The organism is Micromonospora sp. NPDC048842 (assembly GCF_040649935.1).
GTDB classification, from domain to species: Bacteria; Actinomycetota; Actinomycetes; order Mycobacteriales; family Micromonosporaceae; genus Micromonospora; species Micromonospora hortensis.
The window spans coordinates 1-49,022 of sequence record NZ_JBEZGK010000033.1 but is presented as its reverse complement, the minus strand read 5'-3'; the positions used below and the strand labels follow the sequence as shown (position 1 = coordinate 49,022).

At 71.3% G+C, this 49,022-nt stretch carries 44 protein-coding genes, 2 tRNA genes, 1 rRNA gene and 1 other RNA gene; 21 read left to right on the top strand and 27 right to left on the bottom strand.

The genetic code is table 11. The features are described from left to right. A partial coding sequence (locus AB0C19_RS30460) for a DNA polymerase III subunit gamma and tau (protein WP_357190867.1) occupies positions 1-2,096 on the bottom strand: 2,096 nt, incomplete at its 3' end. A 203-nt stretch (positions 2,097-2,299) separates the two neighbouring features. Continuing rightward, positions 2,300-2,389, bottom strand: an RNA gene (gene ffs, locus AB0C19_RS30455) — signal recognition particle sRNA small type. A gap of 82 nt (positions 2,390-2,471) precedes the next feature. Between ffs and AB0C19_RS30450 the strand changes: the two genes are divergently transcribed. Both AB0C19_RS30450 and AB0C19_RS30445 read left to right on the top strand, forming a co-directional pair. Next, positions 2,472-2,556 (top strand) — tRNA-Ser (locus AB0C19_RS30450). Positions 2,557-2,819: 263 nt separating this feature from the next. Further along, positions 2,820-3,263, top strand: coding sequence for a hypothetical protein (locus tag AB0C19_RS30445; protein ID WP_357190865.1), 444 nt, complete (start codon positions 2,820-2,822; stop codon positions 3,261-3,263). 158 nt (positions 3,264-3,421) lie between these two features. Here the strand turns inward: AB0C19_RS30445 and AB0C19_RS30440 are convergent, their stop codons facing one another. Next, positions 3,422-3,664: a flavin reductase gene (locus AB0C19_RS30440; protein WP_327033599.1), complete on the bottom strand. Its 243-nt coding sequence runs from the start codon at positions 3,662-3,664 to the stop codon at positions 3,422-3,424. Between the two features lie 197 nt (positions 3,665-3,861). Between AB0C19_RS30440 and AB0C19_RS30435 the strand changes: the two genes are divergently transcribed. Together AB0C19_RS30435 and AB0C19_RS30430 are read left to right on the top strand one after the other, a co-directional pair. Next, positions 3,862-4,629, top strand: a complete 768-nt coding sequence (locus tag AB0C19_RS30435) for a helix-turn-helix transcriptional regulator (protein ID WP_210780741.1) — start codon at positions 3,862-3,864, stop codon at positions 4,627-4,629. Beyond that, positions 4,620-4,811: a DUF397 domain-containing protein gene (locus AB0C19_RS30430; RefSeq protein WP_357190862.1), complete on the top strand. Its 192-nt coding sequence runs from the start codon at positions 4,620-4,622 to the stop codon at positions 4,809-4,811. Before AB0C19_RS30435 ends, AB0C19_RS30430 begins: the two co-directional genes overlap by 10 nt. Positions 4,812-4,847: 36 nt before the next feature. Here the strand turns inward: AB0C19_RS30430 and AB0C19_RS30425 are convergent, their stop codons facing one another. After that, on the bottom strand, positions 4,848-5,495 hold the full coding sequence (locus AB0C19_RS30425; RefSeq protein ID WP_357190860.1) for a DUF1349 domain-containing protein: 648 nt from the start codon (positions 5,493-5,495) through the stop codon (positions 4,848-4,850). A 158-nt stretch (positions 5,496-5,653) separates the two neighbouring features. Between AB0C19_RS30425 and AB0C19_RS30420 the strand changes: the two genes are divergently transcribed. Continuing rightward, complete coding sequence (locus AB0C19_RS30420) at positions 5,654-6,208, top strand: hypothetical protein (RefSeq protein ID WP_357190858.1); 555 nt, start codon at positions 5,654-5,656, stop codon at positions 6,206-6,208. A gap of 92 nt (positions 6,209-6,300) precedes the next feature. Then, entirely contained in the window at positions 6,301-6,795 is a 495-nt protein-coding gene (locus AB0C19_RS30415; RefSeq protein ID WP_357190856.1) for a hypothetical protein, read from the top strand. 14 nt (positions 6,796-6,809) lie between these two features. On the opposite strand, the gene AB0C19_RS30410 is transcribed toward AB0C19_RS30415, so the two are convergent. Both AB0C19_RS30410 and AB0C19_RS30405 read right to left on the bottom strand, forming a co-directional pair. Continuing rightward, positions 6,810-8,360 (bottom strand): alpha/beta hydrolase, encoded by a 1,551-nt coding sequence (locus AB0C19_RS30410; protein ID WP_357190854.1) that lies wholly within the window; start codon positions 8,358-8,360, stop codon positions 6,810-6,812. A 38-nt stretch (positions 8,361-8,398) separates the two neighbouring features. Beyond that, positions 8,399-9,580, bottom strand: a complete 1,182-nt coding sequence (locus tag AB0C19_RS30405) for a serine hydrolase domain-containing protein (protein ID WP_357190852.1) — start codon at positions 9,578-9,580, stop codon at positions 8,399-8,401. A gap of 110 nt (positions 9,581-9,690) precedes the next feature. Between AB0C19_RS30405 and AB0C19_RS30400 the strand changes: the two genes are divergently transcribed. Together AB0C19_RS30400 and AB0C19_RS30395 are read left to right on the top strand one after the other, a co-directional pair. Continuing rightward, positions 9,691-10,911, top strand: a complete 1,221-nt coding sequence (locus tag AB0C19_RS30400) for a sensor domain-containing protein (RefSeq protein ID WP_357190850.1) — start codon at positions 9,691-9,693, stop codon at positions 10,909-10,911. Further along, on the top strand, positions 10,899-11,546 hold the full coding sequence (locus tag AB0C19_RS30395; protein WP_357190848.1) for a response regulator transcription factor: 648 nt from the start codon (positions 10,899-10,901) through the stop codon (positions 11,544-11,546). The genes AB0C19_RS30400 and AB0C19_RS30395 overlap by 13 nt, the downstream gene beginning before the upstream one ends. 50 nt (positions 11,547-11,596) lie before the next feature. Here AB0C19_RS30395 and AB0C19_RS30390 read toward each other — a convergent pair whose 3' ends face one another. After that, the gene (locus AB0C19_RS30390; protein ID WP_357190846.1) at positions 11,597-13,210 is read right to left on the bottom strand and encodes a carboxylesterase/lipase family protein; all 1,614 of its coding nucleotides are present in this window, start codon (positions 13,208-13,210) and stop codon (positions 11,597-11,599) included. Between the two features lie 171 nt (positions 13,211-13,381). Here AB0C19_RS30390 and AB0C19_RS30385 point away from each other — a divergent pair, with 171 nt between their 5' ends. Next, positions 13,382-14,317 carry a TetR/AcrR family transcriptional regulator C-terminal domain-containing protein gene (locus AB0C19_RS30385; RefSeq protein WP_357190844.1) on the top strand — a complete coding sequence of 312 codons (936 nt, stop codon included), beginning with the start codon at positions 13,382-13,384 and terminating at the stop codon, positions 14,315-14,317. A 4-nt stretch (positions 14,318-14,321) separates the two neighbouring features. On the opposite strand, the gene AB0C19_RS30380 is transcribed toward AB0C19_RS30385, so the two are convergent. Continuing rightward, positions 14,322-14,954: a TetR/AcrR family transcriptional regulator gene (locus tag AB0C19_RS30380; protein ID WP_357190842.1), complete on the bottom strand. Its 633-nt coding sequence runs from the start codon at positions 14,952-14,954 to the stop codon at positions 14,322-14,324. Between the two features lie 169 nt (positions 14,955-15,123). Between AB0C19_RS30380 and AB0C19_RS30375 the strand changes: the two genes are divergently transcribed. Beyond that, positions 15,124-15,873 (top strand): SDR family oxidoreductase, encoded by a 750-nt coding sequence (locus tag AB0C19_RS30375; RefSeq protein ID WP_112586831.1) that lies wholly within the window; start codon positions 15,124-15,126, stop codon positions 15,871-15,873. A gap of 56 nt (positions 15,874-15,929) precedes the next feature. Here AB0C19_RS30375 and AB0C19_RS30370 read toward each other — a convergent pair. Then, positions 15,930-16,016, bottom strand: a tRNA-Ser gene (locus tag AB0C19_RS30370). Positions 16,017-16,091: 75 nt separating this feature from the next. On the opposite strand from AB0C19_RS30370, the gene deoD reads away from it, so the two are divergent. Continuing rightward, positions 16,092-16,799 (top strand): purine-nucleoside phosphorylase, encoded by a 708-nt coding sequence (deoD, locus tag AB0C19_RS30365; protein WP_074315244.1) that lies wholly within the window; start codon positions 16,092-16,094, stop codon positions 16,797-16,799. A 160-nt stretch (positions 16,800-16,959) separates the two neighbouring features. On the opposite strand, the gene AB0C19_RS30360 is transcribed toward deoD, so the two are convergent. The 4 genes from AB0C19_RS30360 to AB0C19_RS30345 are packed head-to-tail and all read right to left on the bottom strand — an operon-like array spanning position 16,960 to position 20,451. Next, entirely contained in the window at positions 16,960-18,159 is a 1,200-nt protein-coding gene (locus AB0C19_RS30360; protein WP_357190839.1) for an ABC transporter permease, read from the bottom strand. Continuing rightward, a complete protein-coding gene (locus tag AB0C19_RS30355; RefSeq protein ID WP_357190902.1) occupies positions 18,159-18,842 on the bottom strand; it encodes an ABC transporter ATP-binding protein in 684 nt (227 codons plus the stop codon). The genes AB0C19_RS30360 and AB0C19_RS30355 overlap by 1 nt, the downstream gene beginning before the upstream one ends. Before the next feature lie 8 nt (positions 18,843-18,850). Further along, on the bottom strand, positions 18,851-19,942 hold the full coding sequence (locus AB0C19_RS30350; protein WP_357190837.1) for a peptidoglycan-binding domain-containing protein: 1,092 nt from the start codon (positions 19,940-19,942) through the stop codon (positions 18,851-18,853). Next, entirely contained in the window at positions 19,939-20,451 is a 513-nt protein-coding gene (locus AB0C19_RS30345; protein ID WP_357190835.1) for a hypothetical protein, read from the bottom strand. The genes AB0C19_RS30350 and AB0C19_RS30345 overlap by 4 nt, the downstream gene beginning before the upstream one ends. Positions 20,452-20,592: 141 nt before the next feature. Between AB0C19_RS30345 and AB0C19_RS30340 the strand changes: the two genes are divergently transcribed. Both AB0C19_RS30340 and AB0C19_RS30335 read left to right on the top strand, forming a co-directional pair. After that, complete coding sequence (locus AB0C19_RS30340; RefSeq protein ID WP_181518658.1) at positions 20,593-21,249, top strand: response regulator transcription factor; 657 nt, start codon at positions 20,593-20,595, stop codon at positions 21,247-21,249. Further along, a complete protein-coding gene (locus AB0C19_RS30335) occupies positions 21,246-22,400 on the top strand; it encodes a HAMP domain-containing sensor histidine kinase (RefSeq protein WP_357190833.1) in 1,155 nt (384 codons plus the stop codon). Before AB0C19_RS30340 ends, AB0C19_RS30335 begins: the two co-directional genes overlap by 4 nt. Positions 22,401-22,414: 14 nt before the next feature. Here the strand turns inward: AB0C19_RS30335 and AB0C19_RS30330 are convergent, their stop codons facing one another. The 4 genes from AB0C19_RS30330 to AB0C19_RS30315 all read right to left on the bottom strand — a co-directional run bounded on the left by AB0C19_RS30330 (position 22,415) and on the right by AB0C19_RS30315 (position 24,319). After that, positions 22,415-22,861, bottom strand: coding sequence for a nucleoside deaminase (locus tag AB0C19_RS30330; protein WP_357190900.1), 447 nt, complete (start codon positions 22,859-22,861; stop codon positions 22,415-22,417). A 145-nt stretch (positions 22,862-23,006) separates the two neighbouring features. Beyond that, positions 23,007-23,534: a tRNA adenosine deaminase-associated protein gene (locus tag AB0C19_RS30325; RefSeq protein WP_210780732.1), complete on the bottom strand. Its 528-nt coding sequence runs from the start codon at positions 23,532-23,534 to the stop codon at positions 23,007-23,009. Positions 23,535-23,651: 117 nt separating this feature from the next. Next, entirely contained in the window at positions 23,652-23,819 is a 168-nt protein-coding gene (locus tag AB0C19_RS30320) for a hypothetical protein (RefSeq protein ID WP_167362451.1), read from the bottom strand. A gap of 110 nt (positions 23,820-23,929) precedes the next feature. Next, the gene (locus AB0C19_RS30315; protein ID WP_357190830.1) at positions 23,930-24,319 is read right to left on the bottom strand and encodes a hypothetical protein; all 390 of its coding nucleotides are present in this window, start codon (positions 24,317-24,319) and stop codon (positions 23,930-23,932) included. A gap of 64 nt (positions 24,320-24,383) precedes the next feature. Between AB0C19_RS30315 and AB0C19_RS30310 the strand changes: the two genes are divergently transcribed. Both AB0C19_RS30310 and AB0C19_RS30305 read left to right on the top strand, forming a co-directional pair. Next, positions 24,384-25,145, top strand: coding sequence for a peptidoglycan DD-metalloendopeptidase family protein (locus tag AB0C19_RS30310; protein ID WP_357190828.1), 762 nt, complete (start codon positions 24,384-24,386; stop codon positions 25,143-25,145). Between the two features lies 1 nt (position 25,146). Further along, positions 25,147-26,220: a PHP domain-containing protein gene (locus AB0C19_RS30305; RefSeq protein WP_266304191.1), complete on the top strand. Its 1,074-nt coding sequence runs from the start codon at positions 25,147-25,149 to the stop codon at positions 26,218-26,220. Positions 26,221-26,290: 70 nt separating this feature from the next. Here AB0C19_RS30305 and AB0C19_RS30300 read toward each other — a convergent pair whose 3' ends face one another. Next, positions 26,291-27,271 carry a DMT family transporter gene (locus AB0C19_RS30300; protein WP_357190825.1) on the bottom strand — a complete coding sequence of 327 codons (981 nt, stop codon included), beginning with the start codon at positions 27,269-27,271 and terminating at the stop codon, positions 26,291-26,293. A 130-nt stretch (positions 27,272-27,401) separates the two neighbouring features. On the opposite strand from AB0C19_RS30300, the gene AB0C19_RS30295 reads away from it, so the two are divergent. Next, a complete protein-coding gene (locus AB0C19_RS30295; RefSeq protein ID WP_357190823.1) occupies positions 27,402-29,072 on the top strand; it encodes a DUF885 domain-containing protein in 1,671 nt (556 codons plus the stop codon). Between the two features lie 121 nt (positions 29,073-29,193). On the opposite strand, the gene AB0C19_RS30290 is transcribed toward AB0C19_RS30295, so the two are convergent. From AB0C19_RS30290 to AB0C19_RS30280, 3 genes are all read right to left on the bottom strand, one after another. Next, positions 29,194-30,681, bottom strand: coding sequence for a DUF6114 domain-containing protein (locus AB0C19_RS30290; RefSeq protein WP_357190821.1), 1,488 nt, complete (start codon positions 30,679-30,681; stop codon positions 29,194-29,196). A gap of 105 nt (positions 30,682-30,786) precedes the next feature. Continuing rightward, a complete protein-coding gene (locus tag AB0C19_RS30285) occupies positions 30,787-31,410 on the bottom strand; it encodes a DUF6230 family protein (RefSeq protein ID WP_112700053.1) in 624 nt (207 codons plus the stop codon). 395 nt (positions 31,411-31,805) lie between these two features. Then, positions 31,806-33,002: a DUF3068 domain-containing protein gene (locus AB0C19_RS30280; RefSeq protein WP_357190818.1), complete on the bottom strand. Its 1,197-nt coding sequence runs from the start codon at positions 33,000-33,002 to the stop codon at positions 31,806-31,808. Positions 33,003-33,113: 111 nt separating this feature from the next. Between AB0C19_RS30280 and AB0C19_RS30275 the strand changes: the two genes are divergently transcribed. Beyond that, positions 33,114-34,379 (top strand): acyltransferase, encoded by a 1,266-nt coding sequence (locus AB0C19_RS30275; RefSeq protein ID WP_357190816.1) that lies wholly within the window; start codon positions 33,114-33,116, stop codon positions 34,377-34,379. A 109-nt stretch (positions 34,380-34,488) separates the two neighbouring features. Further along, positions 34,489-35,667 carry a glycosyltransferase family 4 protein gene (locus AB0C19_RS30270; protein WP_357190898.1) on the top strand — a complete coding sequence of 393 codons (1,179 nt, stop codon included), beginning with the start codon at positions 34,489-34,491 and terminating at the stop codon, positions 35,665-35,667. Here AB0C19_RS30270 and AB0C19_RS30265 read toward each other — a convergent pair. Genes AB0C19_RS30265 through AB0C19_RS30255 form a run of 3 tightly spaced genes read right to left on the bottom strand, consistent with a single transcriptional unit; the run spans position 35,652 to position 39,403 of the window. Then, positions 35,652-35,846 carry a hypothetical protein gene (locus AB0C19_RS30265; protein ID WP_112589285.1) on the bottom strand — a complete coding sequence of 65 codons (195 nt, stop codon included), beginning with the start codon at positions 35,844-35,846 and terminating at the stop codon, positions 35,652-35,654. The two genes, AB0C19_RS30270 and AB0C19_RS30265, sit on opposite strands and share 16 nt — an antisense overlap. 35 nt (positions 35,847-35,881) lie before the next feature. Beyond that, positions 35,882-37,627, bottom strand: a complete 1,746-nt coding sequence (locus AB0C19_RS30260; protein ID WP_357190814.1) for a hypothetical protein — start codon at positions 37,625-37,627, stop codon at positions 35,882-35,884. Beyond that, the gene (locus AB0C19_RS30255; protein WP_357190896.1) at positions 37,628-39,403 is read right to left on the bottom strand and encodes a hypothetical protein; all 1,776 of its coding nucleotides are present in this window, start codon (positions 39,401-39,403) and stop codon (positions 37,628-37,630) included. It abuts the gene before it with no gap. Between the two features lie 269 nt (positions 39,404-39,672). On the opposite strand from AB0C19_RS30255, the gene AB0C19_RS30250 reads away from it, so the two are divergent. Together AB0C19_RS30250 and AB0C19_RS30245 are read left to right on the top strand one after the other, a co-directional pair. Beyond that, the gene (locus tag AB0C19_RS30250) at positions 39,673-44,034 is read left to right on the top strand and encodes an alpha-(1->3)-arabinofuranosyltransferase (RefSeq protein ID WP_357190812.1); all 4,362 of its coding nucleotides are present in this window, start codon (positions 39,673-39,675) and stop codon (positions 44,032-44,034) included. Beyond that, complete coding sequence (locus AB0C19_RS30245) at positions 44,031-45,371, top strand: polysaccharide biosynthesis protein (protein ID WP_357190810.1); 1,341 nt, start codon at positions 44,031-44,033, stop codon at positions 45,369-45,371. The genes AB0C19_RS30250 and AB0C19_RS30245 overlap by 4 nt, the downstream gene beginning before the upstream one ends. Here AB0C19_RS30245 and nudC read toward each other — a convergent pair. After that, positions 45,268-46,185 carry an NAD(+) diphosphatase gene (nudC, locus tag AB0C19_RS30240; RefSeq protein ID WP_357190807.1) on the bottom strand — a complete coding sequence of 306 codons (918 nt, stop codon included), beginning with the start codon at positions 46,183-46,185 and terminating at the stop codon, positions 45,268-45,270. The genes AB0C19_RS30245 and nudC overlap by 104 nt on opposite strands. Positions 46,186-46,367: 182 nt before the next feature. On the opposite strand from nudC, the gene AB0C19_RS30235 reads away from it, so the two are divergent. Continuing rightward, entirely contained in the window at positions 46,368-48,188 is a 1,821-nt protein-coding gene (locus AB0C19_RS30235; protein WP_357190805.1) for a VanW family protein, read from the top strand. A gap of 113 nt (positions 48,189-48,301) precedes the next feature. Here the strand turns inward: AB0C19_RS30235 and AB0C19_RS30230 are convergent, their stop codons facing one another. Both AB0C19_RS30230 and rrf read right to left on the bottom strand, forming a co-directional pair. Beyond that, positions 48,302-48,577, bottom strand: coding sequence for a hypothetical protein (locus AB0C19_RS30230; protein ID WP_357190802.1), 276 nt, complete (start codon positions 48,575-48,577; stop codon positions 48,302-48,304). Positions 48,578-48,933: 356 nt separating this feature from the next. Beyond that, positions 48,934-49,022: ribosomal RNA gene (gene rrf, locus AB0C19_RS30225) — 5S ribosomal RNA — on the bottom strand; the annotation flags it as partial.

The window sequence follows — 49,022 nt, the reverse complement described above, 5'->3', positions numbered from 1 at the left end:
GGGTTCGAGCCAGGCGCGGGGTTCGAGCCAGGCGCGGGGTTCGAGCCAGGCGCGGGGTTCGAGCCAGGCGCGGGGTTCGAGCCAGGCGCGGGGTTCGAGCCAGGCGCGGGGTTCGTGCTTGGCCCGGCTGGGGGTGCGCTCGTCGGGGCGGCGGCAGCCGGGGTCGCGGCGGGCGTTTCCGACGTGGCTGGCGGGGCGGCGGGTCGGGCCGGTGCGGTCTGCTGCGCGCGCGGTGAGCCGGACAGCGACACGCCACCACGCTCGCCGGCCACCTCGCACCGGATCTGCCAGCGCCCGCCCAACTCCTCGTAGAGCGCGTCGGTGAGCACCGCCGCATGGTCGGCCATCATCTTGGCCAGCACCGTGGACTTCACAGTCAGCACCAGCATGTCGCCGTCGAGTTCGCGGACGACCGCGTCCCGCATCAGGGCGGCGATCCGCTTGTTGGTCCGGTTGACCTTGCCGACGACGTCGGGCCAGACGCGGCGGACCGCTACCGCGTCCAGCGCGGCGGGCGGTGCTCCGGGTCGGGGCGGCGCGGGCGTGGCCGGGTCGGGAAGCACCGCCGACGGTGGCACCACGCGACGGGGGGCCGGCCCGGCGGGCGAGACGGGTACGGACTGGTCAGCGGTTGCCGACCCGGTCGACGCGCCGGGGGAGGCCGGGATCGGCGAGTCGGCCGTCGAGGCGTACGAGGCCGGCACACCGGAGGTCGGAGCAGGCGAGGCAGGTGCCCCGGTGGCCGAAGCAGCCGGGGCGGAAGCGCCCTGGGCCGGGGACGCCGCCGGATCGACCTCCCACGGCGGTGCGGAGGTCGGGGCGTTCACTGGTGTCGGGGTGGCGGCAGCCGGGACCGGGGTGGCTTGCTGTGGGCGTACCCCTTGGTGGTTGGTTGGCGCGGAGCCGGCGGCGGCCGACGGCGCGTCGGTGCCGCCCACTGTGAGCCGGCGTTCCATCCGCTCCAGGCGCTGGAGCAGGCCGCCGGTGGAGTCGTCCGAGCCGGGCAGCAGCATCCGGGCGCAGATCAGCTCCAGCAGCAGGCGGGGCGCGGTGGTGCCGCGCATCTCGACCAGGCCGTTGTGCACGATGTCGGCGCAGCGGGACAGCGTTGCCGAGCCGAGCTGCGAAGCCTGGGCCGCCATCCGCTCGATCTGGTCGGCCGGGGCGTCGATCAGGCCCTTCGCGGCGGCGTCCGGCACCTGCTGGATGACGATCAGGTCGCGCAGCCGTTCCAGCAGGTCGGAGGCGAACCGGCGCATGTCGTGCCCGGCCTCGGCGACCCGGTCGACGGTGGCGTACGCGGCGGCGCCGTCTCCGGCGGCCAGCGCGTCGCACATCTCGTCGATCAGCGCCGAGTCGGTGACCCCGAGCAGCGCGACGGCCCGGGCGTAGCTGACCCCCTCCGCGCCGGCGCCAGCGATGAGCTGGTCGAGCACCGAGAGGCTGTCCCGCATGCTGCCGCCACCGGCGCGGACCACCAGCGGGAAGACCGCCGGCTCGACGGCGACGCCCTCGGCCTGGGTGAGTTGCTCCAGGTACGGGCGGACCACCTTCGGCGGAAACAGCCGGAACGGGTAGTGGTGGGTCCGCGACCGGATCGTGCCGAGGACCTTCTCCGGCTCGGTGGTGGCGAAGATGAACTTGACGTACTCAGGGGGTTCCTCGACCAGCTTGAGCAGGGCGTTGAAGCCCTGGGTCGAGACCATGTGCGCCTCGTCGATGATGTAGATCTTGAAGCGGCTGCTGGCTGGCGCGAAGAAGGCGCGCTCGCGCAGCTCGCGGGCGTCGTCGACACCGCCGTGGCTGGCCGCGTCGATCTCGATCACGTCGATCGAGCCGGCACCGTCGGCGGCCAGCGAGCGGCAGGAGTCACACTTGCCGCACGGCTCGGGAGTGGGGCCCTGCTCACAGTTGAGCGAGCGGGCCATGATCCGGGCGCTGGTGGTCTTGCCGCAGCCACGGGGGCCGGAGAAGAGGTAGGCGTGGTTGAGCCGTCCGCTGCGCAGCGCCTGCGACAGCGGCTCGGTCACGTGCTCCTGACCGATGACCTCAGCGAAGGTACGCGGCCGGTACTTGCGGTAGAGCGCCAGCGTCACTCGTCCCGCCTCCTCTCGACCGAGCCATTCTGCGCCGGTCGGGCGCGGGTGACCACCCACCACCCCGGGCGCCTGGGCCTTCGGGCTTGATCGACCGGGCCGCCAGGGCTTGATCGACTCGGATTCCTGGAAACCGCGGTGTCCGCATGGCCGGGACACCGCGACATCACGGATGCCGAGCGGATCAACCGGTCCACAGACAAAAAGGCCTCCCGTGCACCCGGCAGAGCTCGCTTATCCTTGCTGCCTTCCGGCCCTGGGGAGGTTCACGAGATACCGCCGCACGGGAGGTGCCGCCCAGCCTACCCGACCGCCGGTCGATCTTCAGGGGGTGGTGGGGTGGCCCGGCCGAGACGGGCCTGTATCCTGGCTCGCGGAGGATTCGCCTAGAGGCCTAGGGCGCACGCTTGGAAAGCGTGTTGGGTTTACACCCTCACGAGTTCGAATCTCGTATCCTCCGCTCGCCTGAGCAGCACCAACGACAGGGCCGGCCCCACGGGGACCGGCCCTGAGTCGTCTGCGCGCAGGCGTCAGCCCACCACCTGGACGTGCTCCGCGCCCTGCACCGAGAACCACGCCTCCCGGTTGGCGTCCCGTTCGCGGATCTCGTCACCTCGGGGTTCAAGGTTTGTCGAAGGTCTGGACAAGCCGGCATCGCAATGATCAAGCCAATCGGCACCGACCGAAGGGCCGGAGCGAGCGATGCAGAGGAGTGCGACGGACATGACACGATCCCTTGCCAGGCGGGTACTGCTGCCGCTGACGGTGGCGCTGACCGCGATCCTGGCCACCTCGAACCCGGCGGCTGCCGCCGGCAACGACGACTACACGGTCTACTCCGGCCAGGGGGGCGGCGCGGTCGACTTCATCGACTACGGCCCCGGCGCGGCTGGCGGCGGTAATAACGACGACTATCTGGTCATCCGCGACATCGCCGCCGACGGCCATGGGGTGCAGGTCTGGGCGTGGCTGCACGGGAAGTACCTCGGCACGAAGTACAACGGCAACGGCGCGTGGACTTCGGTCATCTACGACCCGTACACGATCTTCCCGAACAACGTCGCGAAGGGCGAGGTCATCGGGCTCAAGATCTGCCTGGTCGACGGGAAGGACAACCTGATCCAGCCGAGCTGTTCGAGTCTCGACTGGCCCAGCATCGACGGCTGACCGGACGAACAGGGTCGCGGGCCGGCGTCCTTCGGGGGTCCGTGGGTACTCCGAACGGCGCCGGCTCCCCCACCGGTGAGCGACACCGCGCTCAGGCGGTGTCGCTCACACAACTGCAGCAGGTGTGATCGGTCGACGGGGCACGCGGCCGGGACCATTCAGGCGCGGGCGCGGGCCCAGGAGAGGAAGCGGTCGGTCAGCCGGGCCGGGTCGAGGTCGGTGAGGTGTTCGCCGGCCTCTGTTTGCAGCGTCGCCAGGTAGACGGTCAACGCGAGCCGGTCGTGCCGGTATTCGCCGAGCAGCCGCAGCTTCGCCGCCGAGCAGGGCCAGGCGATGCCGCACGCGGCACAGCGCCAGGTCGGTCGGGTCGGTAGGTGGTTCCGGTAGCGGCGGCGGGGCACGGGCTCATCTCCTTCGCGGTGGGCGGGGGCCGCCCCGCCTCCCCGTCGGGGCGACCCCGGACTGACGCCGACCGCCGGGCTCCTGCGCCTCCACCGGCCACGCCGTCTTCTGTGGACCACCATCGGGAGAGTTACGAGACAGATACACCGCGTAGCGATATGGTTCCCGGATATCTAGGACATCCGATGGAGGAGCCGTGAACGACGCGCTTCGGGTGGCGCTCAGCGACACCGGACACACCACCGAATCTCTCGCCGAGACCGTCGGCGTCGACCCGAAGACCGTGGGGCGCTGGTTGACCGAGGACCGGATCCCGCATCCACGCCACCGACTGGCGGCAGCGGAGGCGCTACACAAGGACGTGTCGGACATCTGGCCGGACACTTCAAGACGTCGTGACCCCATTTGGTTTCGTCCGTGGCAGGAGATCGAGCGCGAGGCGGTGTCGCTTCGCTGGTTCGAGTCGACAGTTCTGCCGGGATTGCTCCAGACCGAGGCGTACGCCCGCGCGGTGCTGGGCGACGCGGGCCTGATCCCCCGGGGTGAGATCGAGCGGCATCTCACGGTCCGACTCGGCCGGCAGGGCATCCTCAAGCGGGACGACCCGCCGCAGTTCACGGCGGTCGTGGACGAGGCGGTCATCCGCCGTCCGGTGGGCGGCCGGTCGACGATGCGCGAGCAACTGCTGGCCGTGGCGGCGGCGTGCGTCGAGCCGCACATCCGGGTGCACGTCGTGCCCAGCGCGGTCGGCGCCTATGCCGGCCTCAACGGACCTTTCGTGATCGCGCACAGCCACGACCACCGGGTCGCCGGCTACCTCGACAATCAACTTCAGGGACAAGTCGCTAGCGACCCCGAGGACATCGCGGCCATGATGGCGGCATGGGAGAACGTGCGCGGCGAGGCGTTGTCCCACTGGCAGTCGGTCGAACTCATCCAGGAAGTGGCGGAGTCATGGAGCTGAACGGCGCCCGGTGGCGCAAGAGCAGCCGCAGCAGCGGCAACGGCGGCGCCTGCGTCGAGGTCGCCGACAATCTGCCCGGCGTCATCGGCGTACGGGATTCAAAGGACCCGGCCGGCCCGGCGCTCGCCTTCGCGCCCACGGCCTGGCGCGCGTTCGTCAGCCAGGTCACCCGACGCACCTGACCTGCGCCCGGTCGCACGCCCACCGCGGCAGGTAGGTCACGAGCCGTCGCGGAGATCGCCCAGACGCTCTGCCCGGAACGTGATCTCGTCGAAGGTCACGCCGCACCCCTCACCGGTCGGGGACTGGCCCGCGAAGCCGATCCGGTCGCGAGACGTGTCAGGGTCGAGGAGGAAGACGCGGATCAACCGCCAGGTCACACCGTCGACCGAGGCGTGGTACGCGTAGACCCCGTCGACGCGGGAGACCCGCAGCCACACCGACCGGTCGGGTACGACGAAGGCGTTCGCGTCGTCGGCGACGCCTCGGCAGATGACCGACACGATCATCGGGTCGCCTGCTGGGGAGAACTCGAAGCACAGCTTGGCCCAGCGCCGCTCGTCGAGCCACAGCAGGAGCACCCCGGCATCGAAGGTGGCGGCGAAGTCCACTGTGACCCGGGCGCTGAACTGGAAGTCCCCCGTCGGCAGGTCCCCGAGCAGCGTCGCCGCGTTGAGCGTCGACTCGGCACTGACGGTGGTGGTCTCGGCCGCCTCGGCGGAGCCGGTGCTGGGGTCGATGAAGATGTCAGTGTGCGGCTGCGCCTCGATCGCCACGGTGCCGGCCGCCTCGTCGACCCGCCACAGCTCGGCGGACGAGGGCACGAGCGGGAACGGCACACCGGAGACGCTGAGTTGATTGGCCATGGCCAGGACCGTACAACCGTCGCCCTGCTCGCCGATGCCCTCTCGTCGAGCAGGGGCCCGGCACGTCCACCCTCCGGCCGGTACCGTCCCAGGCACGGAAGGCGGGGAATCCGTCGTACACATGTTCTATCCACAGGCTGTGGACGACCGGAGGTTCGATGGCTTACCAGCTCAGCGCGGTGGTCGCGGACGTTGAACTGCTCCGCGAGCAGACCGCCGAGCTGGATCACGCGGTCCTCGGCGAGCTGCGCCAGGACTTCGCGTTACTGCCGGTCACCCCGCAGTTGGTGATCGAGCTGACCGGGTCGTTGCCGGATTTCGCCACTGACGACCGGAGTGCCGCGCGCCCGTTCGGCCTGGTGTTGTCGACGGCGCTGGTCGAGGTGCTGACCCGCTGGTCACAGTCGGGGCCGGTGGCCTATCTGGAGGCGGAGTTCGGTGGTGGGGTCGGCTACCAGGCGGCGGCGGTGTGGTTGGGCGGGGCGCTGTCCTGGGGCCCGTGCTTCGACGACGAGTTGAGCGCGCCGCGCGAGCAGTGGCCGATCAACTGTGCGCTGAGTCAGCTCGGCGTGGAGCCCGGCACCTGGATCGACAGGTTCGCCGAATTGGGGTTGCACCTGGAGCGGAGCACCGAGGGTTGGCTGGCGCACGGCCGGCGTCGACTCAGCGCCGACTACTGGGACGAGCTGGTCGAGCAGTGGGAAAACCAGTAATCCGGCGATCGGCAGCAACCTGAACGCTTCCGTTCCGTTGGGGACTGGGGGATTCCATGAAATTGCGACAATTTGCGTTTATCGCCACGCTGATGACGGCTGCCTCGATCGCGGGCAGCGGCGTACCGCCAACCGGGTCGATTCCGAACGGCCGGCCCGCCGGCAACGTGGAGATCATCGACCTGAACGGCCTGCGCAACATCGAGTTCGGCGCCACCGAGGACGAGCTGACCCGACGCGGCATCCTGCGTACCAGCCTGGACGCCTGCGGGCCGATGCTCGCCGGCCACGACACGGTCAGCCCGGTCTTCGTTGAGGACAAACTCGTGCTGCTCTGGGTAGGCGACCCGATGCGGACACCGGAGGGCATCACGGCGGGCTCCCCCGTCGGCGAGGTCTGGGACCGCTACACGGAGGTCAGCCGGCTACGGGCTCCACAGGGGACACACAGGCTCGACGGGTTACTTGCCCGCAGCGGCGACCGCGCGTACCTGTTCCTGCACGACGGGCGCACTGTCCAAAAGACCATCGCCGGGTACGCGGACTGGGCCCGCCGCCTCTTCGACGAGGGTGCGGGCCCGTGCTGACCGGCGCGGACTGATCAGGACGACGTGCGGCTGACGCAGTCGAGGTCTCTGGCCGGCAACTGCCCGTCGGCGAGGTACGCGACGACCGCGTCGTCCACGCAGACGTTGCCGTAGTTGCCGAAGACACCGTGAATCCGAGCGTCGTGCAGGGTGATCAGCCGGGAACCGGTGAGCGCCCGATGCATGGCCTGACCGTGCTGGTAGATCGTGCGAGTGTCCCCCGTGGACTGCACGATCAGTGCCGGCACGGAATTCCGCACGACTGTCGGCCGCTCCCGGGGTTGCTGAGGCCAGAACGCACACGGGCTGATCGCCCTGGTCAACTCCCCAAAACGGGACTCGGTGGTCTGATGCTGTCGAATATCGCGCCAGTAGTGCCCAGCATCACGGCGTACCGGCACGTCGCCGCAGAGGATCGCGGCCTGCACACTGCCCGTTGCCGACTCGGCCCCGGTCAACAGGAACGACAACGTGTCCGCCAGAGACGCGGTCGGCGTCGCAGAACCCGACACCGCGGCCTGCCACAGCACCCGAACCGTCTCCGCGAGGTCGGCCTGGGTTTCGTCCCGATCGTCGCTGAGCCGATTGATCAGCAGGTACGGCACCGACTGCCGGTCCACCTGATAGCCACCCACCCGTAGCGGGCGGCGGGCCGCGGCGGCGAGGATCCCGTCCACCACGGCCAGCACCTGCTGACCGGTGCGGCCCAGGCCGTACCGCTGGTGGTGGCGGGCCGTCCAGTCCGCCCAGTCGCGCAGTGCGACCTCGTTGGCGGGCCCGGCCTCGCGCAGCACCCTCGCGCCGTAGCTGGCGGGGTCGACAGCGCTGTCCAGGACGACCCGATCGGCACGCTCCGGGAACATCTGGGTGTAGACCGCGCCCAGGTAGGTGCCGTAGGAGTAGCCCAGGTAGGAGAGCTTCTGCTCGCCGAGCGCGGCCCGGAGCAGGTCCATGTCGCGGGCCGTGTTCCGGGTGGTGATGTGCGGCAACAGGTCGGCGTGCCGGCGGGCACATCGGGAGGCCAGGTCCCGTTCGAATGCGGTCAGCCGGTCGAACGTGGCGCGGTCTGGTCCGGCGGAGCGAGTCCAGGTGCCCGTTGGCCAGCCGCAGTCCAGCGGGGTGCTGCGACCAACGAACCGAGGGTCCAGCCCGATGAGGTCGAATCTTGCCCCGACCTCACCCAGCCACTGCCGGATCGGCAGAACGTCCGACATTCCCGGCGCACCGGGACCGCCGGTGTTCAGCAGCAGGACGCCGAGCCGGTGCGCGGTGTCGGTCGCCGGCAGCCGGGACAGTGCCAGGGTGATGGTGCGGCCGTCCGGGCGGGCGTGATCCAGCGGAACGGCCAGCTCGGTGCAGGAAGCGCCGGCCTGGTCCAGCTCCGCACCAGCCGGGTCGGCCGAGCCCCGCTGGCAGGTGTGCCAGTCGAGCCGCTGCCGCTGGGGACCGGCCAGGTCGGCGGCGGCGGCGGCCGGCACCGGCCCGGCGGCGGTGGCGGTGATGGCGAGCACGGTCAGCGCGGCCACCATTCTCAGCGCCGTCGCGGTCCATCTGCTCCAGGTCATGTTCATCTCCTCGGTGGGAAAATCGGCCCCGCGGCGGATCACCGGGACTCACACAGGGCGGTGTGCAGGGTCGTGGACAGCGCCTGCCAGCTCTCGTACGACGCCGGCTCGTCGTTCACCACCAACTGCGCCCGGCGACCGTCGGCGGTGACCCCGCCCAGGGTGCGAAAGCCCGGTGTCGTGCCACCGTGGCCCCAGTACAGGGCCCCGCCGCAGCCGGCCAACGGCGTCGAGATGATCCCGAGCCCGTATCGGGCGTCGGGCCACAGCCGGTCCGGATCGGTCGGCACGGTGTGGGTCATCTCGGCGAGGCGGACCGGGTCCAGCAGTTGACCGCCGAGCAGCGCGGCGAAGAACCGGTTCTGGTCGGCGAGGGTCGAGACCAGCGCCCCACCAGCTCCGCCGTACGACATGTTGAACTCGGTGACGTCGCGCCGCCGCTGGGTTATGTCGCTCCGCCGCTCAGCGCCGATCAACGCGTAGCCGCGCGGATGGGGACCCCGGATCCGCACCGAGTCGCCCGGCCAGTAGGTATCGCGCAGGCCCAACGGCCCGATGATCCGTCGGGTGATCTGCACGCTGATGTCGCGGCCGGTGACCTGCTCGACGATCAGGCCGGCGAGGACGTAGTTGGTGGTCGAGTAGTGCCAACTGGTGGCCGGCCGCGGCTGGCCCAGCGCCATCGCGATCAGCTCCGCTGGCGCGAAGTGCCGATACCGCCAGCGATCCACCCGGTCCCAGTCGAGCGCGTCGACGTGGTCGGGCAGGCCGCTGGTGTGCCGCAGCAGATCACGGACGGTGATCCGTCGGCCGTCGTACCCGTTGCCACGGACCCGGCCTGGCAGGTACCTCTCGATTGGGGCGTCCAGGACGAGCTGGCCCTCCGCGACGAGTTGCAGCACCACTGTCGCGGTGAATGCCTTCGTCGAACTGCCGATCCGGATCCGTTCGTCGACAGGCATCGGCCGGCCCGTCCGCAGGTCGGCCCACCCGCTGGCAGCAGCCCACCTGCCGCACCCCGGTCCGCTCACCTCGATGGCCGCGCCTGCCAACCGATGGGTGCCGGTCAGGTAGTGCAGCGCGGCGGTCGTCGCCGGCCGATCGGAGCACGCCGGCCCCGGTTGACGGGCCGCGGCTGGTGCCCCCACGCCGGCGAGGGTGAGCAGGACAGCTCCGGCGAGCACCCCGATTGTGTGCCGTCGTCGTGTCGGTCTTCTCATGTCGTCGACGCTAGGGACGGCCAGGCGGGGCCACGAGGGAGCAGAGGCCCTGATCAATGGTGTAGCTGGCTACACTGCCCCGGCCGCCCCTGTGGACGGAGAATGTGACGATGCGGCGGGCTCGGTTCGCGACGACGTACCTGGTGACCGGCGGGGCTACTGCGGTGGCGTCGGCGGTCGCGATCGGCGCGCTCGCCGGGGCACTTGGCCTGAGCCTCGTCCTGGTCGGCATCGCGCTGCTGCCGCCAGCCGTGCGTGTCCTCCGGTCGATCGTTCGCCTGGAGCGGCGCCGCGCAGACCGGTTGCTGGGCCTGGCAGTTCCGGCCGAGTCCCAGGTGCTGTGCGCGAGTCAGGCCGCGTGGCTGCGCATTGCCGGAGGCGATTTGGTCACCTACCGAAGTGCGCTCTGGCTGACCGTGCACGCCATCGCCGGTGTGCCGCTAGCTGCCGGTGTGCTGCTGCTCTGGCTACTCGCGCTGGGCGGGTTGATCGTGCCGCTGATGTGGTGGGCCGTGCCGGTCGAGGCTCCGCTCACCTTTGTCGTGCCGATCCGGAGCTGGTCCCAGGCGCTGCTGGTGCCGCCCCTGCTCGGGCTCGCCGCGCTGGCACTTCTCCGGTGGGCTGTCCCGGCCTGCGCCGTGGCGTACGCACGGGCGGCGCGAGCGTCGTTCGCGCCGTCCTCGCGGAGCCGGTTGGAGCGGCGGGTCACGGAGCTCACCGCCACCCGGGCCGGCGCGCTCGACGCCCACGCGGCGGAGCTGCGGCGGATCGAGCGCGACCTGCACGACGGCACCCAGGCCCGGTTGGTGGCGATCGCCATTCAGCTCGGCGTCGCGCAACGTCAACGGGCAGCCGACCCGGCGCTGGCGGACCAGCTGGTCGAGCGGGCGCGGACGAGCGTCGAGGCAGCGCTGACCGAGCTGCGCGCGGTGGTGCGGGGCATCTACCCACCGATTCTGGCTGACCGAGGTCTGCCGGGCGCGGTGCACGCGCTCGCCGCTGACTGTCCGGTGCCGCTGACGGTCCGGGTCACCCCGCTGCGACGACTACCGGCGGCGTTGGAGAGCGCCGCCTACTTCGTCGTGGCCGAAGCGCTGGCCAACATCACTCGGCACAGCAGGGCGACCGGTGGTGATCTGCGGGTGGAGCACCAGGCGGGTCACCTGGTGGTCAACGTGACCGACGACGGCGTCGGCGGCGCACAACCGTCGACCGGCACCGGCCTGACCGGCATCCGGCGCCGGGTCGCGGCACTGGACGGCACTGTCGAGCTGAGCAGCCCGATCGGCGGGCCGACAGTGCTACGGGTGGAGTTGCCGTGCGCGTCCTGATCGCCGAAGACAACGTCCTGCTCCAGGAAGGGCTCAACCTGCTGCTCAGCACCGCCGGCTTCGAGGTGACGGCAGCGGTCGACACGCCGGACGACATCATCGCGGCGATCGATCGGCAGCGGCCCGACGTCGCCATCATGGACATCCGACTGCCGCCGACGTTCCGCGACGAGGGGTTGCGCACCGCATTGGCCGTGCGTCGGCTGCACCCCGGACTGCCGGTGCTGCTGCTGTCCCAGTACGTCGAGCGCGCCTACGCGACCGAGCTGCTCGTCGACGGGCAGGGCGGCGTCGGCTACCTGCTCAAGGACCGGGTGTCCCGGGTCGAGGAGTTCCTCGACGCCTTACGTCGGGTCGCCGCCGGAGGCACAGTGCTGGACCCGCAGGTCGTGGCGCAACTCGTCACCGCCCGGCGCAACCCGCTCACCGAGCTCACCGCCCGGGAACGCGAGGTGCTCGCGCTGATGGCCGGAGGCAGCACCAACACGGGCATCGCCGCCCAGCTCGTGATCACCGAGCGCGCGGTGAGCAAGCACATCGGGAACATCTTCACCAAGCTCGACCTGCCACCCGACAGCGACGTGCATCGCCGGGTCGCCGCCGTGCTCGCCTTCCTGAAGGATCCGGGTAGGTGAGCGGGCCGGGTCCCCTGAGGGCCGGCCCACTCGTCGCTCCCGTGACGGCATCAGCGGCGCAGCGACCTCCAGAAGTCGTACGAGTGGGCCGCCGCGAAGTCCGTCCTGCCCGGTCCGCCGCCACCGGCGAACACCCGCACGTACGTGGCGTCAGGGCGCAGTCGAGGCCAGCTCGCCCGACCCGTCCGGGCGAAGTCGCTCCAGGTGCGCACCATCTCGTCGGAGAGCCGCCGCTGGGTCGGCGTCAACGCCTCGGCGTAGTCGACAGCGAACAGGTACGGCAGCTCGGCACAGTGGTACGCGCCGGTGGCGAACGTCGGTTCGGGTCCTTCGGTGAAGAACGGCGCGTCCTCGTCGGCGAACTCGTACGCGAACGTCGGCACCTGCCGCGCGAATGCCAACGCGGCGGAGTAGACCGGCTCGGCGTAGTCGTGATCGGTCAGCACGGCGCCCAACGTCGCGCTGGCCGATTGGGCGGGGTCGCGCGGATAGCGGGCCAGCACCTCCTCGGCGTGGTCACCGAACATGGCGCGCACCTGGTCGCGGTACTGGTCGTCGGTGAGCGGGCACGACTCCGGCTCCTGGTCCGGCTTCGGCGGCTCCGGGCAGTTGAGTCCGAACCGTTCCATCCCCCACACCACGAGCCGGGACTCGTCCCGGTTCATCCCGGTCAGCACTGGTACCGGATGCAGCCTCCCGGTGGTCAGCGCGTCCGCCGGGTCCACCGGTAGCGTGCGACCGTCGACGACCGGGCCCAGGTCGACACCCTCGCCGGGGTAGCCGGCCGTCTCGACCAGCCGGGCGGGGGGACGTCCGCGCAGGCAGGCGGCGACCGCTGCCGGGTCGGTGCAGCCGATCCTCCGGGCGAACTCCTGAGCCGCCCCGATCGCCTCGGCCCGGGTCTGGACCGGGTTGGCGCACGAGTTGCTCTGCATGATCGCCCGGTGGAACAGTCCAGCGGAGCCCGGCGCGGCGAGCTGCGCGCAGACACTTGTCGCCCCGGCGGACTGGCCGAACACTGTGACGTTGCCCGGGTCGCCGCCGAAGGCCGCGGCGTTGCGCCGCACCCAGCGCAGTGCGGCCTGCTGGTCCTGCAACCCGAAGTTGCCGGTGATTCCGTCCCGACCGGCCAGCGCCGGATGCGCCAGGAAGCCGAGCGCGCCGAGCCGGTAGTTCACAGTGACGACTATGACGTCACCTCCGGCGGCCAGCCGCTGCCCGCCGTATCCGTCACCGCTGCCGAACCGGTAGTCCCCGCCGTGCAACCAGACCATCACCGGTCGAGGCGTTCGTTCGACCGAGCGCGGGGTGGTGACATTCAGGTAGAGGCAGTCCTCGGACTCGGAGGGTGTGTCCATCGGCAGCCCTTGCAGTTGGGCGCAGCCGTCACCGGGTCGGCTCGCGTCGCGCACTCCGGTCCATGTCGGACCGGGCTGCGGCGGTGCCCAGCGCAGCGCGCCCAGCGGTGGTCTCGCGTACGGGATGCCCTGGAACGAGCGGTGGTCTGCCGCGACGGTCCCCCGCACCGCGCCCTGGTCGGTCCGGACGACGGCAGCGCTCCGGCGGTCGTCGTCGGCCGCGGCCGGACCGACGGCCATCGCCGGGCAGACGAGGACGACAGCGCCCACCGTGACGGCCCATCGGGGGTACGGAACTCTTCTCATGCTCTCCTCATTTCGTCGACGCCGGTACGGCGTACGCACCGGGCTGCGTCGAGCATGTCGAGCTGGCGACCAGCCGGCCAGGGAGCTCTAGTACGCAATGGCCGGAAGGGCGGGGGCGCCTACCGGTGCTCTAGTGCGCTACGGTCACCGCGAGGCTGGCGGGAGGCGATCGTGGCGGAGTTAGACGAATCCACTCCTCCTTATCTGCGCATCGTCGGGGAGTTGCGACGGCGCATCGTGGCAGGCGAGTTGGGCCCCGGCGACCGGGTGCCATCCACCCGGCAGATCGTCCGGGAGTGGGGCGTCGCCATGGCGACCGCCAGCCGGGCGCTCACCGCGCTTCGCCAGGAGAACCTGGTCCGGGCGGTGCCGGGTGTGGGCATGGTGGTGGCCGGCGCAACGCCGACCACGCCGGGTCGGGGTGCCCCGCCCGGCGGTCGGCGGCTGCCCGTCCAGGGGTTGACCCGCGACCAGGTGGTGCGGACCGCCATGACGATTGCCGACGCCGAGGGGCTACCGGCACTGAGCATGCGGCGCATCGCGATGGAGTTGGACGTCCCCACCATGTCGCTGTACCGGCAGGTTCGGGGCAAGGAGCAGCTTCTCGTGCTGATGGCGGACGCGGCCTTCGCCGCGCATCGGCTGCCGCGCACGCTCCCGCCCGGATGGCGAGCCCAACTGGAGTTGCTCAGCCGACTTCAGTGGTCGATCTACCGGCGGCATCCCTGGCTGGCCCAGGTCATCTCGCTGACCCGCCCACTGATGGCACCGCACGCCGTCGCGCACACGGAGTGGGCGCTGCGCGCCCTCGCCCGGCACGGCCTGGACCAGCACACCCAGCTTCACCTGGCGGCCGCACTGGCCAACCATGTCCGAGGTACCGCCGTCAACCTGGAGCGGGAGGCCGAGGCGGAGCAGGACACCGGCCTGACCGACGACGAGTGGATGGCGGCCCAGGCCGACGTGTTCGGTGGGCTGCTCGCGGCGGGCGAGTTTCCGCATCTGGCCCGACTCAGCCGGACAGCGGTCGACCTCAATGTCGAGAGTCTCTTCGAATTCGGTCTGCAACGTCTGCTCGACGGGATGGCGGCGCTGCTCGAACGGTGACCGCTCAGACCCTGTCGCTGGCCTGCTCGGGCAGGCGCGCCCCGGACGCGGCCACGAAACCGGCGAGCGCGATCTCCGCGGCCTGTCGCAGGTCTTCCCTGCTGACCCCGGCGGCTGCATGCACCGCCTGCCCCTCGGTGACGATCATGACGAAGCGGGCGAGCGCGACCGGGTCGGCCTGCGCGGGCAGGTCGCCGTCGGCGACGGCGCGGGCGAGCCGGTCGGCGAGGGCACCTTCACCGCCCAGGCGACTGGTGGCGAGGAAACCGGCGATGGACGCGTTCTCGGTAGAGCAGCTCGTGCCGCCCTGGATCGACAGGCAACCGGCCGGTCGGTCGGTCCGGGTCACGGCGATCGCGTTCTCGCGCAGCAGGGTGGCGACCACCTCGTACGCGGTCGGCTGGGCGAAAGCGTCCCGCGCGTACTCCATGTCCTTTTCGGCATAGCGGGCCACGGCCTTGCGGAACAGCTCCTCCTTACCGCCGAAGGCGGCGTAGAGGCTGGGTTTGTTGATCCCCATGGCCTCGGCGAGGTCGTTCATCGAGGCGCCCTCGTATCCCTGTCGCCAGAACACCTCCACCGCGCGCTCCAACGCCTCGTCGGCGTCGAAGCCACGTGGTCGACCTCTCTGCGGCACAGCCCATCACCCCTTCTCCGCCCATCCTACCGACAGCGGAAACCGATCGGTACAGAAATTTGCGGACCCGGTCGGCGGTTGCTACGTTCGGATACGTACCGCTCGGTACAAAACTTGCTTGAGGCCCGGCCGGCCGCACACCACCACACCCCAACAGAGGAGTTCCATCGTGGGACAGCTCGACGGCAAGACCGCCCTCGTCACCGGGGGCACCACGGGCATCGGCCTGGCCGCCGCCCGCCGCTTCGCCGCAGAAGGCGCGTACGTCTTCGTCACCGGCCGCCGCAAGGGCCCGGTGGACGAGGCCGTCGCCAGCATCGGCGCGAACGTCACAGGCATCGCCAGCGATGTCAGCAAGCTCGACGACCTGGACCGGGTGATGCGGGCGATCGAGGAGCGGGGCGCTGGGCTGGACGTGGTGTTCGCCAACGCCGGCGGTGGCGAGTTCCGTTCGCTCGACTCGATCACGGTCGAGCACGTGGCAACCACCTTCGACACCAACATCTACGGCACCATTTTCACAGTGCAGAAGGCCCTGCCCCTGCTCAACGAGGGCGCGTCGATCGTGCTGACCGGCTCGACCGCCGCCAGCAACGGCACCCCCGCGTTCAGCGTCTACGCCGCGTCCAAGGCGGCCATCCGCTCGTTTGGCCGCACCTGGGCCGCCGAGCTGATCGGCCGGAAGATCAGGGTCAACACCCTGATCCCCGGCTCGACCGAGACCCCCGGGCTCGCCGGCCTCGCGCCCAGCCCCGCCGAGGCACCCGGGTTGCTGAAGGCCATCGCCTCGGGCGTGCCCATGCAGCGCATGGCACACCCGGACGAGATCGCCAACGCCGCGCTCTTCCTCGCCTCCGACCAGAGCAGCTTCATGACCGGCGGCGAATTGTTCGTCGACGGCGGCGAGCAGCAGCTCTGACGCGAAAACGCCCGGTCGATCCTCGCGGATCGACCGGGCGTTTCTGCACTACAGAGCGGTGGCGGAGGGATTTGAACCCTCGGAGGGCGTTAACCCTCACACGCTTTCGAGGCGTGCTCCTTAGGCCGCTCGGACACGCCACCGCCGACGAGGGTACAGGACCGCCGGTTCCGACGCCGAACCGGTATCGCCCGGGCCGGCCTGGCAGGATCTTTGCCATGAGTACGCACATCGGCGCGAAGCCGGGCGAGATCGCCGAGCGGGTCCTGATGCCGGGTGACCCCCTGCGGGCCAAGTGGATCGCGGAGACCTACCTCGAGGGCGCCACCTGCTACTCGACGGTTCGGGGCATGCTGGGCTTCACCGGCCGCTGGAACGGCGTCGAGGTTTCCGTCCAGGGCTCCGGCATGGGCATGCCGTCGGCCTCCATCTACGCCCACGAGTTGATCAACGAGTACGGCGTGAAGACGCTGATTCGGGTCGGCTCGTGCGGCGCCCTCAGCACCGACCTGCAACTGCGGGACGTGGTGGCCGCGATCGGGTCGTCCACCGACTCGAACATGAACCGGATGCGCTTCGACGGGCTGATCGACTACGCCCCGGTGGCCGACTTCGGGCTGCTGCGTACGTCGGTCGAGGTGGCCGAGCGGCGCGGCATCACCATGCACGTCGGGCCGATCCTGGCGGCGGATGCCTTCTACACCGACCGGCCGGACCTGTACGACACCCTCGCCGACTACGGCGTGCTGGCTGTGGAGATGGAGTCGGCGGCGCTCTACACGATCGCCGCCCGGTTCAAGGCCCGCGCGCTGACCGTGTTGACAGTCAGCGACCACATCAAGACCGGTGAGAAGACCACCTCGGAGGAGCGCGAGCAGACCTTCAGCCAGATGGTCGAGATCGCCCTCGACACGATCATTGCCTGACCCGTTCCGGCGGGCGGCGTCACCGCGACGAGCGTGATGACTGTGAGGCATCAATATGCCGCACAGTCATCACGCTCTTTCGCATCACGCCGACCCGGGACAGCCCGGCCGAGCCCCGCCAACCCAACCGGGCCAGGCCGACCGGCCCGTGCCACGCCGGTCACACGGCGGCCAGCGCCTCCGTCGGCGCGAGGCGGGCGGCACGCACCGCCGGGTAGAGGCCGGCGAAGCCGCCGATGACCAGCGTCGCGCCCACCCCGCCGAGCATCGCCCAGGCCGGCACCACTGTCGGCCAGTCCTGCGACAGCGCGTAGCCCGCTGTGACCAGGATGCCCAGCACCACCCCACCGATCCCGCCGAGCGCCGAGAGCAGCAGCGATTCGGTGAGGAACTGGGCCCGTACCTGACCGCGGGTGGCGCCGAGTGACCGGCGCAGGCCGATCTCGGCTCGGCGTTCCAGCACCGAGATCACCATGGTGTTCGCCACGCCGACACCACCGACCAGCAGGGCGACCGCCCCCAGGCCCAGCAACAGGCCGGTGAACGCGTCGTCGGTCGCCTCGGCGGCAGCCAGCGCGTCCGAGGGCCGGGACACCTCGACCTCGTTCGGCGCCTCCGGATTGGTGGTCGCGCCGAGCACCGACCGGACCGCCTCGACCTGCGACTCCTGTGCCCGGGTGTAGACGGTGGTCGGGTGACCGTCGAAGCCCAGGTATTCGGCCGCCGCCGCCCAGCCGACCAACGCCGACGTGTCCAACTCCGGGGCGAGCGGTGCGGCGGCGAGGGTGCCGACCACTGTGAACGGCCGTCCACCCAGCCACACCTGCATCTGCGGGTCCGCCGAGGTGATCCCGAGCCGCTGCGCGGCGGTGGCACCGAGCACGACCGCCGGGTAGCGAGCGGTCGCCTCGTTGAGCCAGGTGCCGGTGGTCACCTGGGCTCCCACTGTGCCGAGCAGGTCCAGCCGGGCCGCCCGGGTGGCGATGCCACCGGTCTCCGCCGTCGGGATCCGATCCGAGCGGTACACCTTGGCGTCGGGCACCTGCCCGGTCGCGGACACCTCGGTCACCGGGCCGATCCGCCCGATCATCGCGATCGACTCCTCGGGCAGCTGCGCGTCAGCGCCGAACAGGGTGCTGCCCGGCTCGACGGTGAGCAGGTTGGTGCCGAGCGCGTCGAGCGCCCGGTCCAGCTCGGCCCGGGACGACGAGGAGATGCCGACCACAGCGATCATCGCGGCGATGCCGATCGCGATGCCCAACGCGGAGAGGAACGCCCGCAGCGGACGGGTCCGCAGCCCCACCCCACCGACGCGCACGACGTCCGCCGGTCGCAGTCGGGCCGGCGTCAGCGTCGCCATCAGCCGACACCGCCCGACGCGAGGGCCGAGTCGTGCCGCACCGCGCCGTCGCGCATCCGCACCTGCCGGGGCAGGCTTCCCGCGATCTCCCGGTCATGGGTGATCACCACCACTGTGGTGCCGGCCCGGTGCAGGTCGTGCAGCAGCGCCAACACCCCGGCGCCGGAGTGGGAGTCGAGGTTGCCGGTCGGCTCGTCGGCGAGCAGCACCGCCGGCTCACCGACCACCGCGCGGGCCACGGCCACCCGCTGCCGTTCCCCGCCGGACAGCTCGTGCGGCCGGTGCCCCAACCGGTGGCCCAGGCCGACCCGGACCAACGCGGCCTCCGCCCGGTCCCGCCGCCTCCTGAGAGGTACGCCGGAGTAGAGCAACCCGTCGGCCACGTTGTCCACGACCGGGACGCCGGGGGCGAGGTGGAACTGCTGGAAGACGAAACCGATCCGGGTGGCCCGCAGCGCGGACAACTCCCGGTCGGTCAGCTTCGCCGCGTCGTACCCGTCGATGAGCACGCTGCCCGACGACGGCCGGTCCAGGGTGCCGATCAGGTGCAACATTGTCGACTTGCCCGATCCGGACGGGCCGACGATCGCGACCAACTCGCCCTGACCGATCCGCAGCGACACGTCGTCCAACGCGACGACACCGCCGGCGTACCGCTTGCTGACCCGGTCGAGCACTATCACCTCGCCGCTCACGTCGGCACCACCACCGTGGTGCCCTCGGTGAGGCCCGTACCGGTGACCTCCACCCGACCGTCGGCGAACAACCCGGTGGTCACCGCGACGACCCGGCTCGCGTCGCCCTCGGCGACCTGGACGCCGTAGCCGCCCTCGGCCAGCGCCAACAGGGCCGCCACCGGCACTGTGAGCACGTCGCGGCGCTCCGAGACGGTGAACGTGACGTTCGCGCTGGCCTGGTCGAAGCCGGTGAGGGCCTTCGGGTCGGTCACCGCGACTGTCACCTCGATCTTCGTCTCGGCGTCGCCGGCCTGCCCGTTGGCGCCGGTCGCGCCGGCCTGGACGACCGTCTCGACAGTGCTGATCGTGCCCGCCACCGACCGGCCGTCCGGCAACCGCACTGTGACCTTCGCGTCGCGCTTGGCCAACCGCTGGTCGTCCACGTCCAACTCGACGGTGACGACCCGGCTGGTGCCGGTGTACGTCAGCACCGCCTGGCCGGGCTGGGTGAGATCGCCGACGTCGACCTGGTGGCTCTCCACCCGGACCTCCCGGTCGGCGTACACGACCCGCCCCGGCTCGACCCGACCGGTCTCGGTCAGGCCCAGGTCCTCCTGCCAGTCCCGGACCGCGTCCGCTGTGGCGCCGGTGTACTCGTCGTCGACGGTGAAGCCGGTGTAGCCCAGCGCTTCGAGATTCCGCTCGAACTGCGCCACGTCGGGCCCCTCCACCCCGGGGGCGAGGTCCCGGTACGCGGGCAGCCCGCCGTAGAGCAGCACCACCTCCTCGTTGTCGACCAGGTAGAGCGCCTTGCCCCGCCGTACCGTCGATCCGGTGGCCGCCAGCCCGGTGACGGTGCCGCTGAGCTTCACCGTGGCGGTACGCGTCGCGCCGTACCCCAGCTCACCGTCCGCCGTCTCCGAGTCGGCGAGGGTCTGCCGGGTGACAGCGGCGGTGGCGGGTGGTGCGGAGCCGGCCTGGGCACGGCCCTCGTCGGCACCGCCGCCGAAGCCCACAGCGGCGACCACTCCCACGGCGGCGACCAGCAGGACGACGCCGCCGGTGACGGCGGCGCGCAGCCGCGTGCGTCGGATGGCGCCCGTCACCGGCCGGCCCCGAACTGCGGCGCGTGCTGCCGGCACTTCTCCAGCGCGGCCTTCATGGCCGGATCGCCGATGTTGATCGCGTTGCCCCCCGCCCCGATGCGGACCCGCCCGTCGGCGTCCGGGTCCGGGAAGTCCGGCACCCCGTTCTCCCGCATGCATTTGGCCAGCGTGCGCATCTGCTCGGCCTGCTCGGGGTTGAGCTGCGGTCCCTGCCCGCCGTTTGGCAGCTTGTCCTGGCACTTCTCCATGGCCGCCTGGACCTTCTGCTGATCCACGTCCGCACCGAACCGGAAGCCGGGACGCCCGCCCGCCTCCGGGTCGGGCATGTCCACCCCGTTCTCCCGCATGCACCTGGCGAAGGCGAGTTGCCGCTCGGAGTCACTGGCCGGCGGGCCGCTCGCCGTGGCCTCTGCCTTCGCCCCACCGGCGGTCGCGACCCCGCCGCCGCCGTCGCCTCCCGCGCCGCACCCGGACAGCACCAGGGCGAGCAGGACGGGGATCGCAAGCATCTGTCGTCGCATCGTGTCCGCTTCCGCTCAGGTCCGACGCGGTTCGCCGAACGTGACACCCAGTGCAGGGCAGTGGGCGTATCCCCGGCGTTACCGTCGGCGGTTATGCCGCCGTTACCGCACCCCGAGCACCATGGAGGGGTGAGAGTGCTGGTGGTCGAGGACGAGAACGTGCTGGCGGACGCCATCGCCGAGTGGCTGCGTCGGGAGTCGTTCGCTGTCGACGTGGCGTACGACGGGGACGCCGCGTTGGAACGGCTCGGCGTCAACGAGTACGCGGTGGTGGTCCTGGACCGGGATCTGCCGGTGGTGCACGGCGACGACGTGTGCCGGGCGATCGTGGACGCGGGCGGGGAGACCCGGGTGCTGATGTTGACCGCGTCGGCGGCGGTCCGGGAACGGGTGGCGGGGCTGGCGCTCGGTGCCGACGACTACCTGACCAAGCCGTTCGCCCTGGTCGAGCTGTCGGCCCGGGTGCACGCGCTGACCCGCCGGTCCCGCCCGGCGGCGCCGCCGACGCTGCGTCGCGCCGGCATTCAGCTCGACCCGGCCCGACACGAGGTACGCCGGGACGACCGGCACGTGGCGCTGTCCCGCAAGGAGTTCGCGGTGCTTGCCGAACTGCTGCGCGCCGACGGCGCGGTGGTCTCCGCCGAGGACCTGTTGGAACGCGCCTGGGACGAGCACATCGACCCGTTCACCAACGTGGTCCGGGTGACAGTCATGAAGCTGCGCCGCAAACTCGGCGACCCGCCGGTGATCGAGACGGTTCCCGGGGCGGGGTACCAGATCCGATGAAACGCCTCACGATCCGCGCCCGGCTCACCCTCATCTACGGCGGGCTCTTCCTGTTGGCCGGCGTGGTCCTGCTCGCCGTCACGTACGTGCTGGTGGATCAACGGATGGCGCAGCCGTTCGGGGTGAAACTGCGGGACCTGCCGAAGACCTCCCCCACGACGCCCAGCGGGCAGAACGTCGACGACCTGCGCGCCCTGTTGCAGGAGGTGCAGGACGAGGCGAAGCGCAACGCTTTGGAGTCGCTTCTCACCCAGGGCGGTATCGCGTTGATCGTGGTGTCGACGGTGGCGATCGCGTTCGGCTGGTTGCTCGCCGGTCGGGCGTTGCAGCCCCTGCTCCAGATCACCGGCACGGCCCGCCGGATCGCCGGCGCGGACACCGCCGGTCGTGGTCTGCACGAGCGGATCGCGCTCACCGGCCCTCCCGACGAGGTACGCGAACTCGCCGACACCTTCGACGAGATGCTGGAACGGCTGGATCGCTCCTTCGACGGGCAGCGCCGGTTCGTGGCGAACGCCTCGCACGAGCTGCGTACGCCGCTGGCGCTCAACCGCGCCCTGGTGGAGCTGGCGATCACCCGCCCGGACGCCTCGGCGGAGACCCGGCGACTGGGTGAGTCGCTACTGGCTGTCAACGAGCGCCACGAGCGGCTGATCGACGGTCTGCTGACCCTGGCCGACTCGGAGAACGAGCTGACCGAGCGTACGCCGGTCGACCTGGCCGAGGTCTGCGCGCACACGACCGATCAGGCCGGGAAGCAGGCACCCGGCGTGCCGGTTCGGCGGGCCCTGGCCCCGGCGCCCACCAGTGGCGACCCGGTGCTGTTGGAGCGGCTCACGTTCAACCTGGTGGAAAACGCGCTGCGCCACAATCTGCCCGACGACGGTTGGGTGGAGGTCCGCACCGGGCTGGTCGACGGCCGGCCCACCCTCACTGTGACGAACACCGGCCCGGTCATCCCGGGCTACGACGTCGAGACGATGTTCCAGCCCTTCCGGCGGCTGTCGCGGGAGCGGGTCGTCGGCGCGCGGGGCTTCGGGCTGGGGCTGTCCATCGTCCGCGCGGTGGCCCGGGCCCACTGCGGCACCGCCGAGGCGCAGCCCCGCCCGGACGGCGGTCTGATCGTCACCGTCACCCTGCCGCCGGCCTGACCGGCGGCGCGGCCTCAGCGGAAGAACGCGCGGAGGACGGTGGCGGTCTCGGCCTCCAGCACCCCGCCGTAGACCTCGGGGCGGTGGTTGAGCCGACGGTCCCGCAGCACGTCCCAGAGCGATCCGGCAGCGCCGGTCTTGGGTTCCCACGCGCCGAACACGACTGTGGAGACCCGGGACAGCACCAGCGCCCCGGCGCACATGGTGCACGGTTCGAGGGTGACCACCAGGGTGCAGCCGTCCAGCCGCCACCGGCCGGTGCGCTCGGCGCCCCGGCGTAGGGCCAGCACCTCGGCGTGGGCGGTGGGGTCGCCGGTCAGCTCGCGTTCGTTGCGTCCGGTGGCCAACTCGGTGCCGTCTGGCCCGTAGAGCACCGCCCCCACCGGCACGTCGTCGACGTCGGTGCTGACCGTGTCGTCGACCTGTGGACCGGCGACGGCGATCTCCAGGGCGCGGCGCATCCACAGCTCGTGCCGCTGTCGTCGGCCGACCTCGCCCAGGTCGGCCAGGCCCTCGTGGGCGCCCGGCCCGGCGCGGCCCACAGCGCCGGGGGTCGGCTGGCCCGGTCGGATCGACTCCAGCGAAGGATCGGTGGCGTCGGTCGGCTCAGACCTCACGCAGCTCCTCGACCTCGTCGGCGCAGCCGAGCACCTGGCAGATCTCGGCGGTGACGTCCGCCGGCATCATCCCCTCGTGGGTGCAGAGGGTCAGCAGCTTCTGCGCGGAGATGCCCAGGTTGGCCAGCAGGTCGGCGTCACCGACCGGGTCGGCCTCCGGGTCGACGACGGGCTGCTCGCTCTCCTCGTCACCGGTGCTCACCGGGCGTGGCTCGTCGTCACCGTCGAGCCCGGTGACCGAGGTCTTCAGGTCACCGACCAGCAGCGACCCGAGCTGCGACTCCTCGGCGTACGCGGAGTCCGAACCGAACACCCGCAGGTCCTCGCCCTCGTCGAGGCGCAGGATCACCAGGTACGCGTCGTCGGCCTCGACGAAGAGCAGCGACACGTCGGCCTCCTGGTCGACGTCACGCAGCCGGTCGGCAACCTCGTCGATGTCGGTGGCGCCACGCAGGCTGACCTCGGCGGCGGTCCAGCCACTGTCGTCGCGCACCACGGCCGCAGCGAAGTACGACACGGTCCCCCCAATAGCCCTCGACACAGCGTCGACTCGTTACGCGTGCACGTTAGCCGGTCGGGTCGGCAGGCGACCCGTCAACGCCCCGAAGGGCGGGTCATTCCTGACAAAGTCGGATCAGCCGACGACTCGACGGCGGGTCGCGATGAGCTGACGCAGACGCTCGGTGCGCTGCCGCTGCGGTCGGCTGCGCTGGCGGACCGCCCGGGCGCCCGCCAACTCGGCCAGCAACTGCAGTCGACGGCGATTGCGATCGGGATCCTGCCGGGGAGTGGTCCAGGCCATAGTCCCGAGCGTGCCGAGTCTCGGCGGCCACGTCAAGACGGCGTTCGCTACGCAGCCAACCGGGCACACGGTGCAGTCACCGAGCGCCGTTCAGAGCCCGTCCGTGCCGGTCACCACAGCGGCCAGTCACCACTGGTGGCCCAACGGACCGCCACCACGGCGGCGGCGATGCTCCAGCCACCCGCCGTGACGATGGCGACCCCGGTGGCCACCCCTCGGTCGCCGAAGCGGACCAGCACCAGGGCGGTGGCCCAGGCCAGCAGGCCGGCGAACACAGTCCACCACGCGTAGCTGGCCACGTCGGTGCCGAGCAGGCCGAACAGCAGCAGCCAGCCGGCCGCCGCGCCGCCACCGGAGGCGACACCACCGCCGGTGACCGGGTGCGGCTCGCGGTAGGTGGGCCGCGTCGGTGGCCCGGAGGGGAAGAGACCCGACGGGGTACGCGGCACCGGGCGGACGGCGCCGAAATCCGGGCCACCGTCGGGTCGGGCAATGGTCACCGTCGCTGCCCTCCCTCACGCGTGCCGCTCGTGCCCACGGTACCGGCTCTGCCAGGATGACCGGATGTCCTCGCCGACGATCAGCCGCCGCGCTCGTCCGGCGTACCCGATCCTGCTGTTGCTCGCCCCGGTGCTGGCCGCCGGCTGTGCGACCACCCGGCCGGGGGTGCCCGACGGCGCCGCGCCGACGCCACCGTCGGTCTGGGCGACCGCCGACCAGCCGGCGTCGCAGCCGCCCACGCCGGCGGCGACCGGCCCGAGCTCCCCGGCGCCGTCGTCGGCCAGGCCGTCGGCGACGGCACCCCGCACCGGGCTGAAGCACGTCTTTCCGGTACGCGCCGACAACGTCGACTACCACCCGACGCACGGGGCGTACCCGGGGACGGATCTCTTCGCCGACTGCGGCGAACCGTTCGTGGCGGTGACCGACGGGACGGTGCTGCAGGTGAGCCGCGTGGACCGCTACCGCAAGCGTGGGCCGCAGGGCCCGGACAACGGCGGCCTGTCGGTCGCCCTGCTCGGCGACGACGGGGTGCGGTACTACGGCTCGCACCTGAGTGTCGTGGCCAGCGGAGTCGACCCCGGGGTGCGGGTCCGCGCCGGGCAGCAGCTCGGCAAGGTGGGCCGCACCGGCAACGCGAACAACGTGTGTCACGTGCACTTCGGCATCTCGCCGGCGTGCGCGGGCAAGGACGGCTGGTGGATCCGGCGCGGGGTGATCTGGCCGGCGCGTTACCTGGACTCCTGGCGGCGCGGCGGCAACAAGGAGCCGGCCGCCGAGGTCACCGCGTGGCAACGCAAGCACGGCTGCCCGAAGGCGCCCTGACATGGCTCGCGCGAGAGATCCCATCGCCGACCTGCGCCGGATCGCGTTCCTGTTGGAACGGGCGAACGAGGCCACCTACCGGGTGCGCGCGTTCCGGTCGGCGGCGAAGGCGCTGGCCGGCCTGCCTGCGGCCGAGCTGACCGAACGGGCCGGCAACGGCACGCTCACCGAACTGGCCGGTGTCGGTGACGTCACGGCCCGCTGCGTGGCGGAGTCCCTCGCCGGTGAGGAACCGGTCTATCTCCGCCGGCTGGTGGCGACCGAGGGCAGCGACCTGGACGCCGAGGCCACGGCGCTCCGCGCCGCCCTGCGCGGCGACTGTCACACCCACTCGGACTGGTCCGACGGCGGCTCGCCCATCGAGGAGATGGCGCTGGCGGCTGTGGAGTTGGGCCATGAGTACCTGGTGCTGACCGACCACTCGCCCCGGCTGACGGTTGCCCGGGGGCTGACCGCGGAGCGGCTGCGCCGGCAGCTCGACCACGTGGCGCAGGTAAACGCGGCGCTGCCCGAGGGTTTCCGGATCCTCACCGGGATCGAGGTGGACATCCTCGCCGACGGCTCCCTGGACCAGGACGACGACCTGCTGGCGCGGCTCGACGTGGTGGTCGGGTCGGTGCACAGCGGCCTGAAGGACGAGCGGTCGAAGATGACCCGGCGGATGCTGAAGGCGGTCGCCAACCCGCACCTGGACATCCTCGGTCACGTCACCGGCCGGATGGTGTCGTCCCGCCCGGCCGGGGTGACCGGTCCGGGCGATCGGGGGCACCGCGCGCGTACGCGGGCGGAGAGCGACTTCGACGCGGACGCCGTCTTCGCCGCCTGCGCCGAGCACGACACCGCCGTCGAGATCAACTCTCGGCCGGAGCGGCAGGACCCGCCGAAGCGCCTGATCCGCCGCGCCCTGGAGGCTGGCTGCCGGTTCGCCATCAACACCGACGCGCACGCGCCCGGCCAACTCGACTGGCAACGGTTCGGCTGTGAACGCGCCGCCCTGTGCGGCGTTCCCGCCGACCGCGTGATCAACACCTGGTCGGCAGAGCAACTGGTGGCCTGGACGCACAACCGCACCTGACCAGCCCTCCGGCGCCCGCCCCGCCCCGATCACCTACCGGATGACCCGTCCGCGAGCGGGCGCGTCGGTGTCAGCGGTGGGCGGGTTCGGCGGCGGGTGTGGCGGGAGCGCCGACGCCGACGACCGGGCTGCTCCGGCGGCGACTGAACATCCCCTGCGAGACCGCGACCCCGAGCAGCACGATCAGCGCGCCGACCGGTTGGTGCCAGTTGAGTCGTTCGTCGAGCGCCAGAGCACCGATCAGCACCGCGAAGATCGGAATCAGGTACGTGACAGTGGACGCGGTGCTCGCGCCGGCCACCCGGATGTTCCGCATGTTGATCACGAACGCGAGCCCGGTGCCGAGCGCGCCGAGGGTCAGCACACTTGCCACCACTCCTGCCGACAGCTCGGTGGGCAGCGGCGGCAGGCCGGCGACGAAGGGAGTGACGATTGCCAGTTGCGCGGCGGCGAGCAGCAGTTGCGCCGTGGAGAGCGACAGACCCGAGTACGCGCTGCCGGCGACGAACCGCTTCTGGTACGGGATGGCCACGCCGTAGCAGGCCGCCGCACCGAAGCACATGAGCTGCCCGGTGAAGTGCGCCCCGCCGATGCCCTCCCAGACCCCGAGCACCACCAGCACTCCGACGAAGCCCAGCCCGAGCCCGACCGCGCGGCGCACTGTGAGCCGCTCGGTGCGGAAGACCAGCACCGCCAGCGGCAGCACGATCAAGGGCGTGGTGGCATTCCAGATGCCGGCCAGCATCGACTCGACCCGCTGCTCGCCGTAACCGAAGAGGGTGAACGGCACTGCCACGCCGAAGGCGGCGACGACTGTCAGGTGCGCCCAGACCCGGGGCTCGCGGGGCAGCCGGTCGCGCAGCACGGCGAGGACCACCAGCAGGGTCAACGCGCCGGCGAGGACCCGGTAGAGGGTGAGTTGGACCGGGTGCAGCTCGGCCACCCCGACCTTGATGAAGAGAAAGCTGGAACCCCAGATCGCGGCGAGGGCGACAAAGCCGGGCAGCCAGGCGCGGACCGGCGCTCTGTCAGGAGTGGTATCGGTGGTCACCCCTGACACTCTGCCCCAACCGTGCGACAAAGTCGCGCGCCTTTCGGCCGTCACGCAGTGCCTGAACCCGCAGCTCCAACACGACAAACGTCGGCGACATGGGGGTGGGGTGGTCACGTAGGGTCGCAGCGTGGGACGAATTGATGAACTCGCCAACCGCTACGTGGCCGAGTGGGCGCCGTTGAGCCCCACCGGCGCCACCTTCGTCGGCATCGCCGGCCATGACGACCAGCTCGACGACCTCTCGCCCGACGGCTACGGGGCGCGCGCGGACCTCACCCGCCGGACCCTCGCCGAGCTGGAGGTGACCGAGCCGGAGACCGAATCGGAACGGACCGCCAAGGAGGCCATGCAGGAACGACTCGGCCTGGACCTCGCCCGGTACGACGCCGGTGAGGTGACCAGCGAGGTCAGCGTGATCACCAGCGGGCTGCACGAGATCCGCATGGTGTTCGACCTGATGCCCACCGCCACCAGCGACGACCAGGCCAACATCGCCGCCCGGCTCAACGGCTTCGGCGCGGCGCTGGAGGGCTACAAGACCACACTGCGTGCGGCGCTCGCCGCCGGTGAGGTCAGCTCGAAGGTGCAGCTGGTCGAGGTGGCCAAGCAGTGCGACATCTGGGTCGACCCGACCGGGGACAACTTCTTCCACGGGCTGGTCGAGCGGCTCGGGGCGGAAGGCACGCTCGGCTCGGAACTGCGTCGGGGTGCGGCGGCGGCGACCGCGGCGACCGCCGAGTTCGGCCAGTTCCTGCGTAGCGAGCTGGCCCCGCACGGGCGGGACAAGCAGGCCGCCGGCCGGGAGCGCTACGAGCTCGCCTCGCAGTACTTCCTCGGCGCCAAGGTCGACCTGGACGAGACGTACGCCTGGGGCTTCGCCGAGCTGGCCCGCCTGGAGGCGGAGATGCGGGTCGTGGCGGGACGCATCGCCGGCTCCGGTGCCAGCGTCGACGAGGCCGTGGCCAAGTTGGACGCCGACCCGGCCCGGACCATCCAGGGCAAGGAGGCATTCCGAGACTGGATGCAGGCGCTGGCCGACAAGGCGATCACCGAGCTGCACGGCACCCACTTCGACATCCCGGAGCAGGTCCGCCGCATCGAGTGCTGCCTCGCACCGACCAGTGACGGCGCCATCTACTACACCGGCCCGAGTGAGGACTTCTCCCGCCCGGGTCGCATGTGGTGGGCGGTGCCGCAGGGCATCAGCGACTTCTCCACCTGGCGAGAGGTGACCACCGTCTTCCACGAGGGCGTGCCGGGTCACCACCTCCAGGTGGCGCAGACCGCCGTCCGGGCCGACCTGCTCAACCGTTGGCAGCGGCTGCTCTGCTGGGTCTCCGGCCACGGTGAGGGCTGGGCGCTCTACTCGGAGCGGCTGATGGACGAGCTGGGCTACCTGGAGGATCCGGGCGACAAGCTGGGCATGCTCGACGGCCAGGCGATGCGCGCCGCACGGGTGATCGTGGACATCGGCATGCACCTGGAGCTGGAGATCCCGAAGGACAATCCGTTCGGTTTCCACCCGGGCGAGCGGTGGACGCCCGAGCTGGGCTGGGAGTTCATGCGGGCGCACTGCCGGGTTCCGGACGAGAACCTGCGCTTCGAGCTGAACCGCTACCTGGGTTGGCCGGGGCAGGCGCCGTCGTACAAGGTGGGTGAACGGATCTGGCTCCAGGCCCGCGAGGACGCCAAGGCCCGCAAGGGCGCCGATTTCGACCTGCGGGAGTTCCACCGGCAGGCGTTGGACCTGGGTGCGCTGGGTCTCGACCCGCTGCGCCGGGCGCTGGCCCGACTCTGACCGGCGGTGGCTGCGCGCGCCGACGGTACGACGAGTCCGTCGCCGCGCGCGGCCACGCCCGGAGCCCAGGCTGCTCGCGCGACAGAGCGCTGCACACCGAGGCCGCTCTGCGGCTGTGCGCTCAGCCGAGGGTGAGTGCCAACGCCGGGCGGGCGGTCAGCGTGTCGCTGGTGACGTACGCCAGGTCGATGGCGGGGTCGGTGAATGTGATCGGGATGGGCGAGGTGATCGGGAGGCCGTCCGGTAGCGGCAGATCCGGGGTCAGCGTGATCTTGATGCCGAGCAGCCGACCGACGAACCGGGTCGCGTAGAAGGCGACGTCTCCCCGCACTGTCAACTGGTTGGTCGCGTACCGCTGGTTGCGCCCTGCGGGGCCGTCGGCCCGCAGCAGGAAGTCGGTGGTCACCGCCTCCCGCATGCTGAACTTCAGCACCTTGAGGTCGCCCTTCACCGTGTGCAGGTCCGTGACCCCGTCGAACCGCAGCCCGGTCATCCGCACCGACGACCCGGTGAGCTTCGACGGCGTCTGGGCCACCGTCGGCAGGGCCGGATCGGCGGCGATCCGCGGCAGAAGCTTGCCCGGCTGCACAGTTCCCGGCTTGCCCGGGGGCCGCGACGGACAGTCGACGGGGCCGGGACGAGACGTCGCCGTGCTGGTCGGCCGGGCTGTCGGCGTGGCGGTGGGACGCACCGAGGGCGCGGGGTCCGCCTGGTCTCCGATGCCGAGCAGATCGCCGATCCCGTCCAGGATGTCGGTGATCACGTTGCCACCCCGCGCAGAGCTCGGGGTGGGCGTCGGCGTGGTCGCGCTGCGACTGGGCGACGGGGTGGCGGCCCGGGGCGGGGTGGGACAACCGGTCGAGGCCGGCCGGTTCGGTGCGGCCTGCACCGCTCGGGGCTGGCTGGCCAGACCGACGGCCGCCAGGCCGAGGATCACGAGAGCGATGGCGAAGGCTCGCGGATCAGCGGAACGCCCCGGCCACTCGGGCGGCGCACCCTCGTCGGACGCTCCGGCCCCCGGATGATCGACCCGCACGACACCACACTGGTCGACACCGCGCTCGTCGACACCGTCCTGGCCGACACCGTCCTGTTCGGTGCCGCCACTGTCGGATCCGTCGGCACCAACATCAGCCAGGCCAACGTCGACCAGGCCGGCACCGCCCTGGTCATCGCCGTTCTGCTCGATCTCGGCCTGTTGCGGGGCGTGGGGTGTGGAGTGGGTCGGGGTCCAGGCGAAGGCGAGCGCGCCTCCGACGATGCCGAGCAGCAGACCGACGAAGAAGCCGCCCAGGTTGAGCCCGATCAGCGAGTACACAGCGGTGACCGCCGCGACGACCGAGTAGAACAGCCGCTGTGCCGGGGTGAACCAGAGCAGCAGGCCACAGGTCACCAGGATGATCGGGATCAGCAGCGAGAGCAGGCCGGTCGCGCCGCTGTGGAAGCTGAGACCGTTGAGGGTCATCCGGGTGGAGGCGAACATCTCCAGCCCGGCCAGGGCGATGAGCAATCCGCCCCAGAACGGCCGGCTGCGCTGCCAGCGGCGGAAGCGCCGCCACGCCTGAGCCGGACCACCGGGCCGGGCGTGGGACGGGTTCGCGGTTGTCACGTACTCCTCCTGGCCGAGCGGGGACGGGACCGAGCGGGGACGGGACCGAGCGGGTTTGGGTCGGACCCGGCCCGCGGTGCTGACCACCGCGGGCCTGGGCTCAACTCAGAAGCACTCCTTGCCCTTGGCGTCGTCACCCACGTTGACCTTGAGTCGGAGGCCGACCAGGTTGAACGTGGCCGCCGTGGTGTAGCGGGAGACCTGTTGCAGGTTGGTGATGGTGACGTGGTCGGAGTTCTGACCGAACGAGCCGGCTTGCGCCGTCGGGTTCAGGTCGGTGGCGTCCCGACCGATCCTGATGTTGGTGAAGGTCGCGTTGCCGTTCAACGAGTCCATCGCGATCAGCAGGTCCTTGGCGCGGGCGGGTTCCTTGCCCTCGCCGGCGTTGATGGTGAGCACCACCGGCAGGCCCGGCAGGTCGGCGCGGACGGACTGGCAGAGGCTGTACAACTCGGCGCTGCTGATCTCGGAGAGGGCGATCGGGTGGACCTGACCGGACTTCCCGTCCTTGCCCTTCTCGCGGACGATGCCCCCGTACTGCTTGAAGCCGTCGCCCTCCAGGCGGTCGGCGCCGATCTTGAACGTCTGCCCGGAGACAGTGATGTCGGACGCGATCGCGCCTGTCGACATTCCGAAGAGGATGGCGCCGGCAGCCGCCGTGGCGGGCACCATCATGGCGGCGAAGCGCCACCATCGGGTACGACCCTGACTGTCCAACCGATCCTGCACGGGTTCCTCCTCGGGTCGATGCGCGCGAGTGGCCGGTGTTGGGCGGGCGGTCCGCACTGGGAGCCCGCGTTCTGTTACCGGCTGGTAACCATCGGGCTTGATGGTGCACCCGTTGCGGCGCAGGTCACAACCCCCTGATTACCGGGCGGTAACAGTCGGGCGACCACGTGGAGGCAAGACATCACGGAAAGTGAACGAATTCGTCCCGGCAACCCCCATCTACGCCTACAAGTCGGGTGCACGACGGCGGTTTGATCAACGCAACGTGACTCCACATTGACTAATTACAATCGAATAACAAATGTAAAGTACGCAGGTCGTACGGGTTGCCACATGACCGAGGGGCGGACCGCGTCGCGGCCCACCCCTCGGTCGTACGTCCGGTCGTACGCGCGTCAGCGCTGCTCCACCTCACCCGGAGCCGGCCGCTGGGTCGGCACGGTCGGGTCCTCCGACTTCCAGTTGGTCGAAGCCGGCGGAATCTCGTCGGACAGTGGCCCGCCGACCGGCTGCGGCCTGGGCTGCTCGACGGTGTCCGTGTCGCGCACCGGCTCCTGATCGACCCGGGTCGGCGTCGGGTCGTCGACCGCCGGCTCGGCGCGGTGCCGGGCCGTTCCACCCTCGGGTCGGGTCACCAGCCACACACCGAAGACGACAGCGATCAGACCGAGGACACCAGCGACGATCGGGCCCCAGAAACTGATCAGGCCGATCTTGAAGCGGTTGTCCTTTACCGTCTCGACACTGCGGCTGACCGTGTCGTCGGTGTAGTTGAAGTCCGCGTCCAACAGCACGGTGGGGGTGCCGGTGTTGGGGCGCAGCTCCTTGTGCTGCTGCTCCCGCACGTTCACGTAGGAGCCGGTGACCGGGTCCACCCAGACCGTCCGGATGTTGCTGTAGACGATCTGACCGCTGGTGGCACCGGGCGCGAACTTGCCGACCAGCGTCTGGAGGCTGCTCTCCGGGGTGGCCAGCACCTCGTTCTCGATCCGCTGCTCGAAGCGGTACGCCTCGATGCCCTTGATCTTCTCGGTGCCGACGAACTTCGCCGGGGTGGCCCGCTTCAGGTCACGGTCGAAAATCTGGTAGTCGCGCTTGTCGGTGCCGAACGGGAACTTGTAGATCTGGCCGGTGTACTTCACGTTGCCGACCGGAGTCCCGTCCGCCCCGGTCTCGTTGAGCCACTGGTCCTTCCACGAGGCGGCCGCACCGGAGATCCGGTAGAGAGCGAGTTCGGTGCTGTACTGGCTGACCACGTCCTGGTTGTCGGTGCGCCGGACCGTCTGGTAGACGTCCCAGATCACCGCGTCGCCCTTGAGCTCCGCGGGCAGCCGGTCCTTGGTGTCGTCGGGCTGCGGAATGACCTCCACGTTGGACACCAGGTCGCCCTGCGGAACCTCGATGCTCACCGAGCTACCGGTGGCCGTGATCTTCAGGAACCTGGCGTTCTTCGCCTCGGCGACGGACGTCGTTGGCTCAAGATCGTAGGGGAGCTTGGTCACGGCGGGGGCCACATAAAACGGCAGCCCGGCCGCGAAGACCAGCAATAAGACGCCAAGCCCGAAGAGCGCGGCGCCCACGCGAAGCTTCACTCATCCTCCTGTAACCTGCCGCCCTACGACCTGTTGTCCGGGGCACCCGATCCTTAACATGGCGGGAGGTTACTCCCCGGTCACCTTCAAAGCGACCCCCTGGATGTCCAGATGTCCACAGCCGCCGCGCCAACAGTTTCGGAGCCTTCGGTAACCGGCCGACTTCCCGCCCTCGACGCGCTGCGAGCAATCGGCGCGGTGGCGGTCGTCGGTCACCACGTCGGGTTCCAGACCGCCGTCACCATGAACACCACCTGGGGCGGCTGGCTGGCTCGACTGGACGTCGGCGTCGCCATCTTCTTCGTACTGTCCGGGTTTCTGCTGTTTCGGCCGTGGGCGCTCAACGCCGCTACGGGCCGGGCCCGACCCCGCGCCAAGCGCTACCTGTGGCGGCGATCCCTGCGCATCCTGCCCGCCTACTGGTTGGCGATCGCGGTCTGCCTGATCGTCTTGCCGCAGAACGGGCAGGCGTCCGTCGGCGACTGGATCCGCCATCTCACCTTCACGCAGATCTACCAACCCGGGCAGTTGCGCGCCGGGCTCAGCCAGACCTGGAGTCTCGCCACCGAGGTCGTGTTCTACCTGATCCTGCCGCTGATCGCCGTGCTCGCCGTCGGCCGGTCCTGGCGTCCGGTCCGGACCATCGTGATCGTCAGCGGAAGTGCGCTGCTCACCGCCGGTTGGCTCACCCTGATGGGGTTCGGCTGGCTCGACGCCGCCCTGCACACCATGTGGTTCCCCTCGTACGCCGCCTGGTTCGGCACCGGCATGGCACTGGCGGCGGCGCACGTCGCCCTGCGCACCGGGACCGCGCCCGCGGCCTTCCGGATCCTGGACGACCTGGCCTCGGCGCCGGTCACCTGCTGGGCCGCCGCCGTCGGCCTGATGGCGATCGCGACGACGCCAGTCGCCGGCCCCCGCGACCTCACCGAGCCGACGGCCGCCGAGTTCGGCGTCAAGCTGGCCCTCTACCTCGTGATCGCGGCGCTGATCCTGATCCCGGTTGCCTTCGGCGGGCCGAGCCGGGCCAAGGAGATCTTCGGCAGCTCGTCCGCCCGGTGGCTCGGCGCGGTCTCGTACGGGCTGTTCCTGTGGCACCCCATGGTCATCGAACTCATCTACCTGGTCGACGACCGACAGCTGTTCACCGGCGGGCTGCTCAACACCTTCGCCCTCACCATGGCCTTCGGCCTGGTGTACGCGGCGGTCAGCTACTACGGCGTCGAGCGGCCCCTGCAACTGCTCGGGTCGCAGGGTCGGCGCCGATTCACCGGGCGTGGGCAGACGTCCGGGACCCCCGCCGCCGACGTGGCCGCACCGGCCACCACACCGCCGACCGTCGCTGCTGGCACTCCGGTGCCCACCGTCGGCGGGTAGCGCGCAGCGCTGGCTCATCGGGGCATTGCCGGCCGGCACACCAGCCCCTAATGTGACGCGGGTCGCTAAATTACTTGAGAGTAGGGTTCGCGTGGAGCGTCGCTTCGGCATGCCCGGACACGTGTTGTTCCTCAACTGGCGAGACACCCGCAACCCCGAGGGTGGCGGTTCCGAGGTGTACGTCGAACGGATCGCCGCCGAACTGGTGGCGCGCGGATTCCGCGCCACTCTCTTCTGCGCCGCCCACAGCCAGGCTCCCGCCGACGAGGTCAACGAGGCGGGCGTACGGCTGGTGCGGCGCGGCGGCCGACACAGCGTCTACCTCTGGGCGGCACTCTGTTACGTGGGCGGCGCGCTGGGCATCGGCCCGCTGGCGGCCCGCCGCGGCGGCCGGCCCGACGTCCTGGTCGACGTCTGCAACGGGTTGCCGTTCCTCGCCCCGCTGTGGTCACGACGCCCCGTGGTCAAGCTGATCCACCACGTGCACCGCGAACAGTGGCCAGTGGTGCTTCCACAGTGGGCGGCCCGGTTCGGCTGGTGGATCGAATCGTCGCTCGCCGTACGCGTCTACCAGCGGTGCCGGTACGTCACCGTCTCCGAGGCGACCCGCCGAGAGTTGGCAGTGCTCGGCGTGCCGCCGGAGCAGGTCTCCGTGGTGCACAACGGCACCCCGACGCTGCCCCACACCGACGCCGAACGGGCGACGTTCCCACTGCTCGTGACGCTGAACCGGCTGGTGCCCCACAAGCGGGTGGAGGTGGCGCTGCGGGCCGTCGCGGCCCTCGCCGACGAGCTGCCCCAACTACGTCTGGTCGTCGCCGGCCAGGGCTGGTGGGAGTCGCACCTGCGTGAACTCGCCGCGGAGTTGGACATCACCGAGCGGGTGGACTTCCGGGGCTTCGTGACCGAGGAGGAGAAGGCCGCCCTGCTCGCCTCGGCCTGGGTGGCGCTGACCCCGTCCCTCAAGGAGGGCTGGGGGCTCACGATCGTGGAGGCGGGTTCGGCGGGCACCCCGACTGTGGCGTTCCGGGCAGCGGGCGGAGTCGCCGAAGCTATCGCCGACGGGCGTACCGGCCTGCTGGCCGACGACATCGACGACTACCTGATGAAGGTGCGCACGCTTCTGCACCGGGATGAGCTGCGCCGGGAGATGGGTGCCCAGGCCCGGGAGCACGCCGCCAGCTTCACCTGGCAGGCGGCGGGTGGGCGCTTCGAGGCGATCCTCAAGGGTGTGGAGTCGCCCCGCCCAGTGCAGCAGCGGGGCGAGCCGTCCTACCTGTCGCCGTAAACCGCTGGGGCGTACGGGTCCTTCTTACCGGCCCGCTTGGCCGCCTCCGAGACGAGCTTGGCCTCACTCGCGGCCTCCTCGTCGGTGGCGGTCGCGGCGGCCGAGATCCCGCCGAGAGCCAGGATCCCCAGCAACGCCGCCACCAGGCCAGACACGACCAGGGTCAGAGCTCTACGCATGCCAATCCTCCAATGGCGAGACGTGCGAGCGGACGTTACCACGCGGTAGCTCGCCGGTGTAGTGCCGAAACGGCGGCAGCGATGACCACCAGAAGGGCAGCGCTGAGGGCCACCACCACCGCCAGTCGGGCCGGCCCGGACCCACCGGATTCCCGCACTGTCGCCGGGTTGCGGTACAGCGTGAGGAACGGTCCGTCGTGGACGCGCTCCAGGCCGCCGAGCACCTGAGAGTCCACCTCGCCGGAGACCTCGTGCTGCACCAGGACCCAGCGCACCCCTGTGGTCCAGACCGGCCGTCCCTCGGCCAGCGCCCGGCGCATCTCACGGACGCGCGGGTTCTCGCCGGCCACGGCGACGTCGCCGACCCGGAGCGTGTCGTCGGTCAGCACCGTCCCCGGCAGGTAGCGCGGCGCCGGGTCCAGGACGACCCGACCAGGGTTCCACTGGTACGCCCGGTAGGCGCTCAGCGGCAACGCGAGGATCTCCCCCGGCTCCTCCTCGATGTGCTCGGCCACCCGCTGCCACTCGGCCGGATAGCTCACCGGCCGAAGCCGACCGGCACCGCCGAACGCCAGGTCCGGCAGGACGGCCACCGGCAGGAACAGCAGCCCGACCAGGACCACCCCGGCCACCTCCCGGTCGATCCGGGCCACCAGCCGCTCGGCCCCCAACGCCGCGCACACCACCAGCAGCAGGGCATACGGCGCCAGGAACTTCTGCCCATCTCGCAGCAGCCCCGCGCCCGGCAGGTGCACCACCGCCCAGCGCAGCGCGGCATCCCCGCCGGGGAGCAGCCCGAACGCGGCGAGCACACAACCGGTCCCGGCGAGCACCGCCAGGCGCGCCGCCCCACCCCTGGGTAGCCGGTGCCGCAGCAGGCCCGCACCGACGCCGGCCAGGATCAGCAGCACGACTGTCGCCACCGGCACCAGTGGCGTCGCGCGACTGGAGGGGGTGGCCTGCGCGCTCCAGATGCCACCGGTGCCGGCCAGCGCCACCAGTGGGCCGGCCCAGTTCTCCGAACGCGCCGCGAACGCCGCCACCCCCGCCGGGTCCGAGGAACCCCCGGCACCGGTGACCAGGGCCGCGACCACCCAGGGCGCGTTGAGCACTCCGACCGCTGCCAACGCCTGCCGGGACCGGTGCGGATGCATCCGCTGCGACACCAGCAGCGACCGGGGCGCGCGCATCCGGTCCGACGCCAGCACCAGCACAGTTCCCAGCGCGATCAGACCGCCGGTCGGCGTGATGGCGGCGGGAGCGGCGGCAAGCACCACCCGGGCGAGCGCGCCGTCGCGCCCGGCCCGCAGGTCCAGCGCCGCCCGCACCAGCCAGGGCAGCGCGGCGTACGCGAGCAGCAGCCCCCACTGCCCGATCAGCAACCGCTCGGCGAGGTAGGGCGTCCACGCGTACGCCAACGCGGCGAACAGCCGGACCGCTCGCCGTTCGGTCGGCACCAACCGGCCAGCGCCGACCGCCGCGAGGAAGACCGCCCCGGCGAGCGCCAGCCGCTGCACCACCCAGCCCGGCACGAGCTGGGTGACCAGCGAGACCAGCGCGTCCATCGGCACCGCCCGGGGCAGACTCTGCGCCGGGGCGACGAGATCCCAGGTCAACGGCTGCCGGGGTACGAACACCATGTCGTACAGCAACGCGTAGCCGGGCGCCGCCAGCGGGGCCAGCACCACCACGGTGACCGCCGCCGCTACCGCGTACAGCGACAGCGTGTGCCGCGCCCGCCGAACCGGTGCGGCCTCGACGCCGTCGGTCGGCTCAACCATTCACGATGCCGGCACCGCCCGGCCGATGGTGATCAGCTCGGTGCACACCCCGACCCCTGGCGTCTGGACGGTGACCTCGACGGCGTCCCCCGCACCCTCCAGCAGGAAGTACAGGTCGTTCAGCCCGCGTCGCAGGGTGATCTCGCGCGTGGCGTCCCCGAGCCGGAACAGCGCTGTCGAGTCGCCCGAGCTGAGGTAGCCGAAGTGCACCACGTACGGCCACTCCACCAGGTACCCGTCCAACGGGATCCGGGTGGGTCGGCCGCCCTCGGCCAGGTGCCCGCAACCGTCCACCGGGCCGGGCACGATCTTCCGTCCCTGGACCACCACCGGGCGGATCCGACCGAGATCATCGAACGTCGACGGTCGCGCGGCCTCCGTCACGAAGGTGGGTCGACGCTCGGCCGGGCGGAAGAAGTGCGACTGGAGATTGTCCGGCCAGAAGTAACCGGCGATCACCCGGTCCGGGACGGCGGTGTCGAAGAAGACGGTGCCCGGCGGCGCTGCGGCGAGCTCAGCCTGCGTCGTCGCGAGATAGTCCCGCCCGTACTTCGTACTCCAGTTGTCCCCGAAACGGGCAGTGCTCCACAGGGTGCCCACGCCGATGGTCGCCAGGACGATGATCATCGAGACCAGGCCGACAGCGAACGCGCCCGGCTCCCGCAGGACCGTCGGCACCGGCCACGCCGACACCTCGTCCTCGTCGGTGTCCTTGATCCCCAGCAGTGCCGCACCCACACAGATCGCGGCGACCAGCACGACGTCGGCGACGTACCGGGGGACGACGCCGATCAGTGGGCCGAGCGGCCCGCCCAGCCGGGTGATGGCGAAGAGCGCGGCGACCAGGCCGAGGTAGGAGGTCAGCAGCAGCCAGGCCCGGCCGGCCGACGGACGCCGCCGGACGGTGACCACGACGAGCGTCGCCAGCACCGCCCACGACAACCACTTGGCGATGTCGTACGGGTCGACGAGCGGGGGACCGTCACCGGCGTAGCTCCAGCGCCAGGGACCCCCGAGCAGACCCGGCACCACTGTCTCGCCGACCAGGTCACCGAGGAAGTTGAGGACCGGACCGACCGAGGTCGGGTCCCGGAGTTCACCGGAGGGGCGCGTCAGGTAGAACGCCAGGTATCCCCCCGACAGCGCGCCGAGCATCAGCCAGGCCGGCCAGTACCGGCGGATCGCCGTCGCGAGGCTGCGCCACACGCCACCGGAGGTGAAGAGGAAGACTGTCAGCAGGAACAGCAGCGGCACGATCAGCAGCGACTTGGTGTCGAAGAGCAGGCCGAACACCAGCCAGAGCGCGACCGCCACGAGGTGCCGCAGGCGACCGGTCCGCACGTACCGGACCTGGGCTGCCACCGCCATGACCAGTGCCAACTGCATCGGCAGCACGAGCAGCCCGACCAACCACAGCGAGGAGACCTCAAGCGTCAGCGGGCTGAACACGAACAGGCACAACGGAATGAGCAGGCCCCAGCCGGGCCGGAGCAGGTCGCGCAACAGCCGGTAGACGGCGATTCCGGTGGCCGCCTGGCCAACCGCCAGCAGCAACACCCACGGCCAGGTGGCGAAGCCCGCAGCCCGCACCATCGCCCAGGCCACCAGCAGGCCGCCGGGCATGAGGTGGTTGTTGAACGTACGCAGGAGATAGTCCGCGTCCAGCCCGGTGTCGAGAACCTGGGCGGCGATGACGAACTCGTCCTGCGAGAACCAGCCACGGGTGGCGAGGCCGGCGCGCCAGGCGACGGACACCGCGATGAGGGCGATCGCCACGGCGCGGACGGGGTCGGCGCGGAGCCATCGGCCGATCGGCCCGGGCCCGTCGCCGTCGGACGCGACGCGTTCCGGATGCGTCTCGGCCTCAGCTTCTGGCATTGACATGGTCGGCAGCCTGCCACACGCTTACACGCCGTGGGGACGGCCGTTCTCCCGATAACGCCACCGCAGCGCCCCTGGTCGCCCGTCCGTGCCCGGTCCGGATAACGTCGCGCGACAGTCGTCGGCTGCAGGTGCGCGTCCGGCCGGTGAAGACAGGAGCCGAAATGCGTGCAGAGGTGGCCAGTGACGCCGCTCCGGGGTCCAGCCGGAGCCGGCACACGGCCCGACGGTTCCGGCACCTGGTCATCTGCATCGCTCTCACCGCCCTCGCCTTCCAGCAGGCCCCGGGCCAGGTCGTCCCGGACACCAAGGTCGACCTGAATGTCAACCCGGCCGGGTGGCTGCTCCGCTCGCTGCACCTGTGGGACCCCACCGGCACGTTCGGCCAGCTACAGAACCAGGCGTACGGCTATCTCTGGCCGATGGGCCCGTTCTTCCTGCTCGGGTCGGAGTCCGGCCTCGCGCCATGGGTGGTGCAGCGGCTGTGGTGGGCACTGCTCTTCTGTGTCGCCTACCTGGGGGCCGTACGCCTGGCGGGCCGGCTCACCATCGGGACGCCCGCCGGGCGCATGATCGCCGGCGTCGCCTTCGCGCTGTCACCGCGCATCCTCACCCAGCTCGGCTGGTCCTCGGTGGAAGCCTGGCCCAGCGCCGTCGCCCCCTGGGTGCTCATTCCGCTGGTCGGTCTCGCCGCCGGCACGCGACTGCGACGCGCTGTCGCCGCGTCGGCCATCGCCGTCGCCTGCGCCGGTGGGGTCAACGCCACCGCCGTGTTCGCTGTGGTGCCACTGGCGATGCTCTGGCTCGCCACCGTCCAGCCCGTACGCCGCCGGGTCTCCGCCATCGCCGCCTGGTGCGGCGCGGTGGCCCTGGCCACCGCGTGGTGGTTGGTCCCGCTGCTGGTCCTCGGGCGGTACAGCCCACCCTTCCTGGACTACATCGAGACCGCCCGAAACACCACGAGCGTCACCGACGGGCTGACCACGTTGCGCGGCGCCTCCTACTGGGTCGCCTACCTGGCCTCTCCGTTCGGAGCGACCATCCCGTCCGGTGCGCGACTCGCCAACGAGGCGGTGCTGGTCGCCGCCACCCTGGCGGTCGCCGCCCTCGGTGTGCTCGGGCTGTCCCGCCGGGGGATGCCGCACCGCCGGTTCCTCATCACCGGTCTGGTGCTCGGCGTCGCGCTCGTCGGTCTCGGGCACGTCGGCGACCTGCCGAACATCCTCGCCGGGCCACAGCGGGAGTTCCTCGACGGCGTCGGCGCACCCCTGCGCAACGTGCACAAGTTCGACGTCCTGCTCCGCCTACCTCTGTGCCTGGGCATGGCGCACCTGATCGGGCTGGCCGTCCGGGCGGCGCGCACCGCGCCCGCACGGCACCGTCCGCGAACCGTCGCACGCGCCTGGCTGACCGCCGGTGCCGCGATCGTCGCCGTCACGGCGGTCGCCACGCCCGCCCTCGCAGGTGGTCTCGCCACCCCGGGCGCCGTCAAGGAGGTGCCCGGCTACTGGCACGACGCCACCGACTGGCTCGACGCGAACACGGGACGCGGGCGGGTGCTCGTCGTACCCGGAGCGCGTTTCCCGTCGTACGACTGGGGCAACACCACGGACGAGATCACTCAGCCGCTGCTCAACAGCCGGTGGGCCGTACGCAACGCCATCCCCTTCACCCCACCGACCACGATCCGACTGCTGGACGTGATCGAGTCGACGCTCGCCACCGGCGCCGGGTCGACCGGCCTGGCGGATCTGCTGGCCCGATCCGGAATCAGTCACGTCCTGTTCCGCGCCGACCTCGACCATGGCCGCTCTGACACGGCGCGCCCAGCGGTGGTCCGGCAGGCGCTGGAGCGCTCACCCGGGTTGACCCGCGTCACGTCCTTCGGCCCCCTGCGCGGCGGGCCCTCGTCCCCCGACGAGTTCCGCGACCACGGGCTCGACGTGCCCGTCCGGGCGCTGGAGGTCTACCAGGTCGACCGGCCCGTCGAGCCGGTCGTCGCCTACGACAGATCCGACGTGACCACAGTGGTCGGTGGCCCCGAATCACTGCTCGACCTCGCCGCGGCGGGGCAACTCGGCTCGGCGCCCACCGTCCTGGCCGGCGACGCGTCGACAGCCGACGTCGCCGGACCGGTGGCGATGACCGATGGTCTGCGCAGGCGGGACGTGTCGTTCGGCGGACTGCGTGACAACACCTCCCAGACGTTGACCGCCGACGACACCTTCGAGGTCACCGCACCCGCCCACGACTACCTGCCCGAGTGGGGCGCGGAGCACTCCACCGTCGCCCGCTTCGAGGGCATCGACGCGATCCGCACCTCCACCGCCCGTTCGCAGGTGGGCTCCCCCGGCGGTGCCCGCCCCGAGCACCAGCCGTACGCGGCGATGGACGGCAACCCGGCGACCTCCTGGCAGTCCGCGCCGTACTCGCCCAGCGACCAACAGTGGATCGAGGTGGACCTCGCCGACCCGACGACTGTCACCCGGGTCGAGGTGTGGTTCGACCTGAAGGCCGATGCCCTGCCCACGACGGTGACCGTCAGCGCCGGGTACGAGAGCAGCACCGTCGAACAGTTCAGCGACCACATGGTGTTCGAACTGCCCGGCGTCCACGCCACCCGCGAGGTCCGGGTCTCGGTCGACAGCGCGTACGACCTGCGCCCGTTCGGAAACGGCTCGGTCGGTGTCGCCGAGATCAAGATCCCGGGCATCCAGACCAGCCGCACCCTGGTCCTGCCCACCGCACCGGTCACCGACCGGCCGGCGGCCGTCGTCGTGTCCGCCGCACCCACGACACCGGCCTGCTTCTCCGTCGACGGCTACCCGCGCTGCTCCACCGACGCCATCCGTGGTTCCGAGGACGGGTCCACCATCGACCGGACAGTGACCCTGCCGGCGGCCGGCGCGTACGACGCCAAGCTGTGGGCACGGCCCGCAGCCGGCCCTGACCTGGACAACGCCCTCGACAAGCTGGTGACCGACGCGCAGCCGTTGCGCCTCGCGGCGCAGATCAGCGCCTCCTCGACGGCGGTGCCCGACCCGACCGGCCGGGCCGGGGCGGCACTCGACGGAGACCCGGCCACCAGCTGGTCACCGGCGATCGACGACGAGGCACCGATCCTGCGACTCAAGTGGCTCAAGCCGCAGACCATCACCGGTCTCCGCTTCTCGGTCGACGACAAGACACCCGCCACCCGTCTCGGCAGTGTGCGGGTGGTCGGCGACGACGGCTTCCGCAGCAGCCTGCTCGGCGACGACGGGCTGCTCCGCCTGGACCCGCCGATGCGGACCGACGAGATCACCATCCAGTTCCTCGACAAGCCGTCCGCCACCAGCACCGACCCGTACAAGCTGCGGTTGCCGGAGCGGTTGCCCGTCGCGGTCGGCGAGGTGACGGTGCTACCCGGAGCGCCCACCGTCGGACCGCGCCCCGACGCACCCCTGACGCTGGCCTGCGGATCGGGGCCGACGCTCCAGATCGGCGCGGCACGGGTCACCACCACGCTGCGCGGCACGCTCCGCGACCTGCTGGAGATGCGCGAGATGCCGGTGACGCCGTGCGGCCGGGACACGCCCCGGCAGCTTGACCTGGGCCGCGGGGAGCACCGCATCGTCACCACCCCGGGCAAGCTGGCCTGGCCCACGAGGGTCGCCCTGGTACCGAAGACGACCACTCCCGCCCCGGCGACCGCCAACGCCAGCGCCACCGAGATCGAATCCTGGGCGGCCACCGAGCGACGGGTTCGGGTGGCCAGTCACCCCGTCGACCGGGTGCTCGCCGTGCGGGAGAACACCAACACCGGTTGGCAGGCCACCATCGGCGGACGGACGCTGAAGCCGCTGGTGGTGGACGGGTGGCAGCAGGGCTGGATCCTTCCCGCCGGCGCCTCCGGAGAGGTGCTGTTGCGTTTCGCCCCGGACACGCCGTACCGGGCGGGGCTTCTCCTCGGCGGCATCCTGCTCGCGGTGGTGGTCCTGCTCGCTGTGGTGCCCGCCCGACAGCCCACCGGGCGAACCTCGGCGGCCGTCCCACCACGCGGCCGACGTCGGGTCACCCGCTCGCTGCCGCTGCTGGCCGTCGGAGCCGCCGCGCTGGTGCTGTGGAGCGGCCTCATCGGCGGCCTACTGGTCGCGGCGGGATTCATGCTGGCGGTACCCGGCCCACGCCGTCTGCCCTGGCCGGCCGACCCACACCGGGCCAGGACGATCAGCCGGGCCGTCGAGACCTGGCTCCCCGGCGCGCTCGTCCTGCTCGCCGGGTTGCTCTACCTCGACTCGACGCGGCGGCACACCGACGCGCTCGTGCAACTCACCATCGTCGTCGCCCTGGGTGCCCTCTGGCTCTCCACCGCCGCCCGACGGCGGCCCGTACGCCGGGCCAGGCCGACCGCCGCGACCCCAGCCGCTCCGGCCGCTGCGCTCGTCGCGGAAGGACCGAAGCCGTACCCGGCCGAACCGGCGAGGCCCGGCCAGGCGGCCGGGCCGGCCGACGGGCAGCTTCCGACCTTCTCCGAGATCACGTGAGCCCTCGACGACCCGTCCGTCGCAAGAGGACGGCCCAGACGGAGCTTGCACGCGGATGGAGCACCGGCCTCGGCGCTGCCGGCGTCAGCGTCACGGTGGCCGGGGTCCTGGTCAACGGCATGGCCTACCTGGTGCCGGTCCTGGCCGCCCGTCGGCTCGACCCGGCCGACCTCAGCACGCTCGCCGCCGCCCTGGGTCTGGTGGCCATCGTCGGTGTGCCAGGGCTCGGCCTGCAACTGGCCGTCGCCGTGCACCGTGCCCGGCACGGCGCCTCCGACACTCGGCGGCTGACCGCCGTCACCGCCACAGTGTGCGCGGTAACCCTGGTCGCGGCGACACCGCTGCTGGTGACCGCCCTGGATCTCCCGGTCGAGATGCCCGCGCTGCTGGCGGTCACCACTGCGGCGATAGTGCTCTCCTCCCGGTCCCTCGGAGAGTTGCAGGGTGGCCAACGCTTCGTACGACTCGCCATCGGGATGGCGGTGCTCGCCGCCGGCCGCTACGGCGGCGTGATCGCCGGGTTGCTGCTCGGCGCGGGACCGACCGGCGCGCTGGCGGTCGGCGCGTTGACCGCCGCCCTCACCCCAGCGGTGCTGGCCCGACTCGCCCGCGAGCCCCAACTGTCGTCCACCGCCCCACGGCTGACAGTCGCTCAGGTTGTCGCCGGCTGCGGTGCGACACTGGCGATGCTCGTCGTCTCCTACGCCGACCTGCTGCTGTCCCGGCAACTGCTGTCCGCGTCGGATTCCGGGGCGTACTCGGTCGGCACCGTCCTGAGCAAGGGCGCGCTCTGGGCACCGCAGGTCGCCGCCGTCCTCGCCCTACCGCGGCTGGCCCGCGGTGACCGGCGCAGCCGAACGGTTGCGCTCGCGGTGACCGGCGGGTGTGGCGCGGTGCTGGTCCTCGCCTCGACGCTCGCCGGAGGGCTCGCATTCCGCTTCGCCGGTGGGCCCGACTACGACCACCTGGGCCGGTACGCACCAGTCTTCGCGGCGGTCGGTGCGCTCTACGCGGTGACGTTCGTGCTGCTCAACGACCGCCTCGCGGCCGGCGCACGCTGGGCGGCGGCACCGCTGTGGGTGGGCGTGGCCGGCCTGGTGGCCGTCACCGCGACCCTCCGGCCGCACACCATCCCCGGTCTCCTCCTCGCGGCAGTGGGCACTGCCATCGTCACCACAGCGCTGATGGCGGTGACGGCCCGTCGGCCCGCGCCGGTTCCGGCGACCGAGCCGACTAGCCCTCCGCGAGCCAGTCCGTCAGCAGTCGGTGGTCGATCGAGTCCACCCGACCGAGCGGACGACCCGAGGACGCCCGGTCCCGCAGCTCCGCCCGGGTGAACCAGCGCGCCTCCAGCAACTCCTCGCCGTCCACGCGTACCTCGTCGGAGGTGGCTGTGGCCCGGAAGCCCACCATCAGGCCGGCGGGAAACGGCCACGCCTGTGACCCCTGGTAGGTCACGTCGGTGACTGTCACGCCCGCCTCCTCGCCCATCTCCCGCCGGACCGCGTCCTCCAGGCTCTCACCGATCTCGACGAAGCCGGCCAGCGTCGAGTACGCGTCCTCGGCCGCACCCGCGTGCCGGGCCAGCAGGCAGCGCCCCGACCGACCGGGTGCCTCGACCAAAACGATGACGGCCGGCTCGATCCGGGGGAACAGCAGACGTCCGCACTCCGTGCCGGTGCAGGTCCGCAGGTGCCCGCCGCCGCCGGCGACGGCCGGCGCGCCGCACGTACCGCAAAATCGCTGCTGCCGGTGCCAGTGCAACAAACCCCTGGCGTACGCCAGGACGGACGCGTCGCCGGGTTCGAGCCGCCCGACCAGTGCACGCACGTCGACGGACCGCACCGCACCGGCCATCTCGACGGCGGACCGCTCGGGGAGCGCGGAGAGGTCCGCGGCGAACACGGCGGCCTCCCCATCGAGCCCCAGGAAGACGGTCTCGCCGGCGGCGGACCGGACCAGCGCCGCGCGCTCCGCGCCGAGCCGGACCGGCCCGTGCTCGTCCACGAGACAACGGTCCCGCCAGATCGGCAACAGCACTGTGGTCGACGCGGTGAGCAACGCACCCAACCGCGTCGGATCGGTGCGCAACGGTCCCGCCCGGTCCAGCGAACCGCCCCCGTACGCCAACACCCGCTCCGCAGTGCTCACCCGGTCACCGTGCCACGTCGGTGGTCGGCCGTCGGCACCGCCCCCGGACCGGCGCGACACGCCGAACGACACGCGGTAGCAGCGCCTGGTGGGCATAGCCGACGAGGACGGCCGGGCATTCGTTACCGTAGGTGCCTCCGGGAGGGAGGACCTCCCGCGGCACCCTGGCGATCGAGGTTGCAGTGACGCTGTACGGCGAAAACAGTCCACCCGCCGACGACCGGCCCACAGTGCAGGTCACCGCGGTCACCTGGCCGGACGACGGACCTGAGCCGGTCACCACAGCCACTCCCGGCGAGCCGGACGGCGGCCCGCGCCGGCCGCGTCGGGTGCGCATGCTGCTCGCCACCGGCATCACCGGTGGCGTCCTCGCCGCCGTGGCGGGCGCCGGTGCCTGGGCGTACGCCGGTGACGTTCCCCGTGGCACCAGCGTGCTCGGCACCGAACTGGGCGGCCGGAGCCGCGCGGACGCCGACCGGGAATTGCGGGCAGAGCTGGACCGGCGGGCGGCAACGCTCGCCACGCCGCTGAAGGTCACCGTCGACGGGCGCACCGCCGAGATCAACCCCGCCGACGTGGGGTTGACCGTCGACGTGCCGGCGACCGTCGCGGCGGCCGCCGAGGCCGACGCGCACCCGGTCAGCCGGTTGGTCGGCTCCCGCACCGTCGAGCCCGTGGTGACAGTCGACGCGGGTCGGTTGGACGACGCGCTCCGTAAGGTGCTCGGCAACCAGGCCCAGGGCATGACGATGCCGGCGATCACCTATCAGGGCACCACGCCGAAGGTGGTACGGCCCAAGCCCGGACTGGCTCTGAACCCGGAGCGTTCCGCCGAGGTGGTCCGCACCGGCTGGTTGGCCGGCGCCCCGGTCACCGTGCCCCTGGTGGAGACCCACCCGGCGACCACCCCGGAGGAGTTGGACCGGATGGTCAGCGAGCTGGCGAAGCCGGCGGTCGCCGCACCGGTCACCCTGCGCACCACCAAGGGCCAGGTGTCGATCCCGCCCGCCGCCATCGCGAAGAGCCTCCGGTTCAGCGCCGACAAGACCGGCAAGCTCACCCCCTCGGTGGACGTCAAGCGGCTGCGGGCGGCGCTCGGCGACAAGCTGGCCGCCATCGAGGTGCCACCGAAGGACGCCACGATGACCATTTCCGGTGGCCGGCCCACCGCCAAGGAGGGGCGATCCGGGCAGCAGCTGGACACGGCAGCCCTCAGTCGAGACCTGCTGGCCGTCCTACCCAGGGCGGAGGGCCGCGAGGTGACCGGCGAGTTGAAGCCGACACCGCCGCAGCTGACCGCGGAGAAGCTCGCCGGCCTGGGCATCAAGGAGCGGGTGTCGACCTTCACCACCCGGTTCACCGGTGGCATGGCCTCATCGCGCAGCCAGAACATCGCGACCATCGCGCGGAAGGTGGACGGCACCGTCGTCCTACCTGGAAAGACGTTCTCGCTCAACGGGCACACCGGCGAGCGCGGCTACGCCCAGGGCTACCGGGACGCACCCGTCATCCTCGACGGCAAGCTGGTGCCGGGCGTCGGCGGCGGCACCTCGCAGTTCACCACCACGCTGTTCAACGCGACCTACTACGCCGGATTGGAGGACGTCGAGCACAAGCCGCACTCGTACTGGTTCGACAGGTACCCGGCGGTCATCGAGTCGACCATCTTCTGGCCGAACCTGGACTTCAAGTTCCGCAACAACACCGAGTACGGCGTACTCATCGACACGTCGTACACGTCCAGCACGATCACCGTGTCGATCTGGAGCACGAAGATCTACGACAGCGTGAAGACCGAGTACGGGCCGCGCCGCAACATCACGACGCCGAAACAGATCCATCTGGCTCCCGGCCCCTCGTGCATCGAGACCAACGGCATCAACGGCTTCACCCAGGACGCCTTCCGGGTCATCAAGAAGGGCGGCGTGGTGGTCAAGCGGGAGAAGTTCACCTGGCGCTACGACGCCGAACCCCGCTACGTCTGCGGGCCGAAAACGTCCTGAGGCCCGACCCGCTCCGCGTCGATGCTGCTCTGAGGTCGGCCCAGCTCCAAGCCCAGCTCACGCCTGCGGTCGGCTCAGGCCCGCGGTCGGCTCAGGCCCGCGGTCAACTCGGGTCAGCGCGGTCCGCTCAGGCCTGGCGTCAGGTCACCAGCGTTGCCGCCGTGCCCATTGCGCTTGCCGCCCTGCGGTGGCATCGGCACCCTGCGAGTCTCCTGCACCCGGATCTCGGCCCGGAACCGGTGCGCCGCAGGGTGCCACATCTCCTCGAACGGACCCATCACCTCGCCCCCAACGCCACGACGGCGGACCCGGGACGCAAGCCACCAGAGGATGCCCAGCACCGCCGCCACGCAGCCGGCGAACACCGCAAATATCAGGACCTCATCCACGGGCCGAGCCTAGCCCCGAGCCCCAGACCCACTCCTGAACCACCGCGATCTTGCACTTTCGGTCGTCGCAACGCGAACTCTGAGCCGATTTGTCGCCGCACAAACTGCAAGATCGCGGGTGAGAGAGGGTGCGCGGGGCAGGGCTCGGGGCAGACCCCAGACTGCTGACCTGCTGACCGTACGATCGCTGACCTCCGCTTGGCCGCAGCCGCAGGCCCGCGCAACATCCTGGATGTAGTTAGTGGCATCAGGACGCGCGGATACCACTACAACCAAGGATCGAGCGTGACCTTGTCGGGCTTACCGGAAACGCAGATTAGGCCACCCCCGATGGGGGTGGCCTAATCTGAAAGATTGTCCGGCGGCGTCCTACTCTCCCACACCCTCACGAGTGCAGTACCATCGGCGCTGGAGGGCTTAGCTTCCGGGTTCGGAATGTAACCGG

Coding starts and splice junctions, on each gene's coding strand:
- AB0C19_RS30445 (WP_357190865.1), top strand. CDS start 2,820: ATGACACGATCCCTTGCCAGGCGGGTACTGCTGCCGCTGACGGTGGCG.
- AB0C19_RS30430 (WP_357190862.1), top strand. CDS start 4,620: ATGGAGCTGAACGGCGCCCGGTGGCGCAAGAGCAGCCGCAGCAGCGGC.
- AB0C19_RS30425 (WP_357190860.1), bottom strand. CDS start 5,495: ATGGCCAATCAACTCAGCGTCTCCGGTGTGCCGTTCCCGCTCGTGCCC.
- AB0C19_RS30420 (WP_357190858.1), top strand. CDS start 5,654: ATGGCTTACCAGCTCAGCGCGGTGGTCGCGGACGTTGAACTGCTCCGC.
- AB0C19_RS30415 (WP_357190856.1), top strand. CDS start 6,301: ATGACGGCTGCCTCGATCGCGGGCAGCGGCGTACCGCCAACCGGGTCG.
- AB0C19_RS30410 (WP_357190854.1), bottom strand. CDS start 8,360: ATGACCTGGAGCAGATGGACCGCGACGGCGCTGAGAATGGTGGCCGCG.
- AB0C19_RS30405 (WP_357190852.1), bottom strand. CDS start 9,580: ATGAGAAGACCGACACGACGACGGCACACAATCGGGGTGCTCGCCGGA.
- AB0C19_RS30400 (WP_357190850.1), top strand. CDS start 9,691: ATGCGGCGGGCTCGGTTCGCGACGACGTACCTGGTGACCGGCGGGGCT.
- AB0C19_RS30390 (WP_357190846.1), bottom strand. CDS start 13,210: ATGAGAAGAGTTCCGTACCCCCGATGGGCCGTCACGGTGGGCGCTGTC.
- deoD (WP_074315244.1), top strand. CDS start 16,092: ATGAGTACGCACATCGGCGCGAAGCCGGGCGAGATCGCCGAGCGGGTC.
- AB0C19_RS30360 (WP_357190839.1), bottom strand. CDS start 18,159: ATGGCGACGCTGACGCCGGCCCGACTGCGACCGGCGGACGTCGTGCGC.
- AB0C19_RS30345 (WP_357190835.1), bottom strand. CDS start 20,451: ATGCTTGCGATCCCCGTCCTGCTCGCCCTGGTGCTGTCCGGGTGCGGC.
- AB0C19_RS30335 (WP_357190833.1), top strand. CDS start 21,246: ATGAAACGCCTCACGATCCGCGCCCGGCTCACCCTCATCTACGGCGGG.
- AB0C19_RS30330 (WP_357190900.1), bottom strand. CDS start 22,861: ATGCGCCGCGCCCTGGAGATCGCCGTCGCCGGTCCACAGGTCGACGAC.
- AB0C19_RS30320 (WP_167362451.1), bottom strand. CDS start 23,819: ATGGCCTGGACCACTCCCCGGCAGGATCCCGATCGCAATCGCCGTCGA.
- AB0C19_RS30310 (WP_357190828.1), top strand. CDS start 24,384: ATGTCCTCGCCGACGATCAGCCGCCGCGCTCGTCCGGCGTACCCGATC.
- AB0C19_RS30305 (WP_266304191.1), top strand. CDS start 25,147: ATGGCTCGCGCGAGAGATCCCATCGCCGACCTGCGCCGGATCGCGTTC.
- AB0C19_RS30275 (WP_357190816.1), top strand. CDS start 33,114: ATGTCCACAGCCGCCGCGCCAACAGTTTCGGAGCCTTCGGTAACCGGC.
- AB0C19_RS30270 (WP_357190898.1), top strand. CDS start 34,489: ATGCCCGGACACGTGTTGTTCCTCAACTGGCGAGACACCCGCAACCCC.
- AB0C19_RS30265 (WP_112589285.1), bottom strand. CDS start 35,846: ATGCGTAGAGCTCTGACCCTGGTCGTGTCTGGCCTGGTGGCGGCGTTG.
- AB0C19_RS30260 (WP_357190814.1), bottom strand. CDS start 37,627: ATGGTTGAGCCGACCGACGGCGTCGAGGCCGCACCGGTTCGGCGGGCG.
- AB0C19_RS30250 (WP_357190812.1), top strand. CDS start 39,673: ATGCGTGCAGAGGTGGCCAGTGACGCCGCTCCGGGGTCCAGCCGGAGC.